Genomic DNA, 57671 nt, shown 5'->3' on the forward strand with positions numbered 1-57671 from the left:
CCTTAGAATCCTACTTTGATTAAATAAAAGATTAAAAAATCAATCTACGAGAAAAATCTATTTACACAAAAAATTTGACAGTTTCATTATTTTCTCCTAACGATCATTAATTTAATGACTATTTTATCTAATATATTAAATTTTAATACACGATTTTATAAAAAACAACTTGTACTTTGCTCACTTTATAGTAATAACCATGGTACTAAATTTTTGCTAAACAAAAAAAGCCTTTGCTATTTGCAGAGGCTTTTTCATTTATACAGTTAAAATTAGTCTTGGTAATTTACCAAAGCTAAATATGAATCAGGTTTAAGTGATGCACCACCAACTAAACCTCCATCAATATTTGGCTTACCCATCAATTCTTTAACATTAGCTGGGTTAACTGAACCACCATATTGGATACGAACATTTTCAGCAGTTTCATCATCGTACAAGTCCTTGACAGTCTCACGGATTGTCTTGCACATTTCTTCTGCTTGTTCTGAACTAGCAGTCTTACCAGTTCCGATTGCCCAAATTGGTTCATAAGCAATAACAAGGTTTGAAACTTGTTCAGCAGTTAAACCATCCAAATCAGCTTTAATTTGGCCAACTACCCATTCTTCTTGCTTGTTAGCTTCACGAGTTTCAAGTGACTCACCACAGCAAACGATTGGAGTTACGTTATTAGCAAATAAAACTTTAGCTTTCTTGTTAATATCTTCATCAGTTTCGTGGAAGTATTCACGACGCTCTGAGTGACCAATAATGCAGTAATCGATTCCCATTTCGTTAAGAACTTTAGGAGAAGTTTCACCAGTAAAAGCACCTTCAGTTTCGAAGTAGGCATTTTCTGCACCTACATGTAGTTCTGAACCTTCAGCAGCCTTTTTCAATGCATCAAGGTCAACGGCTGGAGCACAAATTACTGATTCTACTTTACTTGATTCTGGTAACTCATTTTTAATAGAAGCTACGAACTCAGCAGTTTGTTCTGGGTTCATGTTTAGTTTCCAGTTACCAGCAATAATTGGTATACGCATTTAATTATTGTCCTTTCTGATAGCTTATTTGTCTGAAATGCAGGCAATTCCTGGCAATTCTTTACCTTCAAGGTATTCCAATGAAGCTCCACCACCAGTTGAGATGTGAGTAATCTTAGGAGCAATACCTAATTGCTTAGCGGCTGCTGTTGAGTCACCACCACCGATAATAGTAGTAGCATCAGTCAAATCAGCTAATGCTTTACCAACTTCTAGAGTACCTTCAGCGAAGTTAGGCATTTCAAATGCACCCATTGGTCCATTCCAAACAACAGTCTTAGCATCTTTCAAGATATCCTTGAACTTTTCAACAGTCTTAGGACCAATGTCAAGACCCATCATGTTTTCAGGAATGTCGTCACCAACAACTTTACGAGCAGCATCATTTGAAAATTCAGTTGCAGCCAAGTTATCTACTGGTAAAACAATCTTACCATCTGCTTTTTCAAGCAATTCTTTAGCCAAGTCAACCTTATCTGGTTCAAATAATGACTTACCAATTTCATGACCTTGTGCTGCTAAGAAAGTATAAGCCATACCACCACCGATCAAGATGTGGTCAGACTTAGGAATCAAGTTAGTGATAACGTCAATCTTATCAGAAACCTTTGCACCACCTAAGATAGTAACAAATGGGTGAACTGGATTTGCAACAGCATCACCTAAGAACTTGATTTCCTTTTCCATTAGGAAACCAGCTGCAGCAGGCTTACCAGCCTTCTTCATTGCTTCAGCAATTCCAACATTTGAAGCATGGCTTCTGTGTGCAGTACCAAAGGCATCGTTAACGTAAACGTCACCTAATGATGCCCAGTATTCACCAAGCTTAGGATCATTTTTACTTTCACGCTTGCCAAAGTCGTTGTCGATATCTTGGAAACGAGTGTTTTCAAGAACAACAACATCGCCATCTTGCATGTTGTTAATAGCATCTTCAACTTCTTTACCTTCGTTTTCAGGAACAAAGGTAACAGGTTTCTTCAATAATTCACTCAAACGATCAGCGATTGGTTTAAGTGATAAGTCCTTCTTGTCTGCATCTGACTTAATACGACCTAAGTGACTTAGTAAGATTGCCTTACCACCATTGTCGATAATGTAGTTAATAGTTGGAAGTGCGGCAACGATTCTGTTGTCGTCACCAATCACACCATCTTTAATAGGAACATTAAAGTCAACACGAACTAATACCTTTTTATCTTTAACATCAACGTCTGAAACGATTAATTTAGCCATCTATATCCTCCGATAACTTAATTATTTTTCTTGAAAAAAAGGCGGAAGGAAGAATTTCCCTCCGCCTTCTCTTTACTACTTATTCAGTAATCTAATTTACAGATTAAAGAGTAGCAAATTTCAACAAAGTACGAACCATTTGGCAAGTGAATGAGTATTCATTGTCGTACCAAGCAACAGTCTTAACTAATTGGTTGTCACCGGCAGTGGTTACCATAGTTTGAGTTGGGTCAAAGATTGAACCAGCAGTCATACCTACAACATCACTTGAAACGATTTCATCATCGTTGTATGCAAATGATGGGCTTTCATATTTCTTCAATGCTGAGTTAACTTCGTCAGCAGTTACCTTCTTGTCAAGGATTGAAACTAATTCAGTCAATGAACCATCAGTAACTGGTACACGTTGTGCGTGACCGTTAACTTTACCGTTCAATTCTGGAACAACAAGACCAATAGCCTTAGCAGCACCAGTTGAGTGAGGAATAATGTTAACTGCAGCAGCACGAGCAGCGCGCTTGTTACCACCACGAACAGGTCCGTCCAAAAGCATTTGAGTTGAAGTGTAAGCGTGGATAGTAGTCATAGTAGCTACCTTAACACCAAATTCTTTTTGCAAAGCGTCAACCATTGGTGCCAATGAGTTAGTAGTACATGAACCAGCAGATACGATTGTGTCGCTTGCGTCTAAAGTATCATCGTTTACTGAGTAAACAATAGTCTTCAAGTCGTTACCAGCAGGTGCTGAAATTAAGACTCTCTTTGCACCAGCATCAAGGTGAGCTTGTGACTTAGCCTTGCTAGTGTAGAAACCAGTACATTCAAGAACAAAGTCAACACCATCGTTCTCAACCCATGGAATGTTTTGAGCTTGTGGTTCTGCGTATACACGGTATTTCTTACCATCTACAACGATTGAATCATCAGTAGCTGAAACTTCGTGGTTGAAAGTACCATGAGTTGAGTCATACTTCAATAAGTGTGCTAAAAGTGCTGGAGTAGTCAAGTCGTTAATAGCAACAACTTCGATATCCTTTGACTTTTCGCCCAAATCCATGATTCGACGGAATGCTAAACGACCAATACGGCCAAAGCCGTTAATACCAATTTTAACTGTCATATTCTAAAGTCCTCCTTAAGAACTATAAACATCTTTTTATTTTAAATGAGAATTATTTCTCCTTTAAAATCTTCTTTGAGGCTCCCTCATCAGTAATTAACCAGGTTTGATGAGGAGCATTGGGCATATAAGCTTTGATTGCTTTGGCTTTTCTGCCACCACAAGCAAAGGCAAATATGTGAGGTATTTTGTTCAGATTTTCGAACTGCAAGCCAACCTGATGCACGCGGTCGACAATCTTACCATCGCTATCGAAAAAACACCCAAAACATTCGGTAACGACCTTTTTTTCACGCAACTCAGACAAACGAACCGAATCGTATCCTCTGCGCCGCGCCATATCTTGAGCTAGCCCTATTCCATGAATGACAACATCAGTTTTTGAAATATCTTCAAGCACATCAGCAACAGTTGATTCACGAATCAGTGACTTATAGGCTTCTGTAGAAACCTGCTCAGGTAAATATAAAGTTCTATATTTACCACCTGTTTTCAGTGCCATTTCCTGAACAATTGTGTTGCTTTGAATCGCAACATTTTCACCCAAGGCACCTCTACCAGGTACAAATTCTAATTGCCGATTTTTACCTAAATTTCTAGACAAATTTTTTGCTGACTTGGCAAGTGCAGCTCCACCTAAAACAGTGATAATTGAGTGTCCTAGAGGCAAAAGCAAGTCAAGAGCTGAATTGAGTTCTTCACCCATTCGCTCATAAACAAGTTCTTGCAAGTCACTATCACCAGGAACAATAATCGTCCGTTCAATTCCAAGTTTACGAGCTAAATCAACCTCAGTCTCACGTGCATTGAATAGTCGATCAATCACCGGTGCTGCATCCTGCAACATCTTCTGACCTTTTTCTGTCATAAACATTCCAAAGCTTTTAATCTCGATTAAGCCGAGATCACGAAGATACTCCGTTTCAGTTCGAACGTTCCTTTCAGAAAGTCCTAAAGACTGAGCAACACTTCTACGCCCAATTGGAGCTTTAAGTGATATCTGCTCTAGAACAAGATATCTTTGTCGAAAAACTTTTAAAATGTCAGGAACGAGAGCTTCTAGCACAGGAATTTCCGAGTACATCGACTTCTCTCCTTCTCCTGGGACATTTTTGACCTAGCTATTGTCATTTTTTGTCCCAGATTGTCTAAAAATATAAGAGAAACGTGAACTTATATCAATTAAATTCTTCATTCCTCAATCGACATCTATAGTATATCAACCACAAAAAAATAATTCAAGCAAAAATGAACCGATTAGAAAGTCTTAATAATTTAACTGCTTTTTCCTTAGTTTTAAGTAATAACTGAGTCCTGCTTAGCTTTTGGAACAAAAAGAATTCAATTTTTTGCTTTTTTCTGCTATACTTGTTCAAGTGCTAATTGGGTCCTTAGTGTAATGGATCGCACGTAAGATTCCGGTTCTTAAAATCTGAGTTCGACTCTCAGGGGACCCATAATTAAACAATAAAAGAGCTAAATGAATTGTTGTCATTTAGCTCTTTTTGCTTTTACGGTCTTTGTTCTAGTATTTCTTGCAATTCATTTTGATACCGACTAGCAATCTTGATTGAATCAGCGTCTGTAGCAAAATTGGCATTAAGTAAATAAACAAACACTGCACGCATAGCAGCTTTCTTATTGGCTGCTTGCTCCCACGCAATTGATTTTTCACCTTCAAGAACAGAAGCACTGACCTCTTCGCCCCTATTAGCAGGCAAGCAGTGCATAAATTTAACATTAGGATTTTCGGTTTTTGCAATTAACTCGTCATTAACTTGATATTTAGGGTAAAAGATCTTCATGTATTCATCTTTATTCAGTTCTTGATCATATAAGCCGTACCAAACATCTGTATAAATGAAGTCTGCGTTTTTTAAAACTGCTTCATCTTCAGATAAAGTGATTGTACCACCTGTTTTGTCAGCAATTTCTTGTGCTTTTTCTACTATTTTCTTTGGCATTTGCTTAGATTTAGGACCATATTGCACAAATTGCATGCCCATTTGCGCACAAAGATAAATTGCTGAAACAGCTATTTGCGTAGCATCCCCGACAAAAACAAGCTTTACTTCAGATAGTTTCTTACCTTCAGGCAAATACTCCTTAATGGTAATCAAATCACCTAATGCTTGAGTAGGATGATCATCATCGGTCATAAAGTTAACAACAGGTACCCGAGAATTTTGAGCTATCTCTTCAACATCTTCTTGGCTAGCCGTTCTAACTCCAATAATATCGAGCAAGTCTCCTAGAGCACGACTGGTATCCGCTAATCCTTCATGACCACCCTCGCCTAATTGAATTTGACCAGGTGCTAAATATAATGCATGGCCACCTAATTCAGTCATTGCAGCTTCAGCAGAGCAGCGCGTTCTTGTTGAGGATTGATCGAAAATCATCCCCAAACTCTTGCCCTTTAGTAATGGTGGATAATATCCGTGCTCAATTGCCGCTTTTAGCTTCAAGCCCAGTTCGGCCATATATTGCATTTCAACTTGTGAAAAATTACAGCTATCAATAAAATCTCTTTTAGTCAAAAGGTTCTCCTTAATCAAAATACTTGGTTTTATCAAATTAAGATGATAACTGATATCTTTCCTTTGAAAAATTATTTTATTGAAATTATAAAAAGTCTTAAACATTGCCATACATAGCAAAATTACTCACATACTTTAGCATGTTAATATCTATTTTTAAACAAAAAGGACTAACTTCGATTAAAAATCGAAAGTTAGTCCTCATCTAAATTATAATGCACTACTCTAATTTTTAGTGTTGCCAGTTTCTATATGCCTTTTCAATCAACAGGCTAAATATAACTGTTAAGAAGAGTGGAATTAGCATCAATAATCCTATGACTTTTTGGGAGCCAAGACTCATTTCTTTCTGCCAAAAAGCAATCAAATAAATTTGCCATGACCAGGGTACAATCGGCCAAATAAAGTCGAAGATAACTGTAATGCTTAAAGCAGAAATTACGGATCCAAAGAATCCTAAAATCATTGCTCCCCCAACGTTCCATTTAAGTACAATTAATTGAGCAATTGCGTATTGCAAAAAGCCAAAAAGAGCAAAAGCAATGCTTGTTAGAAGAAGCTTTAAGAAGGAGATACCCGTTACACGGAACCCATATTTTAGAATCAAATAGTAAAAAATACTTGTCCCTACTATTTCAACAAAATACCACAGCCAATAGTATAGCAATTGCGTCATTATAGTTTTGCCCTTCCCTATAGGATTGGACAACCAATTTTTGCAGCCGCCGGCTTTTTCTTCTCTATCAAAAACAAGACAAACCACAACGCTAATGACTAAAGGAGAAACAATTGCTAATATTTCATAAAAACTTATAACCATGGTTTGGGAATTAACAAAATTCTTCTTACTTCCATAGTAAAGTCCCATAATTAGCGGGAAAATAAGTAGCACAAATAGATGCATGTATAATAAAAAACTACGCTTTAATTTTTCGTTTTCGGCTTTAAATATTTTATTAATCATTCTTCTTTACCTGATTTCTAAATGATCTAGCACCCAAGTAACTTAAAATCACAAATAAAACAAGTGCTGCTCCAATCGTCCAGTAATTATTCGATAAGCCTGAAGTATTTGCTATCGGGAGACCATTTATTTTAATCTTAATTAGAGAAATTGGGAAAATTTCAGACCAAGTAAATGGCCAAATTTTCCCCCAAGCATATTCATTAATTTCTATGCCAATAAAAACTCCGATAGCCGCAATAAGCACTGTAACATACATATTCGTCAAACGACTAATCCATGTGTATAAAGGTACTTGCCATAAATTCACAAGCCATAATCCCAAAATCGCCAAAACTATTGAGGAGACTGAAACACTAGTAACTGTCACAAATGAAAGTACGCAAACCAAAATAACTAGGACAAGGGAAGTAATCAGGCCTTGTAGAGACCCATGAAGTATTCTACCTAACTCATAACTAAATAAGTCATCCGGTGAGCTCAGAATCATTTTATATTCAGTACTATTTTTTTCATGGCGATCATTTAGCCCAATGATTAGTGCTAAAAATAATGGAAACCAAATACAACTCCACTGATTAATTATGCTTTGAGCCACATAGCCGGCTGCTGCAAATAATAGAAAAGTGACAATTGCTACTAAGAATGGAAAAAAACAGATTAATTGTCTAACAAGAGTTCTTTTAGTTTTAAGAGTTTCTATTGATAGAGCTTTAAGCACCTGTAACACCAGCTTTCATCAACGTACTATTAAACAGTTCTTCCAAGTTTTCCTGATGATCTATCGGCTTTTCTAAGAGAAGTTTACCGTTTCCGATAATTCCAATGTTATCTGCTAAATGCTCAACTTCTGATAACATGTGACTTGAAATAATAATTGTGATATCTTTCTTTTTAAATTCAGCAATCAGGTTACGTAATTGTTGAATTCCTAGTGGATCAAGTCCGTTTGTTGGCTCGTCTAAAATCAATAGCTTAGGACTACCAACTAAGGCTAGCCCAATTCCCAATCGTTCTTTCATACCTAAAGAAAAATTTTTAGCAAGTTTCTTTCCAGTTTGATCCATACCCACTGTTGCTAAAATATTATCTATTTCATTAGTATCTACGCCTCGCAAATTACAAATGACCTGCAAATTTTCTCTTGCAGTTAGGTTGCCATATAACGGTGCATTCTCAATCAACGAACCGATAGACGCAAGATCTTTTCTAGACCATTCATGTCCAGCAAAGGAAATCAATCCTTCTGTGGCTGAAATCATTCCAGTTAAAATTTTCATCAGTGTCGTCTTACCGGCTCCATTTGGTCCAAGCAAGCAATAAACCTGATTGGCAGGTACATGTATATTAACATGATCAAGTGCAACTTGATTTTTGAACTTTTTGGTTAAGTTAGTTGTTTCTAGTATGTTTTGCATAGGGACCTTCCTTAAACTATTTTAAAAATACTATAAATGAAATTATATAATAATTAAAATAATATGCAAACTTTATAAGGATAGTCAATTTATTATTAATCCGGACTAAAGCAAAAACAGTCTTCCTTTCGGAAAACTGTTTTTAATTCATTTTATTTTGTCTTACCAACGGTTAATTCTCCACGTTGAGCAAATTCAGCGTAAATCTTATTGCCGGAAATAGACAGACCCTCAAGCTCACGTTTTACGTTGAAATGATGCGTCTTCTTGTAAGTTCCGTCTTTGGCCACTTTGAAAATGTAGTCGTTAAAGCCAACGTAGAATTGGTCATGCAATGGATCATAAGTAAATCCTTGAACAGGTGAATGGTTGCTGACGAAGTTACCCTTTGTCGCACCAACTTCTTCTGGTACCCAAGAATCACCGGTCCGCGTTACTTTCCAGTATTCATAACGGTTGTTGCCACCATTATGGAATAAGCAATACATCGTGTTATCATCAGGGAATGTTGCATTGTGAATATATCTTGGTGATGAACCACTCCAAATTCTGAAGCTCCAAATTTGGTTAACCATCATGTCTGACTTACGAATTTGATAAATTTCTTCAGAAGCAGTGGAATTCTTCATCTTGTTATCATTAGCAATTACATAAATATAATTTGCTGAAGAGCCGATTGCTTGTCCATGTCCAAGCTTAATGTATGGACTGACTTTAATATGTGATGCATATTTTTTGAAAGTTGACCATTTTAAGCCTGGTAAATTCTGGGCGCCATACTTGCTAACATGGTTTAAATCATATGAAACCAAGTGGCCGTACTGATCACTACTTGAATTGAAGACAGCAACTGTAAAGTTGGAACCACGTACTGTTATTCCTTCTGGTATCACACCAACTTGTCCCATTTTATCAGCTGCCTTGTTGTAATCTAAACTGACAAAACGAGGTTGGAAAAACTTAGTTTTAAGAGTTAAGCCATTTGATTTAAAAGTATTCGGTCTGGTTTCAAAAGTATAATTGTGAGCTGCGTTCCAATTTCTTGAACTAGATTTTGAACTGCCCTTCCAAGTAGAAACTTCTTTAGGACCATTTTTAGGCGTAACAGAAGCTCTAGTTATACCTTCATTTTTGTCAGCACGAACAGTTACTACTGTACTTGCCTTTGCATTGCCGTAACTGTAATTAACTGTTGTAGCGCCAGGGGTAGCGGAACTAACACTAGACGTTGAAACTTTAACTTTATTTGCGTTAACAGCTGTTCCTTCACTGTTTGTAGCATAGTTAATTGCATCTCTTGTATCAAATGAAAAACTTGGATTTTGTACTAGGCTTACTTTAGAAACGACTGCAATTTTGTTTCTTGCAAAAAAGTCTTGGCTGACCCAGCCAACTGTACGTCCATCAACAATAATTTTCCAAAACTTACCCTTTTTAGTATCAAGCGATTGCTTTGATTGAATTTGAGCATGCTTAAAATACTTAGTTGAAGTAAATTTACCTGATGGACCTTTTTTGCTTGCCTTATGGTAAATAGCATAGTTACCATTGCCAGCAATTTTAGTCACAGCTTTGTGGTAGCTCTTGGCATTTACTTCAGTTGTGTTACTCCCGACAAATAAGCCAGTTACCATAATTGAGCAGGCAACTAGCAACTTACTTATAAACTTTTTCTTCATTAAATTCTTTACCCTCCTAATAAAACATATATAGATAGTTTCACACTTTTAAAAAGTTAAATCAATAGAGTATTTTTAGGATTCTAACAAAAATTAGATTTTTATAATCCTCTGCGTTACAATATCAAAGTTATTATTTTTTCTGTAAGGAGAACTAGGTTATGGAAACATCGCAAGAAAATTCCAAAAAAATGATGTGGCCCACCCTAGCAACTATGGCCTTCTCTATTGTTTGGAGCTTTGGTAATGTTGTTAATGGGTTCATTTATTTTGATGGAACAAAAGTTATTCTCAGTTGGATTATTATTTTCCTTCTGTTTTTCATCCCTTATGCATTAATGGTTGGTGAGCTCGGCTCTGTCTTTCAAAACTCCGAAGGTGGAGTCTCATCATGGATTAATGCTACAATCGGTCCAAAGTGGGCATACTATGCTGGTTGGACTTTCTGGGCTGTTCATGTCGTTTATATCTCAAGTAAAGGTACTGGTGGCTTAAGAGGTATGTCATGGGGTATTTTTGGCAATACTACTTGGTATGACAGTTTACCTACTACTTGGACTCAATTAGCAACTCTTGCTGTCTTTTTATTCTTCTGCTGGGTTGCTAGTCGTGGTGTGCCAGTTATTAAGACTTTGTCAACGATTGCTGGTTCATCAATGTTCATCATGTCAATTTTATTCATTATCATGATGTATGCAGCACCTATGATCAATCCTCACGCGGGTTTTAATAATATCAGCTGGAACTGGAAGAATTTTGTACCTGACTTTAACCTCAAGTACTTTACTTCATTATCAATTTTAGTATTCGCAGTTGGTGGAGCTGAAAAGATTTCACCATATGTAAATAAGTTGAAAGATCCTTCTCGTAACTTCCCTAAATCAATGTTAGGTTTAGCTGGAATGGTCATGATTTCCGCAATTTTAGGAACAATTGCTTTGGCAATGATGTTTGATCCTAAGGTTGTTAACGCTAATTTAAACGAATACATCTCTAACGGACCTTACATGGCCTTTGCTAAATTGGGCCAATACTACGGTGTTGGTGGATTGTTCATGTACATTTATGCTTGGTGCAACGTTATTGGACAATTCTCAGCTTTAGTAATCAGTATCGATGCTCCATTACGTATCCTATTAGGTAGTAAGGAAGCTAAAGATTATATCCCTAAGAAGCTATTGAAAGTTAACAAGCATGGTGCCTACATCAATGGTATTTGGATGGTTGTTTGCTTATCTGGTGGTCTAATTGTTTTACAAGCTATCATGCCAAATGCTCAAGCAGTCATGGCTCAACTGGTTAAATTAAACTCTATCGTGATGCCAATGCGTTATTTATGGGTATTCATTGCTTACATTGCATTACGTAAGCAAGCAGCTAAGTTCCACAATGGCCAAAACTACGAAATGACTAAGCATCAATGGCTTGCATATACGCTTGGTGTTTGGGGATTAATTGTTACAGTTGCATGTTGCTTAATGGGAATGTACTCTGATGATCCATTTACATTATGCTTGAACATTGCTACCCCAATTGTTTTATTCTTACTTGGTATGATTTTACCAACGATTAAGCACCATCAAGATGCTAAAGAACAGTAAATACTAATTAAAGATTAATTAAGTCGCCTAATAAAAGGCGACTTTTTTTGTGCATTTAATGCTAAACTATACTTAATAAACTAAGGAGATGAAACCTGTGCCAAACTACTTAAAAGAAACAGAAGATTTACTACGTGAGCATAATTTGAAAGTCACCAAGCCACGGCTTAAAATCTTGAAATATCTGCGGACACATCATAATCATCCTACTGCAGCTACTATTTTTAAAGCAATTAGCGGCGACGAGCCAGCATATCGAGCAACAGTCTACAACACACTAAACAAATTAGTTGACGCAGGCATTGTTATCGAAATCAAAAATAGTGATGATTCCATTCATTATGACTACTTTGTAGAGCCTCATTTCCACATTATTTGTAAACAATGCGATAACATAGCTGACGTCTATTATCCAGACTTTGAAGCAGTTGAAAATCGTATGCGTGCAGAAGCTGAAAAACAAACGGGCTATGTTACGTCGGCAAGTCACCTAGAAATTTTTGGTATTTGTCCTGAATGTCAAAAGAAGAATCAAAAAAAGAAGAGCTAATTAGCTCTTCTTTTTATTTACTTTAAATACTGCTTATTTTTTAATCAATGTTCATGCTTACTAATAACTCTGCACGTTGTGCTAAGTTAACGTAAAGTTTACTATCATGTACTGAAATACCTTCAATTTCACGACCAGTATCAAATGAATAGTGATCCTTTAAAGTTCCATCGCGACCAATTTTGAAGATTAAATCATTAAATGCTAAGTAAAAATTCTTATGATCTGGATCATAAGCAAAACCTTGAACTGGTGAATTGTTGTTAACAAAATTGCCATCTGTCTTACCAACTAATTTTGGATTCCAGTTGTCACCAGTACGAGTTAGTTGCCAATATTCATAGCGATTATTCTTAGTATCATGATATACCGTGTACATTTCATAGTCGTTCATGATTACACCGTTATGGAAGTAACGCGGACTATTTTGGTCACCTACCCAAGTTTTCATTGTCCAAATCTTGTTAATTTGTAAATCACTCTTACGAATTTGAACAATTTCTTCTGAGTCAGTAGTTTCATTTAATTTATTATCATTGTTAATCACATAGATATACTTGTCACTTGCACCCATTGCTTGACCGTGACCAATTGGGATATATGGACTAACTTTAATATGCTTAACGTAATTATTAAAGTCTTTTTGTGACATGTCTAAAAGATGTTGAGCATTATATGGATTAGTTAACTTATTCAAATCATAACCAACAATGTGACCAGAGCTTAAATAAGTGTGACTCAATAAACTGGTATAAGCCCAGCCGTTTGAAACAGTTACACCTTCTGGAATATGGCCAACACGATTAATATTATCATCGGTTGGATCCTTTACGCTCAGAAGAACTGGTTGATAAAATCTTGTCTTCAGAGTCATATTACCACTTGTTAGAGTATGTGATTCTGTTTCTGGTGTGTATTCTGTAGGACTAATGTAATTAACTGAAGAACCATAATGTGTTTTCCATGCTTGGTGTTCATTTGTACCAGGCTGCGCAGGGAACGAATTAGTTACATCAGGATCAGCAATTCCTTCAGTAGTGCTTTTTCTAACAGTTATTTTGACGCTTGCTGTCGCATCACCATATGTATATTTAACTGTATAAGTTTTTGGAGTAGCACAAGAGATAGTCTCACGCGAAACTTTTACATCATCATTACTAATAACCGTACCCATGTAATTAGTTACGTATGAAATTGCATCCCGTGTGAAAAATTCATAAAATTCGTTGTTAACCAGGCTAATAGTCTTAGGAACAGCAATTTGGTTTCTAGCAAAGAATTTTTCATTTACATAACCAACTTTTCGACCATTAACATAAATTCGCCAATAGCGTGCACTTTTAGTTTCAATTAGTTGGTCTGATTGAATATGGCTATATTGAAAATTAATCCCGTCAGCGACTTTTTTGCTAACTTTACCGTCTGTTACATTTGCCCAAACCTTATAGTTTTTGTTACCAGCAACTTTAGTCATCATTGCATAGCCTGTTATTACTTGTTTAGGTGTTTTCTTTTTTACTAGCGGCTGCTTATCATTCTGAGTATCAGAGTTGGTATTACCAGGATCAGGTTGACTATTGGGATCACCACTGTCATTTTCCTCATCGGTATTTTCTCCCTGATTACTATTCTTGCTAGGAGTGGTTTTAGTTTCTCCTTGCGTTGGCTGCTGCGATTGATTAGAATCAGCCTCAACCGATGTAATTGCAAGACCAGTTGACAATGCTAGGCCAGCAAGCATTGTTGTCACAAGAATTGCAATTTTCTTAAAAAGCTTCAAAATTATTCCTCCAATATTTTAGTTTACTTTCGTATTATATAATAAGAACATTGTAACTTAGAATACAAAATTAATACACTTTCATTGACAGCATTTAATGTAAGTGATTTAATTAGCACTGTACTTATTAGAGTGCTAACAAAAATGACTTTAATTTTAGGAGGTAAAAAGATGCTTGTACCTACAGTTATTGAACAAACTGCTCGTGGCGAACGCGCTTATGACATATATTCTCGTTTGCTAAAAGATCGAATTATCATGCTCAGTGGAGAAATTAATGATGACATGGCAAATACAATTATTGCCCAGTTATTATTCCTTGATGCTCAAGACAACACTAAGGACATCTCCCTTTATATCAACTCACCCGGTGGTGTAATTACTTCTGGTTTAGCAATTATGGATACGATGAACTTCATTAAGTCAGATGTATCAACTATTGCAATCGGAATGGCAGCTTCAATGGCTTCCATTTTATTAACCAGTGGTGCAAAGGGTAAACGTTTTGGTTTACCTAACTCTACTGTATTGATTCACCAACCTTTAGGTGGAGCTCAAGGCCAACAGACTGATATTCAAATTGCAGCTAATGAAATTTTAAAGAGTCGTGAAAAGATCAATAAGATTCTTCACGAAACTACTGGTCAACCACTTGAAAAGATTCAGAAAGATACTGAACGTGATAACTACCTAACTGCTGAAGAAGCAAAGGATTATGGCTTAATTGATGAAATTATGGTCAACCAAAAGAAGTAGTTAGATACTAATTAAACTAAAAGATCTCCAAGCTAAATAGCTCGGAGATCTTTTTTATTCTTCTAATTTCTGTGCCATTTCATGTAGTTTAGCAAAACGATGATTTGCACCTGACTTTGAAATAGGTCCATCCGGAACTTGCAGAGCAATTTCTTTTAATGACAGTTCCGGATTGGTCAGCCGTAATCTTGCGATTCCCTGCAGCTTTTCTGGAATATTTTCAAGCCCGATTTTACGTTCTATTAGTTCAATATCCTCAACTTGTTTAGCAGCAGCATTGGCAGTCTTTTTCAAATTTGCCGTGTCACAATTAACTAAGCGATTAACCGAATTGCGCATATCACGCATAATCCTTAAGTCTTCAAAGGATAACATTGCGTTGACCGCACCAACAACATGAAGAAAATCACCAATTTTTTCTGCTTCCTTAAGATAGACTATATAACCACGCCTTCTACTAATTGTTTTGGCGTTAAGATTAAAATAATGATTCATTAGTTCTAATAAATCATTGTTGTGATCTTCATAAGCAGAGTATATTTCCAAGTGATACCTGCTTGTTTCCGGATTATTTACACTCCCGCTTGCTAAGAACGCACCACGCAAATACGACATTGCACCCTCGCGCGAATCAATTATTCTTTTAGGTATTCGCGTGATTAAACCTGAATCTGGTGCTAAGATTTCCAAATTAGTCAAAATTTCTTTGACATGATTTTGCAGACGTACCAGATATTGGTTATTCTTCTTCAATTTCATTTTACGCGAAACGATTAATAACGGTTCTACACGATACGCTGTTTTTATTAAAGAAAAAATTCGTCGAGCAATTGCTGGGTTTTCAGTTGTGATATCAAGACTAAACATACGGTCATGATAATTTAAAACACCGTTCATCCGCAAAAAAGCAGCTAGTTCAGCCTTTGCGTGCTCAGGATGAATTGGTAAGGAGGTTAGTTCCTTCTTTACCTCACTTGCATAACTTGCCATTAGTTACTCCGTAGTCTTTCTGGTCGACATTGCCGTAAATGCACGATTAATTATCTCGTTTGCCACTTTTTCACCATCATGGAACACAAGGCCGCTTCGTTGGTCAATAAAGTCATCTGTGATTACCCGGCAGCCTTGCTTTCGCAAGCCAACATAGTCATTTTTAACAGGCTCAATGTAGGCATCATAATCCTTAGGATTAAATTTTGACATGTCAATTTTGGCACCATTAACCAAAGTTGTGTTTACATAATGACCCCCAAGATGCCTGTTGATAACGTCAACATGATCACAGTCGGAGAAGTGATCAGTCTCGCCAAGTTGAGTCATGATATTACAAATATAAATAACTTCGGCTTTTGTTTTTCTAACAGCCTCACCGAGATTAGGTATCATCAAATTAGGAAGAATTGAAGTGAATAAGCTTCCTGGACCCAAAACAACCGCATCAGCTTGCATTATTGCGTCCAGAACAGGTGAAACAGCCTCCGGTTCTTTATTAGAATTCGTATCTGTTACCCAAACACGCTTGATTCGCTTGTCCTTGTTAGTTATTTCCTTTTCTCCCGCTTGGATTGTTCCGTCAATAAATTCCGCATTCAATGTTAAAGGTTCGTTTGAAGCTGGGAAAACATGCCCATCTACGCGCATCATTTTTGACAATGATTGAACAGCATCAAAAATATTACCATGCATTTCATTTAAAGCGGCAATAATCAAATTACCTATCGCATGGCCTGAGAAAAACGAGTCCGATGAATCAAAGCGGTATTGAAAAACATCTTTTTGTTCTTGTGGTATGTCACTTAGAGAAACTAATACGTTACGAATATCACCTGGTGGAACAACATTAATGAAGTTACGAATTGTTCCAGAAGAGCCGCCATCATCTGAAACTGTCACAATTGCTGTGATTTGCGCATCTTGCTCTTTTAACGCACTCAAAACAACTGGTAGACCCGTTCCACCACCAATTACAACAATTTTGGGTCTTCTACTTCTCGTTACCCTAATCACTTTGGAATCGCTATATGTCATATTTTCACCTTTTTCTGGTATACCTGCTAATTTCGCGATGAGTTATATCAACTGGATAGTCTTGTGACAAATCATGTGCAAGCTGCCTTGCAATTGCTACACTACGGTGTTGACCACCTGTACAGCCAATCGCAATAGTTAACTTACTCTTTCCCTCTTTAATATACCCAGGCATGGCTGTTCTCAATAAATCTAACAGTTTTTCATAAAATACTTGTGTAATATCTTTATCCATCACATAATCGAAAACTCGTTGATCAAGTCCCGTGAAAGGTCGTAATTCAGAAATATAAAATGGATTTGGTAAAAAGCGTACATCTATCACAAGATCAGCATCAATTGGCAGACCATATTTAAAGCCAAAAGAAAGAACTTCAATTGAAAATGGCTGCTTTTCTTGATCACTAAATTCTTCAAACATTTTTTCTTTTAATTCTTGAGGAGTAAGGTTTGACGTGTCAATAATGTCATTAGCACGATTTTTAATTCCTGCAAGAATATGTCGCTCTTCAATAATGCCATCAAGTAGCCTCCCACCATGAACTAGTGGCGGAACACGCCTTGTTTCTTTATAGCGAGCAACTAATATATCATCCGAAGCATCCAAAAAGATAATCCGTGTTTGAACACAGCTATTATCCTCAAGTGAACTTATTTCATTTATTAAGTCCTTATAGAAACTGCGCACTCTTAAATCAATTACCACTGCTACTTTAGAATAATCATCCGAGTTGACAATTAAATCCCAGAAACTTGAAAGTAAGGTTGGAGGCAAATTATCAACAACAAAATATCCCATATCTTCTAAGGAATGCGAAACGACAGTCTTTCCAGCCCCACTCATTCCAGTGACAATCAACAATTGTTTTTTATTATTAGTCATGTTGCACTCCCCTCTACTCAAATTATAACATACCGGGTGTTTCACATTTCAGGTCAAAAAAAAAGTTCATTACGAACTTTTTCAATCTTTATCTATGAGCAAATGCTGCAATTACTTCGCTTATTCCAAAAATAAATAGCCAGAAGGCAACGAGCCAAATTAATGTCAATGCTGAAAGCATTGGGTTGAACATTAATCCTACTGCAATCAAGAGCCCGAAAATATTCAGTATCATGTTTACCCAGAAATAAAAACCAGATAAACTGCGTAAATGCCACGTGAAAATAATTCCAGAAATTGAATCAAACAGGAACCAGAAGGCAAATAAGTATGCAATGGTTAAACCTGCTGCATCGTATGAATAGAGGAATAAAATACCAATGATGATATCCAAAACCCCCGTAACGATTGAAATCCAACTAAAGGAAACAAAATAACGAAAGCGACTATAAAATGCGAGCCAGACAAAACCTTGGACTATTGAAATAATCGCAAACAGCAAGACAAATGCATGTAAAGCCTTATTTGGGTGACTAATTAAAAATACTCCTGCAATAATCATTAATATGCCGGAGATAAGTGCAGCCCAATTAAAGCCGCGTCTTTCTCTGTAATTTGAAAAATTATCCATTTCTATTCCTCCCTGTCCGATATTTTACACTTTTTGTATGTAAATAAATACTATTTCTTTGCTTTTTTCGCTGCTTCTTTAGTCAGCGCAGTGTCTCGTTTAAGAACAGGGGCAAGATATTGTCCTGTATAACTTTCCTTTACTTTAGCAACATCTTCAGGGGTACCAGTTGCAACAATTGTGCCACCACCTTCACCACCGTCAGGACCAAGGTCAATTAGCCAGTCAGCATTTTTAATCACATCAAGGTTATGTTCAATAATTAATACTGTATTACCTTGATCAACTAGCCGCTGCATTACTTCAAGCAGACGCTTAATATCATCAGTATGAAGACCAGTTGTTGGCTCATCTAGAATATAAAAATTCTTACCAGTCGAAATTTTTTGTAACTCTGCTGCTAACTTCATTCTTTGCGCTTCTCCACCAGATAAAGTAGTCGCAGATTGACCTAATTTCACGTAACCCAATCCTACATCGACGATTGTTTGCAACTTGCGGGCAATTTTTGGAATATTCTTGAAAAAGTCGCAAGCTTCACTAATGGTCATATCAAGGACTTGGGCAATATTCTTCTTACGATATGTGACTTCAAGCGTTTCTGAGTTGTAACGATTGCCGTGACATACCTCACAAGGTACGTAAACATCTGGCAAAAAGTTCATTTCAATTTTAATTATACCGTCACCGCGACAAGCTTCACAACGTCCACCTTTGACGTTGAATGAAAAACGAGCTTTAGTATAACCACGTAATTTTGATTCATTAGTTTGAGCAAATAATGCTCTAATATCATCAAAAACACTAGTATAAGTAGCTGGGTTACTTCGAGGTGTTCTACCAATTGGACTCTGATCAATATCAACTATTTTTTCGATATTTTTATAGCCAGAAATACTCTTATATTTACCAGGTTTAGTTTGGTTACGATTCAGTTTTTGCGCTAATACGCGTTTTAAAATCATGTTAACCAAAGTCGATTTACCAGAACCTGACACGCCAGTGACAACAATTAGCTTACCAAGTGGAAACTCAACCTTAAGATTTTTCAAATTGTTCTCTTCGGCACCGGTAATGGTAATCTTTTTTCCGTTACCTTTACGTCTTTCTAATGGAACCGGCACAAATTTTTTACCAGACAAATATTGTCCTGTAAGTGATTTTGGGTTAGCTTCAACTTCTTCTGGAGTTCCGGCGGCCATTACTTCACCACCATAACTACCAGCACCAGGACCCATATCAACGAGGTAATCAGCTTGGCGCATTGTCTCATCATCGTGTTCAACGACGATTAACGAGTTACCTAGATCACGCATTCGTTTTAATGCAGAAATTAAGCGATCATTATCACGTTGGTGCAGCCCTATCGATGGTTCATCCAGAACATACATTACACCAGATAAGTTTGAGCCAATTTGTGTAGCTAATCTAATTCTTTGAGCTTCCCCACCAGACAAAGTGTTAGCGGAACGAGATAACGTTAAATAGTCTAGGCCAACACTGTTCAAGAAGGATAGTCGATCTCGCACTTCTTTAAGAATTGGTTTAGCAATAATTGTTTCTTGTTCATTTAATTTAATGTTATTGAAAAATTCCAAAGCCTTGGTAATCGACATTTCAGATGCTTCCGAAATATCTTTTCCCATAACTTTAACTGCTAAAGCTTTTTGGTTAAGGCGCTTGCCGTGACAAGTTGAACACGTTAATTCTGTCATGTATTTACCCATGACATCGCGCATAAATTTGGACATTGGGTTCATGTAACGTCTTTCAACGTTTTCCATTACGCCTTCAAATGGTGCAGTGGTGTTCTTCACGCCAAATTCACCAGATAAATGAAAAGAAATTTCTTTCTTAGAGCCATGCATCAAGATTTCTCTTTGATTTTTGGTCAATTTACTATATGGTTTATCCATTGGAATCTTTAATGCGTCACATGCTTGTTGAAGCATCCCACCATAGTAATTTGAAGTCTTCCAAGGGACAATTGCCCCCTCAGCTAGTGTCTTACTTTTATCAGGAACAACTAAATCTTCATCAACTGAACGCTTCACTCCCAATCCATCACAATCTGGACAAGCACCAAACGGTGCATTGAAGGAGAACAAACGTGGTTCCATTTCACCTACTGTAAAACCACATTTAGGACAAGCATAGAACTCAGAAAAGTTCAGTGTCTCACCATCAATAATATCAACATCCATGTATCCTTCTGACAGCCTTAGCACAGCTTCCACTGAATCAAAAAGACGTGATTTGATACCTTCTTTGACTACCAACCGGTCAACGACAATATCAATGGTGTGGCGTTTATTTTTGTCTAAATCAAAATCCTCACTGATATCATGCATCTCGCCATCAACAATCACACGCACATAACCAGCACGTTGAACCCTTTTAAATACTTCCTTGTGAGCGCCACGCTTAGATCTGATTACAGGTGCGAGTAGCTGAATTTTAGTCCTTTCAGGCAATGCTAAAATTCGATCAACCATCTGCTCAACGGATTGTCTTTCAATTAACGTTCCATCATTCGGACAGATTGGATGACCCACTCTAGCCCATAGTAAACGCAAGTAGTCATTGATTTCAGTAACTGTACCCACTGTTGAACGAGGATTGTGTGAAGTAGTTCTTTGATCAATTGAAATTGCCGGATTTAAGCCATCAATTGAATCAACATCCGGTTTGTCCATTTGACCCAAAAATTGACGAGCATAGCTAGACAGTGATTGAACATAACGTCTACGACCTTCAGCGTACAGTGTATCAAAGGCAAGCGAGCTCTTACCAGAACCCGATAAACCAGTGATTACCACCATTTTATCTTTTGGAATTGTTAAATTAATATCTTTTAAATTGTGTTCACGTGCCCCGCGAATTACAATCTTATCATTTGCCATTTAGTGTTTTTCCCTTTTTCTCAATTGGTTTTCTTGTTGAACTTTCAAGTTCCATGATTGCGTCACGCAATGTTGCAGCACCTTCGAAATCAAGTTTCTTAGCGGCTTCTTGCATTTGCTGACGAAGATCTTTAATCATCGTCTTCTTCTGTTTAACAGTTAGTTCATCAAAGTTAAGATCAGCAAAGCTATCAGTCTCAGCAACTTCATCAACAGCCTTGGTGGCAGAAATCACGTCTCTAATCGGCTTAACGATTGTCTTTGGTGTGATACCGTGTTCTTCGTTAAACTTGATTTGCAATTTACGTCTTCTCTGCGTTGCCTCAATTGCTTCCCGCATAGAATCTGTGATTGTGTCAGCATACATAATTACTTCACCATTAGAATTACGCGATGCACGTCCCATTGTTTGAACAAGTGGGCGGTAAGCTCGTAAAAAGCCTTCTTTATCGGCATCAAGAATCGCGACTAATGAAACTTCAGGAACATCGATACCTTCACGAAGAAGGTTAATTCCAATTAGCACATCATACTTGCCCATTCGTAAGTCACGCAGTATTTGCATTCTTTCAAGTGTCTTTACATCAGAGTGCAGATATTGAACCTTAATCCCTAAATCCTTTAGATAATCGGTCAAGTCTTCTGCCATTTTCTTAGTTAATGTAGTGATAAAGACCCGTTCATTACGCTCAATTCGCTTATTAATTTCACCGACCAAATCATCAATTTGACCTTCAACCGGTCGGACCTCAATCTTCGGATCCAACAATCCTGTTGGTCGGATAATCTGCTCAACCTTGTGGTCAGTTCGCTCGAGTTCATAATCACCAGGTGTAGCAGAAACATACATAATTTGATTTACATGCTTTTCAAACTCATCAATTTTTAAAGGCCGGTTATCCAATGCAGATGGTAATCTGAAGCCGTAATCAATTAACGTTTTCTTTCGATTACGGTCACCATTGTACATTGCTCGAATTTCGGGCATCGTGGCATGGGACTCATCAATTAGAATTAAAAAGTCATCTGGGAAGAAATCAAGTAAAGTATAAGGTGGCTCGCCCTCTTTTCGATTTTCCATATGTCTTGAATAATTTTCAATTCCACTGGTAAAACCAACTTCTCCCATCATTTCCATGTCAAAAGTAGTGCGCTGCTTAATTCTTTCCGCTTCAAGGAGTTTTCCCTCTCCCTCAAACTTCTTAACTTGAAGTTTCATTTCTTGCGAAATAGCTTTAAGCGCTCTGCGCATTTGTTCTTCATTAGTCATGAAGTGCGTAGCTGGAAATAGTGAAATACTCTCACGCTCACCAATTACCTCACCTGTTAAAGAATCAATTTCAACGATTCGGTCAATTTCATCCCCAAAAAATTCAATTCGGTAGGCATGACTTGAGTTACCAGCTGGAAAGACTTCAACAACATCTCCGCGCACTCTAAACCGTCCGCGCTGGAAGTCAATATCATTTCGATCATACTGAATATTTACAAGATTGCGCAGCAATGTATTACGCCCATAGTCATCGCCTTCATGAACCGTAATCACACTTGCAGAATACTCTTTTGGATCACCCAAACCGTAAATACAAGAAACAGATGCTACGACAATCACATCGTTTCGCTCCATCAAATCACTGGTAGCTTGGTGACGCAACTGATCAATTTCGTCATTGATTGATGAATCTTTTTCAATATAGGTATCCGACTGGGGTACATAAGCCTCAGGTTGGTAGTAGTCATAGTACGAAACAAAGTAGTCAACTGCATTGTTAGGGAAAAACTCCTTAAATTCGCCATACAACTGACCAACCAAAGTTTTATTATGTGAAATTACTAATGTCGGCTTGTTCAAATTGGCAATAACATTAGCCATCGTGAAGGTTTTACCTGTACCAGTAGCTCCTTCAAGAATTTGTTCCTTATAACCTTTTTTAAAGCCGTCAGTTAATTTATTAATTGCCTGCTCTTGATCTCCTGCAGGTTTAAACTTTGAGACAAGCTCAAATTTTCGTTTATCTTGTCGTTTAATCATAGATAGGCTCCTCATAAAAAAATTGGACCAAAAAGTCCAACCTTTATTTCGTTTATTCTATTCTACTACCTCGAACGTATTTTCGCACGTCTTTTGTTTTTATTTTAAAAGTTGTGCTAAAGCTTCTTGATAGTCCTGCGCTGCCGCTTCAGCTTGTTTAATGTCCGGCTTGTTAACCCCAACGTATGCTTTAATAACTGGCTCAGTGCCTGATGGTCTTAGAGCAAGCCAAGTATCATCGGCAAGATAGTACTTCAATACATTGGACTTAGGCAAGTCAGTAAATGGTTGTTTTTGCTTTCCACTAAACTGTTCTTGCAATAAGTAGTCTTCAATTTTAGAAACTCTTACCCCATTTATCTCGGTTAACTGACTTTCACGCAATTTAGCCATTAATTGAGTCATTTTCTTTTGTCCACCGATGCCAGGCATTTCAATTGCGCGTGTGATTTCATATGATGTGCCATACTTTTGCCAGATCTCGTTTAAGCCATCCAAAACAGTCATTTGACGAGAAGCATAGTACGAGGCAACCTCTGCAAACATAATTGCGCCCTGCATTGCATCCTTATCGCGTGCAAATGGTTTGAATAAATAGCCATAGCTTTCTTCAAAGCCCATTAGGAAAAGGCCATCGTGCTCCTTGTTCATTCGGTCAATTTCTTCGCCGATAAATTTAAAGCCGGTTAACACTGTTTTGGTTCTAATTCCAAAGTCTTGTGCGATTTTCAGTGGCATACTACTTGAAACAATTGAAGTGATTAATTCATAGTCACTTGCTAGTTGATGATTGTCTTTTAAGTTAACTAAAAGATAATAGATCATCAAAGTGGCAATTTGATTACCAGTCAGAACCTGGAATTCACCATCTTTTGTCCTTACACAAGCTCCCATTCGGTCTGCATCCGGATCCGTCGCAATAATCAAGTCAGCATTTACTTGGTTGGCAAGTTCAATTCCTGGATCAAAAACATCACGATACTCAGGATTAGGCTTCTTAGTTGTTGGAAATTCAGGATCAATAATCGATTGACTTGCTACAGGGTAAACATTAACGAACCCGTTTTGCTTAAAGGCACGCTCATAAAGCATCTTGCCTGTACCATGGAGTGGTGTATAGACAATTTTTAATTGATCTGCATTCTGCTTAATCTGTTTTTTATCAACATTAACTGTTTTTAATTCAGCTAAATAGGCTTCATCAAGATCTTCACCAATTAATTCCAAAGTGCCATTGGCACGTAATTCCTGAACTTCAGCAGTCTTAACTTGAAAAATGTTTGTTATCTTTTGTGCATAGTCGAAAACACGATCAGCATCGTCTGGTCCCATTTGGGCACCGTCTTCACCGTACACTTTATAGCCGTTATATTGTTTGGCATTATGCGAAGCTGTGATGTTAATACCAGCAAATGTATGGAGATAACGGACTGCATAAGACAATTCAGGCGTTGGTCGCAAGTCATCGAAAAGGTAGACGTGGATACCATGGGCTCCAAGAACCCGAGCCGCATGTTCAGCAAAGTCACGTGAATGATATCTTGAATCAAAAGAAATGACTACGCCTCGTTTTTGCGCCTCAGAACCTTTTTCATCAATTAATCTTGCTAGCCCTTCTGTTACCCAGCCAATTGTAAACAGGTTTATCCGATTAATTCCCGGTTCAAGTCGGCCTCGCATACCGGCAGTTCCAAAATTAATTTCTTGGCCAAAAGCATCTTCAATCCATTTCGGATCTTGTCCCAACTGTTCTAGTTGCTTCTTTAAATAATCGGGCACATTAGGCGCTTTTTGCCAAACTTGAAATATTTCTTTAGCGTTCATTACAGCACTAAACCTCTTTTTCTTGTTTTTAAATGGCTAATTCGTTTTCATAATTTCTATTCTAGCATTTATCAACTTAGCTATCCGCAATAATAAAAAAAGAATCCATTTTTTATGAATTCTTTCTTAGTTTTATTTATCATTTAAATCTTGTAGATAATTGTAAGCGGCTTGACCAGCTATACTACCGTCACCAACAGCATTAGCAATCTGCCGCAAATCCTTTGCTCGAACATCACCTAAGGCAAAAATACCATCAGCCTTAGTTCGCATGTGATCATCTGTTGGAATCCAGCCCTGCTTATCGGTTATTCCAAGCTCTTTAAAAGGAGCAGTTTGAGGAATCACACCAACGTAAATGAAGACACCACGTGTAGCTAATTGCTTTTCTTCACCAGTTTCTTTGTCCTTGTATGTAACACCTGTTACGCGTTGGCCATCGCCATCGATTGATTCAGTTATCCCATTCCAAATGAAATTGATTTTATCATTGGCAAAAGCACGTTTTTGCAAAGTTGGCTGAGCCCGTAACTGATCTCGACGGTGAATAACAGTCACTGATTTAGCACTCTGAGCCAAATAAATTCCTTCTTCAATCGCTGAATCGCCACCGCCGATTACTGCAATGTCTTCATCCTTGAAAAATGCAGCATCACAAACAGCACAATAGGATACACCCTTACCGGAATATTCTTCTTCTCCTGGTACGTTTAGGTGCCGATGATCAGCACCTGTTGCAATAATCAATGCAGGAGCACTATATTCACCAGTGTCAGTCTTAACAACCTTATTTTCACCGTCTATAGTTACTGACTGAACATCACCATATTCAAATTCGGAACCAAATTTCATTACCGAATTGTACATTTTCTCGCCCAACTCTGGTCCCTTAATTTCAGTAAAACCAGGATAGTTGTCAATTGCATCAGTATTATTCATTTGACCACCGTATAAACCACGATCCAAGATTAAAACTGAAAGGTTAGCTCGCGAAGCATATAGTGCTGCAGTTAGTCCGCCTGGGCCAGCACCAATTACAATTACATCATATTTTTTTGTCATAATTACACCTTCACTATACTCTTATTTTTCGTAAGTAAATCTTACATCTAAAGCCGATTAAAGTCTAATTTCTTGCTTTGGACTTCTTCCCATCATTTTGGTAATTTCAGCGTCAACATTAGAGTTTTCATATAGTACACGATAAATTGCTTCACTAATTGGCATATCAATTTGTTTTTCTTGGCATAATTCATGAACTGCCTTCACGGTTGTGGCACCTTCAACAACTTGTCCCATATTTTGTAAAACATAATCAAGACTCTTGCCTTCACCAAGTTGTTTACCACAACGCCAATTACGTGAATTAACTGAAGTACAAGTAACGATTAAATCACCGATACCAGATAAGCCACTAAATGTCATTGGATCAGCACCAAAGTAGTTAACGCCAAGTCTTGTGATTTCAGCAAGACCTCTGGTCATTAAAGCTGCTTTAGCATCATCACCATAATGCTTACCAACCAAAATTCCTGCAGCGATTGCAATTACGTTTTTAACTGCACCTGCAACTTCAACACCAACTAAGTCGCTATTAGTGTATAAGCGGAAATAGTCATTTGAAAACATTTCCTGTACTTTTTCGGCGTATTCTTTACTTGTTGATGCACAAGAAATAGCAGTGAGATCTTTTTGAGCAACACTTTCTGCATGGCTTGGCCCAGAAATTGCCACAATTTTATCCGTGTCGTTAGGATAGATTTCTTCGGTTAGAATTTCTGAGATTAATTTCTTAGTCCCTGGCTCAATTCCCTTAGTTGCAGTTACAATTAAAGGTTTGCGACCAGTTTCAGTCAAAATTTGACCAACTTGCTTGGCAACTATTCTAATTGCTTGCGTTGGCAACACAAAAAGAATGACTTCAGCCCTATCAAGCGCCTTGTTTAAGTCACCTGTGGCCGTAGCTGTTTCATTAACACTCCAATCCTTCATGTAGTGCTCATTGGTATGATGCTCGTTAATTTCTTGGTTAACTTGTTCATTATTACCGTAAAGTACGATTTCATTACCTTTATCAGCAAGCATCGAGCCTAAAACTGTTCCCCATGAGCCTGCTCCTAAAACTGCAATTTTTGTCATTGTTTTTCCAATCTTTCTATTTATATTTTTACTAATCTCTTGAATACGGGAATTTGAGCCCACTACCGTCAAGATACCATTTAGGTTTGACGACTTTTCTTCGATAAATGAATAAAGCAATTACAGCAATAAACAAAATCAAACTTAATAATTGTGAAACCCTTATTCCACTTGTTAAATATAAACTATCTGTACGCAATCCTTCGACAAAAAAGCGCACGACAGAATACCAGCCTAGGTACAGCATAAAGACCTCACCTTGTTTAAACAAGTGCTTTCTGTGTCTTAATACCAGAATCAGAATTAACCCGATGAGGTTAAAAAATGATTCATATAAAAATGTCGGCTGATAATAAGTTCCGCCAATCTTCATTTGATTAATGATAAAATCTGGCAAATGTAGGCTCTGTAAAAAATGCAAAGTTGTTGGCCCACCGTGAGCTTCTTGATTAAAAAAGTTACCCCAGCGTCCAAGAATTTGTGCTGCCATGACTCCTGGTGTAATTACATCTAACATTAAAAATGGTGGTAACATTCTTCGATAAGAAAATATTAGTAAAACAATCAAGCCAGCAATTAAACCGCCATAGATTGCAATACCACCATTCCAAATTGCAATAATTTGATCAGGATGCTTTGAATAATAACTCCATTCAAAAATTACATAATAGATTCGAGCCCCAATATAGCCAAGTGGAACTACCCATAGCAATAGGTCAAGAAAGTCTTCACTTTCGATTTGACGCTTTCTACCTTCAACAATTGCCATTGAAACCGCCAAAATGATTGCGACAGCCATGATAATGCCGTACCACTTTACACTAAAGTTACCAATTACAAAGGCGTCAGGACTAATCACTAACTTCATTTACTTTCACCCTTTGTTGAGTCATCTTTAGAATTTTCAGCAATCAAACTAGTCAAATTATTGTCAAAGGTAGTCGTGGCATTATAGCCCATTCTTTTTGCCCTAAAGTTCATTGCAGCAATTTCAATGATATCTTCCATATTGCGACCAACTTTGACTGGAATAGTAATCTGTGGAATTTCAACATTGCAAATTTCACGTTTACTTTCTTCGAAGCCTAACCGATCATAATTGGCCTTTTCATTCCAATTAACCAGTTTAATTACAAGCTGAATTACCTCGCGATTTTTCACTGCACCAACACCAAATAAATCCATCACATCAATAATGCCGATACCACGGATTTCCATCAGATGCTTTAAAATTTGTGGTGCCTCACCCATTACTGTTTCAACATCACGTTGGTAAACATCAACACGATCATCAGCAATTAGCCTGTGGCCCCGATGAATCAAGCCAAGAGCAGTTTCTGACTTTCCGACCCCAGAATCTCCTGTTAGTAAAATGCCCATTCCTTTTACTTCAACTAAAACACCATGAACGGTATCTCTAACGGCCAAGCGTTCACGCAAATATTCCGTTAGTCGACTTGAAACATAGGTTGTTGACTCAGTTGAAGACAAAATTGGAATCTTAGCGTCCTCTGCTGCTTCCTTAAGTTCTTTTGGCACAGGCAAAGAACGTGAAACAAAGAAACATGGCGTTTGCGGCGTACATAGTCGCTTAAAGACATTGACTAAACTCTCGTGGTCTAGCCTAGCCGCATAAGATATCTCAGTTCTACCTAAAAGCTGAATTCGCTCTTTGGGATAAAAATCGAAATAACCAGTTAATTCAAGTCCTGGACGGTAAATATCAGAGACCATTATTTCCTTATCATCAATGTATTGCTGTCCTTGGACAACATATGCAATTTTGTTATCTCGAACTAAATTTTTTAATTTAACAGCGTTTACCATTTAAAATTGCCTTTCAGTTATTTGTCAACATCCTTAGTGTGAACATTACGCACTTTTTTCCGTTTGGGCCGCTCATTCGAATTAGAATACCAATTGTTTTTCTCAGAAAAATCTGGTCGTTCACCAAAACTACTTGGTCGCTGATCATCGTCTTTCTTGGTGAAGTGGTTAATCAGCCAGAGAATAGCTGCAATTACCAAAACAGCTGGTAACAGCATAAATAAAATGTGAAAGAAAGCAAATATCGCACTTAGAATGATAACTGCTAATAAAACAATTCCAATAATTCCCCAAAAACTCATTTTTCCACCTACTCTGGATTATCTTGACTAAGTAACCATTGCAAATATGCATAGACAAATGGCTGTAACTTTCCATCCATTACACCACTTGTATCAGAAGTTTCATAGCCTGTACGCAAATCTTTAACTAAATTATAAGGATGAAAAACATAAGATCTGATTTGTGAACCCCAGCCGTTTTCCATTTGTTCACCCTTGAGTTCTTGTTTATGCTGGCGCTTCTTTTCCTCTTCTAAATGGAAAAGCTTGGCTCGTAATTCGTTCATTGCCGTTTCACGGTTCTGGAGCTGCGAACGCTGTGCCTGTGATGTAGTTACAAATCCAGTTGGTAAGTGGGTAATTCGCACCGCACTAGAAGTTTTGTTAATGTGTTGTCCACCCGCACCACTAGAACGATAAACATCAATTCTCAAGTCTTTAGGGTTAATATCAATTTTGATACTATCATCAATTTCTGGAATGACTTCAACCGAAGCAAACGAAGTGTGGCGTCTTTTGGCTGAATCAAACGGTGAAATTCTTACTAAACGATGAACCCCATTTTCTGATTTCAACAAGCCGTAAGCATTTTTTCCACTTATTCGAACGCTAACACTTTTCAGTCCTGCTTCTTCACCTGGCTCATAGTTGTTAATTTCAAACTTAAAGTTTCTGCTATCTGCATATCGTTGGTACATTCTCAGCAGCATTTGTCCCCAATCCATTGCCTCTGTACCACCAGCGCCTGGGTGAATTTCTAGCAAAGCATTGTGATTATCATATTTGCCAGACAGTAACAGATCCATTTCATAGTTATGAAATTCTTCTTGTAACTTGGCTAAATCTGCTTCAACCTCTTTTTGAAGTTCTTGATCCGGCTCCTCACGTAAAAGTTCTAAAGCTGTCATTGCATTTTGATAGTTTTCCTGCAGACTTAAAAAAGAGTCACGCTTTTCCTTTAATAGATTATTTTCACTAATTAAATTTTGTGCTTTTTCTTGATCATCCCAAAACGAGGGTTCCTGCATCTTACTTTCATTAACAATGATGCTTTCGTCAATTGACTCTAAGTCAAAGAGACCCCCTAAAGTGGTCTAACCGCTTTTTTAACTCGTCTAACTGATTTTGGATGTCACTAATTTCCATTAATTTTTCTCCTAAATTAGGTTTAATACAAAAAAGAGAAAGCATAGCCGCTTTCTCTTTAATCTTAATTTTTAACGACTAAGATTTTGTCTGATTTCAGCCTTCATGAATAAACGAGTTACATCAAATTCAATATTTGAAACCATTTCTTCAAACATGTTGTAACCGGAATCCTGGTATTCAACTAGCGGATTAAGTTGTCCATAGCCACGAAGACTAATTGATTGGCGTAATTGATCCATTGCGTCAATATGATCTGTCCAACGATCATCTACCACACGTAGAATAACTACTTTTTCAAATTCCAACATTTGTGAAGGATCAGCCAAAACATCAGCTTTTTCGTTATAGTTCTTTTCAACTTCATCATACAATTTCTCTTTTAATTCAGGAACTGTGATTGTCTTAAAGTCGATTGCATCTGTTTCATCTTCAGATAGAAGACTAGAACTAATGAAGTCACGAAGAGAATCTATCCGCCATTTGCTTCGATCACCTTGTGTGAACATGTCAACTTGACTGTTAATAGTGCGACGAATCATTGGAATTAAAACATCCTTAAGTGAATCTTCTTCACCGATGACTTGCATCCGTTCACCATAAATAATTTCACGCTGAATACGCATCACGTCGTCATATTGCAAGGTCTGCTTACGCGTATCATAGTTATTACCCTCTACTCGTTTTTGAGCAGATTCAATTTGACGAGTGATAAATCTATTTTCGATGACTTTATCATCATCATTATCTGACAAACGATCCAAAAAGTCCTTAACTCGTTCTCCACCGAAACGCTTCATCAAATCGTCTTCAAGTGATAGGTAAAAACGAGTTTCACCAGGATCCCCCTGACGACCTGAACGCCCACGAAGCTGGTTATCAATTCTACGTGATTCATGACGCTCTGTACCAATAACTGCCAAACCGCCAATTTCTTTAACGCCAGGCCCTAATTTAATGTCAGTACCACGACCAGCCATGTTAGTGGCAATCGTTACAGCACCACGTTGACCTGCATTCATGATAATTTGTGCTTCTTTAGCGTGGTTTTTAGCGTTCAAAACTGCGTGCGGAATATTTTCTCTATCAAGCAAGTTACTCAATCTTTCAGAACTTTCAACCGCAACCGTACCAACTAAAACTGGTTGTCCATTTGCGTGACGCTCTTTAATCTCGTCTACTACTGCAGCATATTTCGAATCCAAGTTAGGATACAAAACATCTGGACGGTCTTTTCTAATTACCGGACGGTTAGTTGGAATTGCAATAACTTGCATATTGTAAATTTCACGGAACTCTTCTTCTTCAGTTTTGGCAGTACCAGTCATTCCGGCAAGCTTTTTGTACATTCTGAAGAAGTTTTGGTAAGTAATCGTTGCTTGTGTCTTAGATTCTTCTTGAATCTTAACATTTTCCTTGGCTTCAATTGCTTGGTGCAAACCATCTGAATAGCGACGTCCCTTCATTACACGACCAGTGAATGAGTCAACAATCAGAACTTCACCCTCTTGAACAACGTAATCGATGTCCTTAAGCATGATGTAATTTGCACGTAGAGCTTGATCAATGTGGTGAACAAGCTTTTGATTTTCAACATCGTATAAGTTTCTCAAGCCAAAGTGGTCACAAGCCTTTTGAATACCAGTTCTAGTTAAAGAAATGGTCTTAGTTGGCCAGTCAATCTTGTAATCGCCATGATCCTCTTCATCATCAACGTCATCATCGCTCTTATCTTCTTTAAGAGTTTTGACAAAACGATCTGCACGAATATAGTCGCCATTAGCTTGCTCTGCTTCACCAGAGATAATCAAAGGAGTTCTTGCTTCATCGATTAAGATTGAGTCAACCTCATCAAGAATGGCATAGTTAAGTTCACGCTGAACCATTTGTTCTTTATAAACAACCATGTTGTCACGCAAATAATCAAAACCTAATTCTGAGTTAGTTGAATAAGTAATATCGCACTCATATGCTTCCCGTTTTTCATCAGGAGACATTGCGTTAAGGTTCAAACCAACAGTTAGGCCTAGCCATCTATATAATTGGCCCATTTCTTCTTCGTCACGACTCGACAAATATTCGTTAACCGTGACAACGTGAACACCTTTACCTGTCAGTGCATTCAAATAAACTGGCATTGTAGCAGTTAAAGTCTTACCTTCACCCGTCATCATCTCAGAGATGTTACCGTAGTGTAGTGAAATACCACCCAAAATTTGAACGTGGAATGGGTATAATCCCAGAACACGCTTAGCACCTTCACGAGAAACTGCGAAAGCTTCAGGCAATAGTGAATCCAATGTCTCACCATTTTTCAAGCGTTCACGAAATTCTGGTGTCTTAGCCTGTAGTTGCTCATCAGAAAGTTTACTATATTCATCAGCATAACTTTCTACACGCTTAGCTAATTTCTCGAATTTCTTTAGTTCTCTTTTATCACCATTGTATATTTTCTTTAAAATATTAGCCATTTAATCGATCCTTATATGTACTTAAGTATAAAAACACATCATAATTTTACCATGATTAGCCCTAAATGAAAAATAAACAAAACAAAGACCTCACACTAAATGTGAGGTCCAGTCTCAAAACAGCACTTATTTATTTAGTTTCAATTAAGCCGTAACGACCATCATTCCTACGGTAAACAACACTAGTACCATTTGTTTCAGCATCTTGGAAAACGAAGAAATCGTGTTCCAACATGTTCATTTGCAAAATTGCTTCTTCTGGACTCATTGGCTTTAAACCAATTTGCTTGTTTCGAACAATAGTAAATTCTTTTGTTTCTTTTTCTTGTGCCTCTTCTTCAGCACCCTCAACAAAGAAATCACCAATTCCCTTTTCACGGGTCTTACGATTTACGCGTGTCTTATATTTTCTAATTTGTCTTTCAAGTTTTTCAGAAACAAAGTCGATGCTACGATACATATCATCAGTTGTTTCTTCTGCTCTCAATACTAAGTATGGAAGTGGAATAGTAACCTCAACTTTGGCATTACGATCACGATACACCTTTAGGTTGACGTGCGCAATAATATCTTGGTTCAAGTCAAAATATTTTTCTAATTTCTTTAAACGTTTTTCAACGTAGCTTCTTAGAGCATCGGTTACTTCGATATTTTCACCACGAACATTATACTTTAACATATGAGATTCTCCTTTCAACTGCATTCGCAGTCTTATCTTATCTATATTATAACAAAACTTGAAAGCGCTGAACAACATATCTCATCGACAAATTGTAAAGCTAGAAATCTTTGCTTGCGGAAAGGCTGTTTGAAGCGCATCACGGGCATAATATAACGTTCTTCCGGTCGTGTAAATATCATCCAAAAGCAGGACCGAGTGGTTACTCACATCAACCTTAATTCCCTCTTTAACAAGAAAACTTTGCTTGCTTTTCAGCCGCTCACTTCGCGTACGCTCACCCTGGGCACCTTGACCTTCTTTTTTGGCAAGAAAAAACGAAAGTGGCACTAGTTGACTATAAATCGCAGCAACTGTATCAAACTGCCTTTTTGCGATGTGTTCAAGGGATGTGGGAATAGGAACATAAAAATCGGCTTTAATTTTCTTTAGCTGCTCAAAACACAGTTCCTGCAATACTTCACGTAAAACATAGTCACCATATCGTTTATAATTTACCATTATCTCGTGAAAAGCATTATTGTAACGATAGATTGCATGGTTATGAAGCAGATTTTGCCCATATACTTTTTTCCATTCTAAGCAATCCAGACAGAATTCATTTGCGGCGGCTTTGCCATAGCAAATTTTGCAGTGCTGATTACTTATTGATGCAAATTTAGCCAAACAATGCTGACACAAACATTGTTCATGAAACTTTTTAAAGGAAAAAATCCGCAAAAATGAGGTGGCGGGAATGAAATCTTGCCCACATAACAAGCATTTTTTCATTTATTCATCTCCCTAATTTGCTTAAGTGCATTACGAATATTTTTCGTGTATTTGTGATAACAAAATAAAACAAGTCCATCTGCATCATCTTTTGCCCGGCCGACACGCCCTGCAATTTGAACAAGGCTAGCTGATGTATAAATCTCGTCATCAGCTTGCACAACAATTACCCATACGTGCTTAAATGTTACTCCTCGTTCCAAAATTGTCGTCGTCACAAGAAGTTGCGACTTCCCCTGCCTAAAGTTTTCCACTTTTGCCAACCTATTTTTATCCATGGCATGAACGCCTTCAACTATCACACTACTAAACTGAGCATTATTTTTTAATGCACTCACATAGATGGGGATCTGTTCAACTCTTGGCACAAAAAGCAATAATTGATGACCACTCTTAATAACTGCGTTAATTTCTTTTAACAATCTAGGATTAATTTTTTGTTTTAGTAAAAATGGACTGTTAAAAAATAATTCTCGCGGCACTGGTAATAGTCCACCATGAAACCGCCGGTTAAGACGTAAGATCTTCAACTGCTTTTTCTTAACCTTTTCAAGTAGATCATTTGTTGGAGTTGCCGTTAAGTAGGTTCTTACACCATCCTCTTTCACAGCATTCTTTGCGGCAAAATGTAGTTGTGTATTTTCGACATACGGGAAAGAGTCCACTTCATCGATTACCAGTAAATCAAAAGCATGATAAAACTTCATGAGCTGATGTGTGGTACAAATCGTTAGTTGATCCAGTCTGGGTTCGTGATGCTCTTTGCCATGATATTTACCAATTTTTATTGTGTTAAACGCTGCCTTAAATCTTGGGTACAGCTCATTAACAACATCTATTCTTGGCGTTGCAATGCAACTTCTTTTTCCCTGCGCAATGCACTCCGCAATTGCCGCAAAGAGCATTTCTGTTTTTCCAGCACCAGTAACTGCATGAACTAGCGTATCTGCTCTTTGGTTGAAATTTTTAACAAGTTCGCACGAAACAGCTGACTGACGTTTTGTCAGACTGCCATGCCAGGTTAGACCGCCATTCTTCATTCTTGAAAATTCAGCTAACTCTAAGTTACGAACAAGTAAATCACCTTCTACTATGCGTCCTAATTCAATACAGTCGCGGCAATAAAATTTGCCATTTGGTAGCTTCGCATAAACTCTTGTACCGCAACGCATGCAATGGCTTTGCTGAATTGCGCTAATTTTAGTTAAAGCTTCATTTGTGCTAAAATCCTCTTGACTGCTAATCCACTGGCGGCCAGCGAGGCAAGATGAATTTTCCATTTCTCTGCCCTCCTAATAATAAATACGTCAAAAGGAGGCAAACTTTTTTGGTCAAAGAAGAAAATTATTTAACAATTAAAGAAAATGGTTCAAACGAAATAGTCATTAAAAAGAGTCGCTTTATTGCAAGTCTTTTTCGCACCGAATCAGTAGCTGAAGCTGAAGCAGTAATCGCTGCAACCACAAAAAAATACCGTGATGCAACTCATAACACTTATGCTTATACGATAGGATTAAACGATGAGCAAGTAAAAGCCAGCGATAATGGTGAACCTTCTGGAACCGCTGGTGTTCCTGAGCTAAAAGCCCTACAACTGATGAATTTAAAAAATGTTACTGCTGTAGTTACGCGCTACTTTGGTGGGACTAAACTTGGTGCTGGTGGATTAATTCGGGCATATTCTAATAGCGTTACCGAAGGAGCTGAAGCAATCGGCGTTGTTAAGCGTGTCTTGCAACAAGAGCTTTCTTTTCACGTTGCATATAATCGGTTTGATGAAGTAAACCATTTTCTAAAAGAAGAAAACATTTGGATTGAAAAAGTTACCTATGGGGTCGATGTTGTCATTAGCATTTTTATCGATGAAGATGAGCAGCAAGAGCTTGAAAAAAAGCTCACCAACCTTATGAGCGGTCAAATCGAGTTTACGCCAGGTGAGAAACGCTATAATGAAATTCCAATTACCGATCATAATTATCATGACAAATAAAAAGGACTAGTACCTAGTCCTTTTTATGTTTGCTTTTTAATTGCTCTGGTTTTTCTTGACCTAAATGCCAAACTTCAACCGTTGGATCTTTCTTACTACGTGAATTGATTATTTTTTGTATCAAACTTAAAAGGGGTTTGTATTTTTCACCCAATAAGCCAATTGATTCAACAAATAACTCTAGTGCTACTGCTAACCCTGCAATTAGTAGCCATAGGCCCCACACCGGTGAAAGTAAGAAAAGCAATGAAATAAATGAAAAAATCAGTGAAATTCCATATATTGCTAAAACTGCTTGCCGGTGAGTTAGCCCCATTTTCATTAACTGGTGATGCAAATGGTGCTTATCTGCCTGTGAAACAGGCTGATTATTAAGCTTACGCCTAATCATCGCATAAATTGTATCAGTGATTGGCACACCCAAAATTGTGACTGGTACTAGCATTGAAATAAAAGTTACATTTTTCAAGCCTTTAAGCGAAAATACCGCAATCATGAACCCAATATAGAGTGCCCCTGTGTCACCTAAAAACATTTTTGCAGGATGAAAATTGTACGGTAAAAATCCCAAAAGACATGCAGCTAACATAAAACAACTAATTGGAATGTAAAGCTGACCTGTATGTAAGAAGAAATAGCCAACTATTCCCATTGTTGTCAATGATATCATTGATACACCATCGGCTAAGCCATCAAGGCCGTCAATCAAGTCGACAGCATTAGTCAACGCTAAAATCCAAAAAATTGTTATTGGTAAGCTCCACCAGCCTAGATTTATTTGCTTATTTAAAAATGGTAGGTTTAGTACACTCATTTTTATTCCAGCCAAAAAGTAAATTACCAATGAACCAATGAAAATACCAAACATTTTTTGCCTTGGCTTAAGTTCCATAATATCATCAATAATTCCAGTTAGAACAATTACACTTGACCCAAGAAGGACACTAAAAGCTTCATGAGTAGGAAATTGCTCACGCAGGAGAATAAAAACTCCAATATTAAAAGTAACAAAAATACCCAAGCCACCTAGAGTCGGCATTGGTTTCTTGTTTACTCGTCTTTTGTTGGGGATGTCTACTGCCCCTAAAACAAAGGCTAACCTTCTAATAAAAGGTGTGATTGCAGCTTGAATAATCACTAAGAAAAACAGTTCAACGATAATTTTAAACATAATCGGCTACTTTCATAAATTAATTCTCTTAATTATACCGACTTGGCGAAAAATGTACAAATTAGGCTTTTCCTAGCAAAAAAAATGGATTCACTTTACTATGAATCCATTTTTGCTTTTAAAGTCCTAAGCTTGATTTAGTGCTGCCATAACAGCCGCCTTAAATGCCCGACTTGTGGCAGAAGCTCCTGAAACGACATCGACATCTGCAGTCTGGTTTGCAATCATTTTTTCCTGCAACTGCTTAATTGCCTTTTCACCATAATCCGGTGATTCGCTTTCTTTCAATACTTCAATTTTACTTGGGTTCTTTTGGTCATCCACAGTAACACGAACCACAATTTCATTACCCATTCCACTAGTTGACGTACCAATGTATTGATTGTCGCCAGTTGTATAATGCTCTTCTTTTACATCAGAAACTGGAAAATCAGTGTCTAAATTTTGTTCACTAACACTGGCACCTGTAACTGCTTGATCATCTTTTACAGTGGCTGCATTTTCACCAGCAATCTTACCGAAAATTAGGCAATCGGCAATATCTCCACCACCATTATATTGATTGGCTCCGATATGACCTAATTCTCCGGCAACGTATAAATGAGGCAACACTTTTTGATCAGTATCCAAAACTTCAGCGTTTTCATTACGTCTTGGACCACCCTGAGTATTAAGCATTGTATGTTGCTGTGCAATTGAGTAAAACGGTCCTGAAAGTGAAATTTTTGCCATTGATTCTGGTTTCCTGCCGCATTGGTAATCTACCTTTTGATCTACGAAGAAGTTATAGGTCTTAATTGTATTTTCCAATACCTCAGAATCAACACCAATTGTCTTGGCCAAGTCAGCAATTGTATCTGACTTAATAGCTTTAGCCAGAGTCTCTTTTTGAAAATCTTCTTTAGCGCCAGCAGTTAATTCATCAAACTTCTTTTGATCAAAAATCATATGTGGATGAATTTGTGCAAGTGGTATTCTCCAAAGGCCGTGGTTATAGCGGTGACCATGTCTAGTTGGGTCATCTTCTGGGACATATCTTGTACCATCATCACCTACTGAAATGAGTGAACCCGTAAATAAAGCTTTCCAGCCCATAATATTATGGGCTCTTTGGCCTTTTGGCGCAGCAAAGTTAACTGTTCCACCCGGCTCATAGTTGTTCATGTGCCATAAATCAGCACCAACTTCAATCGCCATCTTGATACCATCGCCATTGTTATACAGTGTCCCGTATGGTAAGAGGTTTGTTTCACCTAAGTAATCCTGTATCATTTGATCATTATTTTCAAAACCACCTAAGGCTAGAACAACACCGTTTCTTGCTCGAACATTGAATAACTTGCCTTTGTTTTCAATTTGAACACCAATAATAGTTTTATCATCATTTTGGATTAAATGCTTTGCAGGAGTGGAATAAAGTACATCAATCCTATCGCTTCGGTCTAAAACATTTAGACGCAGTATTTTCCATAAAGCTGCATCAAAGATTTGATCATGGATTAAAAGGTCATCATTTGTATCTGCACCTTCAAATTCCGGGTACTCGGCACTCATATATGCAAGCATTGCTACATTCTTATTACCAGGATTATTCTTAACGCTGAATGCTTTGCCACCTAAGTACTTTTCAAAGTATTCTGGTAGATTAACCATTCCTCTAACGAAGGTATCGAGTACCTTTTCGTCCAAATCAAGTGGCTCAGTCATTTTTTGATAATACTTTTTAAGCTTGTCATAATCATAACCTGCTTCAACAATCTGGCCACAATATCTGGTGTTACCACCTTCATGGCCCTCAGGAGCACTGTCTACTAACAAGACTTTGGCTCCCTTGTCTGCAGCAAAGCGAGCAGCAGTGGCACCTGCACCACCAAAACCAACTACTACAACATCATAAGTTGCATTCCATGAATCTTTATTTTTTAAAAACATCTTTTCTCTCCTCAACAATTTAATTTGTTGAATTAAATTGATTTTTCCGATAGATAACTTCGTGTCGGTATGATAAAACGGTCTTTCCAGTCCACTTTTTGAATGCTTTATAAAAAGACGTAACATCCGTGAATCCTACTAAGAAGCTTACTTCCGCAGTTTTCATAGTTGCATCTTGCAACAAGTTAAGTGAAAGAACTTTTTGAACCTTACCTAGTTCTTTTTTAAAGGTAGTTCCTTCCTTACCAAGCCAGCGTTGTAAAGTTCGTGTCGAGATACCAATTTCTTCTGCGACATCTTTAACTTGAAAATTGCCACCAGCAATCAATTTAAATAAAACATTTTGAACTACCGCTGAAAAAGGTGGATTGACGTTTAATTCATCAATGTACTTTTTTAACCCAGGCTCCATAAAATTCCAAACAATATCATTTTGAGTTTTAAAAGGAATTAGTAAATCTTCTAATTTAAAGACCAAATAGTTATCCGAACTCATTTGAGCTTGAATCCCTATATAGTTAGTCAAAATCTGACTATATTCAAAACGACTACCAATTGAGATGGGCTTGACTTCTTTTCCTGTGCCAGTTCTAATTAAACTGATTATCGATAGTTGATCAACTAGTAAACTAAAACGTGATATTTTACGATATTGATTAAGGCATCCAATGTGGATCCTTAACTTATCACCCTCTTTAAACGTTCCGATTTCAATTGGACCAATTAGTTGTTCGTACGATGCTAAACGTGAAATTGCTTGCTGCCCATTTTTACTTGAAAGAGCGGCAAAGTAGGGAGGAATAAACTGATAAAATTTTTGGACATTACTACAGGTTAATAACTGTTGATCATTTGCATTTTTATCCAGTATTTCAAAAATATGGGCACTTTGGATCCACTTTGAATCTAAATACTTATCTAGATTTTTCGATTCAAATAAACTTGATAATGTAGTAAATGGATAGCCTAATTCACTAATAAAATTTTGAAGTTCTGAAGATATGCGTAAACTCACTTTTATTTCCTCTCTAAAATAGATTGTATACTTTTTCACTAATTAATTTTGTGATTTATAATGACATTTTATGTCAAAATGCGCCAAAAAAATCTTAAAAAGCGCACAAAAAAAGGTTGAATGAAAATTCAACCTTTTTATTTTGCAACTGCAACTACCCTTTTTTCACGAATGACCGTAATCTTAATATTACCCGGGTAATCAAGCTCTTTTTCAACTTGGTTTCGAATATCACGTGCTAAAACAGTGATGCGATCATCTGAGATCTTGTCTGGCTCTACCATTACGCGAACTTCACGTCCTGCTTGAATGGCATAAGCCTGTTTAACTCCGTCATACCGATTGGCAATTTGTTCTAGTTCAGTTAACCGTCTAATATAGTTTTCTAAACTTTCACTTCTTGCTCCTGGTCTTGCAGAAGAAATCGTGTCTGCTGCTACTACTAGTTCAGCAATAAACGAAGTCTTCGGTACATCCCCGTGATGAGCAGCAATTGCATTAACTACTACATCTGGTTCATGATATTTTCTTGTTAATTCCACACCTATTTCTACGTGTGAGCCTTCAATATCATGATCGATGGCTTTTCCTATATCGTGTAATAATCCCGCGCGAACCGCTAATTTTTCATTTAAACCTAGTTCAGCCGCCATTGTGCCAGCTAATTTTGCCACTTCAATCGAGTGACCTAAAACATTTTGTCCATATGATGTCCGATACTTGAGTCGACCTAATGTTTTAACCAATTCAGGATTCATTTTGTGAATTCCTAATTCCATTAGGGCACTTTCACCTGCTTCATAAATATCGTCGTTGACCTCTTTACGAGCCTTATCAACCATTTCTTCGATTCTAGCAGGATGAATCCGTCCATCTTTAATTAAGCGTTCCATTGCTCGTTTTGCAATTTCACGCCTAATTGCGTCAAAACCACTTAGTGTAACTACTTTTGGAGTATCATCAATAATTAAATCAACACCAGTAAGGGCTTCAAAAGAACGAATATTTCTACCTTCTCGGCCAATAATTCGTCCTTTCATTTCTTCATTAGGTAAATCAACAACAGAGACAGTAGTCTCGGCCACAGTATCAGCTGAGCTATTCTGAATGGCATCAATAATGATTTTATGAGCATAATGGTCAGCCTTTGCCTTAACTTCCTCATTACTATTTTGAATCATTTCCGCACGTTCTTTAACTAACTCATCAGATAGTTGACTAAGAACCATCTTTTTACCCTGCTCTTTATCCAAATGAGCTACTTCGTAGAGCTTATCTTGGCTTTGCTGTACTAGCTCATCAGCTTCTTTAATTTTTTCATCTAAATCAGCTTTTTGTTTTACTAATTGGTTTTCCTTCTCGGTTAGTCCATCCTCTTTTTCGATCAACAAAGAATTCTTGTGATTGAGTGTATCTTCTCGTTGTTTTAAGCGATTATCATCACGTGCAATTGCGTCACGCTTTGTGTTTAGCTCATCTTCAACTTTTTGTCGATATTCTTGAATCTGTTCTTGAGCTTCAAGAATTTTCTCTTTTTTGGTATTTTGTGCACTTTGCTTAATAGCATCTGCTGCCTGCTTTTGTGCGTTGACTTCAGCTTTTGCGGCATCTACTTGTGCTTTTGCTTCGGTTAAAATATGGTCAGCATCACTTTGCGCATTTTGGACTTTTTTCTCCCAAATGTTCTTTCGAACAGCATAGCCAATGACTGTACCAACTAAAATTGAAATAATAGCAACCGCGACGGGAATCAATATTGTATTTGTCATGATTACTATCGCCTTTTTTATTTTTAGATTATTTACACATAATTAATAATAATGAACCGCGAGAACGATGTCAAACAAGTAGAAAAAAACCTTGATCCAAATTATAGATCAAGGTTAATCTCCTCAATTTTAGTTACTTTTGTTGTCGGTTTCCTTTTTTTCGGAAACCTCCTTTTCAGCATTCTCGGCTTCTTTAGCCTTTTTGCTTTTAACTTTTTCAGGATCTTCACGCTCAGCAATTGACTCTTCATCAATTCCATAAGCCTGCCTTACCTTCTGTTGAACTTCATCATAAATATCAGGATGGTCTTCAAGATATGCCTTGGCATTTTCACGCCCTTGACCAATTCTTTCATCGTTATATGAATACCAAGAACCCGCTTTAGCAACAATATCTTTATCAGCGGCCATATCAAGTAATTCACCACTTTGTGAAATACCCTTGCCGTACATCATATCAACTTCAGCAACTTTAAATGGCGGTGCAACCTTGTTTTTAACCACTTTAATTTTTACTCGGTTACCAGTAATTTCGCCACCAGTTTGCTTGATTTTTTCTGCTCTTCTAATCTCTAGTCTAATCGTAGAATAGAACTTAAGGGCACGGCCACCAGGAGTAGTTTCTGGATTACCAAACATAATACCGACTTTTTCACGAATCTGATTAATAAAAATTGCAATCGTTTTTGTCTTATTAATGTTTCCTGACAGCTTACGTAAGGCCTGACTCATCAAACGAGCCTGCAAACCAACGTGACTGTCACCCATTTCACCATCAATTTCTGCTTGAGGTACTAAGGCAGCTACAGAGTCAACAATTAAAATATCAATCGCGCCACTCGTAATCAGTGTGTCCGCAATTTGCAAACCTTCTTCACCAGTATTTGGCTGGGATAGGATAAGTGAGTCAACATCAACACCTAAAGCTTCCGCATATGCTGGATCCATTGCGTTTTCCGCATCAATATACGCAGCCGTTCCGCCACGCTTTTGCACTTCAGCTACAGCGTGCAAAGCAACCGTAGTTTTACCTGAAGATTCAGGTCCATAAATTTCAACAATTCTGCCTCGCGGATAGCCGCCAACCCCAAGAGCTGCATCTAATGCAAGCGAGCCGGATGGAACGGTTGAAATTTTGGTATCCGCCTTGTCGCCCATGCGCATAACGGCACCTTTACCAAAATTCTTTTCGATTTTTTTCAGCGCATTTTCCAATGCAGCCTGCTTTTCATCTTTGGCCAAGAATTTTTTCCTCCTCTAGTATCTAGTCCTCAATTTAGTACTTACTAATTATACTTTGATTTAGTGTATATTTGCAAGAAAAAGCGAACAAATGTTTTAAAATTACTTTCTTACTAATAAGTACGCCAGAACTAACAATAATTTTTTGCAATTTAATTTCTTAGCCCTTTTGGTTGCAACCATTTTTGTAAAAAGTTCAGAAGTAAATCTGCCAAAATTGCCATTAACGCGGTTGGCAATGCACCTGCTAAAATAATTGCACTACCGTTAGTTGCATTGGTACCACGGATAATTATATCGCCTAATCCTCCTGCACCAACAAAAGAACCAATTGATGTGATTCCAATTGCAATCACGAGAGCATTTTTTAATCCGGCAATAATTACTGACATTGATAACGGAAGTCGCACCAGATAGAGCAACTGCCATTTAGTCATACCCATCCCTTTACCTGAGTCAATGACATTTTTATCAACACTCTTCATTCCAGTATATGTATTTTTAATAATTGGCAATAAAGAATAGAGCGTCACCGTCACTATTACTGTCATTACACCTAGTCCCATCGCAATCATAATTATTGAAAGCAATGCAAGTGACGGAATAGTTTGAATAAAGTTGGCAATTTCTACAACAAAGTTACCTAAGTGTGCATTTCTAGAAATAAAAATTCCAATGGGAATTCCAACTACAGCAGCAAACAGTACACCGTAAATCGAGATTAAAAACGTACGGTTAAATTGTTGCAAAACGTAACTGCCATTGTGCTGGTAATAATAAATAAATTGTTGCCACAAACCTAATTTTGACATTATTTTTGCCCCCTAAAGTAATTGTGCTTGACCAAGAATTGATGAGCGACAGTAGCAGGCTCAAGTAATTTATCATCCACTTGATAATTCATTGCCCTAATTTCATGGACATTAATATTACCTACTAATCTACTTAAAAGCGGCTTCAAATCTGGATGCTCACGTAAAAGATAGTTATTAATCAACATCCCGCAGTTATATGGTGGGAAAAAGTGCTTATCATCTTTTAGTAAGTGTAATTTATAGCTATCAATCCGGCCATCAGTTGAATAGCCTAAAATGACATCCATCTTTCCACTCTTCAAAGCTGAATATACTAATCCGATATTCATTGGGTGTGCTTTTGAAAAGGTAATGCCATACGCTGTCTGAAAGGCAGGATAACCAACACCAGGAGCATTGACCCATTCGGATGCAACTCCGAAAGAAAACTTATCCTTCACCTTTTTCAGATCAGAAATATTATATAGATGATATTTTTTCTGATCTTTTGCTCTCACCATAAAGGCATAGTTGTTTGCAAAACCATAAGTTGGCAGATAAGTTTGATCCCATCTTTTCTTTACTTCTCGCCTAACTGTTTCATTTGCCTTTTTTGAATCCTTAATTGCTGGTAATAGTAAATTGGCGGTCAACTCACCACCATCATAGGCCGCAGCTTGAATGTCAGCATCATGCCGATAAAGAGCTTGGTGTTGCATTGGCGCTGAACCTAAATTATTGATAATCGAAGTTTTATAATTCGTTTCATGTTCAATCAATTGAGCAACAATGTTAGCCACAATTTGTGATTCAGTAGTCGTTAGAGCCGTAATCCTAATATCGTCATTTTGTCCCTGAGTATCCGCTAAACCAGGTAAGCCACAAGCACTGCTGGTCAATACAAGTAAGACTGAAATGAATAACAACAATAAATTTTTAAATTGCTTTTTCATTAGACATGCCTCCTTATATTCCCTTTGGCGAAAGTTTCTTCTCTAACTGGCCTAATAAGTAATCTGCCAAAAGTGCCAAGATAATAACTGGAATCGTACCACCAAAAATTAAATCTGGTTGATATAAACTCAAGCCATTGAAGATAAAGTCACCTAATCCTCCTGCCCCGATATATGAAGCTAAAGTAGCCCAAGCGATGACATAAATAGCTGATAATCGAATGCCTGACATAATTACTGGCATTGCTAAGGGAATATCAACCTTGAGAATTAATTGCATTTTCGTCATTCCCAGCCCGCGAGCTGAGTCTATCGTGTCTGGATTTACATCAGTCAAACCAACGTATGTGTTTCGCATTATTGGCATTAAACTATAAAGAAATAAAGCGATAATTGCTGGTACACGTCCTACGCCAAAGAAAGGAATCATCATTGCGAGCAGTGCTAGGGCTGGAATAGTCTGCAACATACTCGCAAGTGCAATTACAACTTTGGCAGTCTTAGGAAATTTAAGCAAAATTACGCTAATCGGTACCGCAACTATGATTCCTAAAAACAATGAAATTGCGGAAATATAAATTTGTTGCCAAGTTTTTTCAAGCAACTCTGAACCATGCTGTGCAATGAAAGCAGACATACTAATTCGCCTTCTTTTCTAACTCTTCTGTTGCAGGTTTCTTTTCTCCCCAAATTTTTTCATAGACAACATTAACTAAACTAGCTCGAGTAACTACGCCAATTAGCTTTCTCTCTGCGTCAACGACTGGAATATATTGACCATTGCGGCTTAAAATTCTGCTGAAATTATCACGTAAATATTCTTCAGGCCCAACGGTAGCATTAATTGGCAACATAATATCGCTAACTGAACTAACATGAGGATACTTTCTTTGTAAGTCAGCAATCGAAATGTAGCCTTTCAAATGATTATCATCATCAATTACAAGCAAAGTATCAACGTGACGTTCTTTCATCATAGCTAATGCATCATTCAAAGAAGCACCCAAATTAATTTTCACGGGTGCTGTCATCACATTTTTAACCTTAACAGTTTCATATTTTGCTTCAGAAAGTCGTTCCTCACCAATCAAGCTCTCAACAAATTTGTTTGCAGGATGATGCAAAATTTCTTCCGGACTTCCTACCTGAATTAACTTGCCGTCATGCAAAACGACAATCTTAGTGGCAAGCTTTAATGCTTCATCCATATCATGTGTTACAAAAACAATCGTTTTGCCTAACTGCATTTGTAAATTTTGCACTAAGTTTTGTAGGCTCTCCCGCGTTATGGGATCGAGTGCGCCAAAAGGCTCATCCATTAAAATTAAATTTTGATTTGCAGCCAAAGCCCGCACTACACCAATACGTTGCTGTTGTCCTCCAGAAAGTTCAGCTGGATAACGATCTAAATAAGATTCGGGTAATTCAGCCAGTTTGATTAACCGCTCTGCCTCTTCATTGAGCTTTTCTTTTGGCCATTTTAAGAGTTTGGGCACCAAAACGATATTTTCACGAATTGTCATATGGGGCATTAAGCCATTATTTTGAATTACGTAACCAATCTTTCGGCGTAAGTTAACTGAGTTAAACGTCTTTACATCCTTACCGTTAACCAAGACTTGTCCTTTAGTTACGCTATTCATCCGGTTAATCATTCTCATTAACGTCGTTTTACCTGAGCCGGAGGTACCGATTAAACAGCAAAATTCACCCTTATTTATTTTAAAGCTAATGTGCTCCACTGCTGGTTGCTTCGACTTGGAGTAAATCTTCGTCACATCTTTGAATTCAACCATTGGAATTTCTTCTACCATAAAATCTCTCCTTTTCATTTTAATTATAATTTAATCTTAACAGTATTATTACTTGTTATCAATCTTGTTGCTTTATACTAGGCTTCACCAATTAATTTTTGGCAAACAAAAAACACTAACTAAGTTAGTGTTTTATAGTTATTCAATTTGTTTTTACATAGAACCTTTGAAAACATCCCATGAACTGCGGAAGTAATCCCAACCAGAGTATATTGTAAAAATTAAAGCTAGATATAGCAAAATTGTTCCAATATGGTAAAAATCACCAATTAATAAGAAGATGATTGATAGCATTTGGCATGTTGTCTTAATTTTGCCTGGCATAGCAGCTGCCATTACTTGACCCTTGTTTTCAGCTAAGATCAAACGTAAACCAGTTACTGCTAACTCCCGACAAACAATAACTGCAACGACCCATGCTGGAGCTAAATTTAATGAAATCAACATAACGAATGCTGTCATTGTCAACATCTTATCAGCTAAAGGATCAGCAAACTTACCAAAGTTAGTAACTAGATTCCGGGAACGGGCAATATGTCCGTCAAACCAATCTGTTGCCGATGCAACTGCAAAAACAATCGCAGCAACTACTAATTTCCAATAAACAGTTGCTCCAGCAACTTTAACACTGGCATCCCCACCGAAAATAATAATTAATACAAACACCGGTATTAAGAAAATTCTAAAAACCGTCAATTTATTAGGTAAATTCATTCTAAATTACTTCCTTCTACTACTTGGCAGTCTTTTACCGGCCACCATTGCTGTTATTTGTGGACTGGTTAGAATGGTTAGCTTCAGTCCCTTGTCCATTGTTAGTTTGCTGGTTTGTTTCATGACCAGATTGACCATTATCAGTTTGACCGTTCTGCTGGTTATTAGTAGTACCATTTGACTGATTTTGGCCTTGATTATGCTGATTTGTATTAGTATTGGTATTTGAATGAGTAGTCGTTTGATTATTATTAGTTTGCGTTGAATTATTCTCAGTTGTATGAGATTGCTCTTGCTTATGCTTACCAATATAGAAAGTCAAAGTGCTACCAGTAATCCGCGGATCAAAGTGCATTCTCTTACCGCCAATCCTAATTGTTGCACCATATGGATTAGTAAATGTCACTACCATAGTTTTAGCAGATTCAGGAATAGCTAAAGTACGTTTCTGATTTGAAGTTAGTACTTGATTGGCTTGGCTAACGCCGTCAATTACAACGGAAACATTGGTTTGTTGATTACCAGCACGTACAACTAAATTGCGGTTTTCCTTTAAGCCAGTTACTTGATATTGATTATTACTCAACTGCTTAATTTTTACATTAGCTTTTTTGACTTGCTTGCGCTTCTTAGGCTTTGTTGTATTGCTGTTATCTGATGAAACAGAAACATCGTTAGCAGAATTATCAGGTTGATTGTCGCTAGCTGAAAAATGAGCATAAACCATGTAACAAACAAGCACAGCCAAAATAATCCCTACACCAACAATAATTCTTGGAAGATACTCTTTCCAAATCTTCTTTTTATTGCTAGTTGTTTTGCTGACTTCTTCGCTTTTGTTATCGATTGAATCCTCAACGTATTCGTCAGGCTCAGCTTGGGGAATGTCATTGTGGTATTCACTAAGAAGCTGTTTGCCATCTAATCCGACTACTTGCGCATATTGTCTGATAAAAGCACGTACATAAAAGTCACCAGGAAGCTTATCAAAGTCATCTTGCTCAATTGCCGTCAGATACCTGCCTTGAATTTTGGTTGCTTTTTCAATATCTTCAATTGAAAGTCCCTTTGCCTCTCTGGCACTGCGTAATTTGTCTCCAATATCTGCCATAGTTACCCCTTTTAATTTTTAACTTTACACACTGAGTATAACATATATACTACTAATTTCTCTTACCATTATATAAACTAAGTTAACCAGCCACCACTAACATAAAGCGTTTGTCCAGTTAAATAAGTTGAATTGGGATCAAGTAAGGCTTTGACCCAGAATGAAATGTCGTTGCCCATAGCTAATCGTCCAGCCGGAATTTCTTCTACTACTTCTGCCATTTCTTCGACAGAAAGCATTTTATTCATTGCTGTGTCAACCGCACCAGGAGCAATAACATTAACCGTTAAGTTAGCCGATGCAACTTCTCTAGCATATGCCTGGCTAAAGCGACTAAGTCCAGCCTTGGTTGCACTATAAACTGTTTCCATTGCACTGCCCTGAGCTCCATAAACCGAACCGATAAAAATAATTCGACTAAAATCATTTTTTAGCAAGAGCGGTTCAAGTAAGCTAGTCAACTTAATTGGTGTAACTAAATTGACCTGCATTACCTCATCGACTTTATCCAAATTTTGGTCACTTAGAAGATGATAATCTGTAATGCCCTGAGCAAAAATAACTGCATTAATTGGCAACAAGCTCTGCACCATTTTTTCAAGCTCATTATTTTCTGCTAAAAAACTGAACTTGAGTGGTAGAAAGTCCTGCGATGGATATTGCTTCATGAAGCTTTCACTCATTTCACAAGCAGCTGTCCAATTACTGCTACAATGAATATATAAAGACCAACCGGCTTCAGCTAAATCGGTACAAATCGACCGACCAATACCACCAGTTGCACCAAAAACTATCGCTCGCTGCATCAAAACATTTCCTTTTTTGTTTTAGTGAACAAAACACCAAAAACAGCATTGCAATTATATAATAATTACTTTTCAGATGCTACAATTTCGACTAAAGTTCACATTCGAATTAATTTTAACATTATTTTTTCTCAAAACTTGGCAAAAAACCAACATGCTAAACTTTCTTAAAAATTAGCTCTTATTTTCAGTTTTTTGAGGTTGTATTAATACTTGACGCGGCTTTGATCCTTCGGAAGGGCCGACTACACCCTTAGCTTCCATTTCATCAACGATGCGCGCTGCACGATTGTAGCCAATTCTAAACCTCCGTTGCAACATTGACACACTGGCTGATTGTTGTCTTCTTACTAGATCAACAGCTTGATCATATAATTCATCCTCTGGCTCAGCGTCAACATTATCAGCTGTTTCTTCAGTTTTTTTCGGAATCATACCCTCATCATATTTTGGCTTTTGCTGTTGACTTACCCATGAAATGACTTTTTCAACTTCATGAGAAGAAATATAGGCACCTTGAATTCGCTCAGGCTTTGAAGCACCCACTGGCATGTACAGCATGTCTCCACGCCCCAACAACTTTTCTGCACCGTTTTGATCAAGAATAGTCCGAGAGTCAATTCCACTTGAAACCGCAAATGAGATTCTGGAAGGCACGTTAGCCTTGATTAGTCCCGTAATGACGTCAACACTTGGTCGTTGCGTTGCTAAAATCATGTGGATACCGGCAGCACGAGCCATTTGTCCTAAACGAACAATTGCACCTTCTACGTCGCGTCCACCAACCATCATTAGGTCACTTAATTCATCAACTACAACTAAGATGTATGGTAAAGGTTGCATCACAGGCTTGCTTTTATCCTGATTATTGATTTCTACCTTTTCATTAAATTCGGCCATATTACGTGCACCGCTTGCAGCAAATAGCTTATACCGACGCTCCATTTCTTTAACTGCTTTACTTAAGGCATTTGCAGCTAATTTTGGATCTGTGACTACCGGAATTAACAGGTGGGGTACACCATTATAGACTGAAAGCTCAACCATCTTCGGATCAATTAAAATCAATTTTACTTGATCTGGGGTAGCTTTCATTAAAATACTCGTTAATATCGTATTCACTGCAACAGATTTACCAGAACCGGTTGAACCAGCAATCAGGAGATGCGGCATCTTCGTCAAATTGGCAGAAATAATTTGACCACTGACGTCCTTACCAAGTGGAACTTGCATTGGATCAACTTTAGCCTTGCTATCCTGATTCTGCATCACATCTTTAAAAGCCACAACCGAAGTTGCACGATTGGGGACTTCAATTCCAATGTACGGTTTTCCCGGAATCGGTGCTTCAATTCTGATATCTTTTGCTGCAAGAGCCAGCGCAAGGTCATCGGCTAAGTTAACTATCCTGCTTACCTTAACACCGACGGCTGGTTGAACTTCATATCGCGTAACCGTAGGTCCCAGAATTGCTTTCTTAATATTGACATTGACGCCAAAGCTCTTAAAGGTAGATTGCAGGGTCTGGGTATTTTTCCTAATCAAAGCTTTGTCAGCACTTTGGTCAATATTTTTAACTGAATCGAGTAATGTCAATGGTGGCTTTTGATATTCGGGGTTAACTACTTCTTTACCATCAAATTCACCATGATCAACTGATCCAAGCTCCTGCATCAATTTCTGGTCTTCGTCTGCAAAAGAATGAGACTTAGGTAACTCAGTTTCTGACTGCTCTTGCTGGTCATCATGACTGGAATATTGAACTTGGCTATCATCTTCAAGCGGCTCCTGATAAGCTGGCTGTTCTTCAATTGGAAGTTCTTCTGCAAAATCACTTTCTTGATTGGACGAAGTATTACTTTCATCTTCGGTATCATCTTTTACAGTAAAATCATCAACATTTGGAAAAACTGGTGATTCAGAAGAAAGTGGGTCTTGAAAATCGTCCTCTTTTTCTTCTCTTTTTTGAATCTGCTCTTCACGAATTTCACTGTATTTTTCTTTGATTTTTGAGCCAGCTTTTTTATTTTTGGCAATAAACAACTGGCTAACAGCCTGAAACTTCCTAATGACATCAGCAAACTTAACATCAAAGAACATCAAAATGCCAATTGGAATAAACAGAATTGCAAACACACGCAGACCAATATGTCCAAGTAGCGGATAAAATAGTTGATAGCAAATAGCACCAATTAATCCACCACCAATTGATTCAGTAATAGCTGCGCGTCCAAATTCTGCCGACATCTCATGCCAAAAAGCGTTCATGAACGCATTATTGACTAATTCGCGTTCAAAATAAACGCTGCTTTGAATAATCAAAAAACCCAAAATTGCCAAGAGCAATCCACATGTTCTTTTCAGCTTAAAGTGCATCGGCTTGTTGTATATCAACATCACTAAGCCAAAAATTGCGCATAGTCCAGCAACTAATAGGTAGGAATCGCCAAAAAACAGACGGAAAACATTAGCAATTTGTTTACCTAAAATACCAAATTTGGCAAAAGCTAAAATTACAATAATTATTTGAACAAGGCCGACAACAGCCCAAGTTATTCCTGTATTTTGTGCCTTCTTACTTGCTTTTGTTGTCCTCTTCTTTTTCTTAGGCATAAAATCACCTAATTAGGCTTTAAAAGTTGGCTTGGAAGTTCAAATTAACTGGCTCATCCAGCGCAATTTGCGTAACTTCATAAGTCAAAGTTTCAATATATTCAACCAATGGGCGACTTAAGATTTTATAATCTGTTTTTGAAAGGTCACTACCATCACCGAAATAATCTTTAATTTTAACAACTTGGCTAATCATGCCACTAACAGTGAATTCACCAGGAGCAGGGGCCACTTCAAAGACAACGGTAATGTCGAAGTAGTTACCATCTTCACCCGGATCAGTGGTGCCATCTTCATTTTGTTTTTCGACTTTTTTCAAACCAAAGTTCACATTGTCCTTAGTTTCAAGTTCTTCATTAATGTCGTAGTGAAAATTCTTTACGATGACTGGTGTTTCTTTATTAAATTCCATTATTGTTCTCCTTTTAAATTACGTTCATATCTTTCTGGACGATTATAACTGTCCTTAAGCTTATCATTTTCGTAGTGATGCTCTTTTTCCAATCCTGGAAAACCTTGCTGACGAATTGCTTCCAACAGGACAATCGCAACCGAATTAGCTAGGTTATAGCATCTGATATTATCAGACATTGGAATCCGTAAATTGCGTTCATAATATTCTCGCATAAACGTTTCTGGTAAACCAGTTGTTTCCTTACCAAAAACAAAATAATAATTCTTTTTTGGATCTGTGTAACTTACTTCCGCATAGTTTTTTGATGAAAATTTGGAAATCAAGTACATTTCATCGTCTGGACCAAGACTGTTTAAAAAAGCTGTAAGGTCATCGTGCAGCCGCACGTCAACCTTATCCCAATAATCAAGTCCGGCACGTTTCATGGTTTTATTATCAATACGAAAACCAAGTGGTTCAATTAAGTCCAATACAGTATTAGTACCAGCACAAGTACGTGCAATATTACCTGTGTTAGCAGGCATTAATGGTTCATATAAAACAACGTGATTAGTCACTTTTTTCTCCTTAACATAAAAAGTGTGGCCCAGTGACCACACTTTACTCTAATTCTTTGTCACTTCTTCGTTATCAACTGTCTTCTTTGGAACTAAAGAAGTTTTTTCGTCTTCATCAAAAACTTTTGAAACCTTACGATAGTAATTATACACACGCATGATGATGATTTTTAAAATTGCGTAAATTGGAATACCAAAAATCACACCCCATAGGCCCCAAACCGCACTTGAACCAATCAAGAGAAGAATAGTTGTAACTGGATGCATTTCCATTTTGTTCCCCATAACCAACGGACTAATCAGACGTGATTCAATTGTTTGCTCAACAGCGAAGACAATTAAAACTTTAATGACCATCGGTAGAGAAATCATGATACCAATTACGATTGCTGGAATGAATGCAATAAAAGTACCAAAATATGGAATCAGGTTTAAAAAGGCACTTAAAACAGCGAGCGCAATCCCATATGGCAGACCGATGATGCTATAGCCGATTGCAAACATAATCCCTACCCAAAAGGCAACTGTTAATTGACCTCTGATATATGAAGAAAGAGCTGTATTAATATCATATAGTAATTCGCCAAAGCCGTTTTGCCAACGCTTAGGGGCAAATTGTGTCAAATAAGGACGTAGATTATGTCCATCTTTTAACATGAAGAATAAGATGAATGGCGCCGTCAATAACGTCATAAAGATCATCGTAACAATACTAATTGCCGACGAAATATTATCTAGTGCAGCGTCAATCGCATGCTGGCCAGATTTAAATATCATGTCCTGCGCACGTGCAATTGCATCATTAATATTATTTTTCACACTATGAAATTGTGGATCACTTAACATATTTTGAACAGCAATTGTTGCATCATTCCAAATATGAGGCCAGTGTCTTATTAAAGAATCGACTTGCGTTTGCACAATTGGCAATAAAGTATTAACAATCCAAACAAGTAATACCGCTACCAGTAAAAACAAACCAATAATAGTTGCAACCCGTGGTACTTTGAACTTACGCTCAAGAATGTCGACCAAGGGGTTCATAATGTAATATTGAATTAATGCTAGTAACAAAGGCGGCAAGATTGCACTTACAAATAGCTTTGCCGGATTCATCACAAAAGATATTTTATTAAAGACCCAAATAATCAGGAAAAACAATAAAATATTGAGTAAGACAACGCTAAAGCGATTATTCAAAAACCACTTTTGAAAAATGCTCTGTTTTCTAGGCTTTTCTTGTGAGTTCATTAAATCCCCCTATTTAAACATGCTCGTAGATAATTTCATCACCTACATTAAACTCTGGGAATGTTTGCTTATCAGTAAACGTCAAGTAGACAGCATTTGCCATGGGATTTTTAGGCTTTTTTTGATCAAAAAAGATTGTAATATGACCTAAAGCTTTCATATTACTTTCGACCATTGCTCCGACATAATCAGCCACGTAGGTTTGACCATCAATCGTAATTGTGTCGCCCTTTTTGAACACAAACTGACTAACTGGTGTTGTGTCATCAAATTTTTGAATGACTGAAACATCATCTAAATCAGCTGTCACATTATCACTAAATAAAATCACCATTTTGCCATCTGCTTCAATAGCTTGTTGACCAATTTTGGTAATTGTTGAGTTCCATTTCATTTTATTAAGCTCCTTAGACAATAATTTTAGCATAACAAAAACCGCTTAACTAATATATAAGCGGTTTTATTTGTCTAATGACTATTTTTCACGATATAACAGCCATTTTTTGATTTCATCTATGATTACTAATGGGATTGGTAAGCAGAATAAGAAGAGCCAATCAATCGGCATTAATCTTGTAGTGTTAAATAATTGTTGTAAACCTGGAGTTACAGTTAAAACAAGGAACAATAAAATTTCAAAAATAATTCCGTACCAGATATTACGGTTACTGAATAAACCTTTTTTGAAAATTGATACCTTATTTGTACGACAGTTTAGCACATTAGCAATTTGAGAGAAGATAATTGCTCCAAGTACCATTGTCGTAGCACGCATATAAACTGAACCACTTGAAGCAAGTGCAACTTTTGGCCAACCATTTTGCATATTAACAAAGAAGTAAGCACAAATTGAAATAATACTTGAAATCAAACCGTACCATAAAAATGCTTTGATAATTACACTTCGGTTGAGTAGATGTTCACTTCGTTTACGTGGTGGTTGCTTCATCACATCTGGATCAACCGGTTCACCACCGAGTCCCAATGCAGGAAGCATATCAGTTCCCAAATCGACCGTTAAAATTTGCATAACTGTCATTGGAAGTGGAATCAAACCACCAGAAAGTAAGAATAGAATCGATGGAAAAGCTTCCGGAACATTCGAGGTCAAGATATAAGTCAAGAACTTACGGATATTACTATAAACCGCACGACCTTCCTCAATTGCAGCAACAATTGAAGCAAAGTTATCATCAGTCAAGATAATATTGGCAGCATCCTTAGCAACATCTGTACCAGTCATCCCCATTGCAATACCGATATCAGCCTGTTTCAAAGCAGGAGCATCGTTAACACCATCACCAGTCGAGGCAACAATTTCACCATTTTCTTGTAAAGTCTTAACAACTTTATATTTTTGCTCAGGTGCAACTCGAGCAAAAATCACTTCGCCCTTAAGTGCCTCACGGAGTTCATCATCGCTCATCTTGTTTAATTCATCACCGGAAATAACTCTCGCTTTATCTGAAGTTAAACCAATTTGAACAGCCACAGTTTTGGCAGTCAACTTGGAGTCTCCGGTTACCATGATAATTTTGATTCCTGCTTCATGACAACGTTTAACGGCATTGTAAATTTCAGGACGTGGTGGATCACTCATCGTGGTTAACCCAACAAATACCAAATGTTCTTCGGCAGTTTCAATGGTTAACTTATTAATATCAGTGTCCTTAGAATCAATGATTCTGTAGGCCATTGCCATACTACGTAAGCCTTTAGCAGCATATTCTGCATTACGCTTATCTGCAACATTGCGGTCGTCTTCAGTCAGCGACCGAACTTCACCATCAACTTGGATCTGATCACACTGCTTAATTACATCACTAAATGAACCTTTAGTGAAGATAATGTCTTGTGTGTCATTCCAACGATGGATAGTTGACATTCTCTTTCTGTCGGAATCAAACGGTAGTTCACGTAAGCGTGGGTATTTAACCAAGACCTTTTGGCGATCAAAGCCCGCCTTTTCCGCCATTATTATTAATGACGCTTCAGTTGGTGTTCCTAAAATCTTTGGTTTGCCACCCTTGGTTTTACTTGGCTGAACAGCTGTATCGTTATCAAGCGAAGCAATTTGAACCAGCTTATGTAAATCAGGATTTTCTTCGTACCAAAGTTGTTTTTTATTTAATTCTACCTGACCATTGTTTTCATAACCATTACCGGTAACTTGAAACTCATTTTTAAGTGTCCAAATGTAATGAATGGTCATTTGATTTTGAGTTAAAGTTCCCGTCTTGTCTGAACAAATGACGGTTGTTTCACCCAAAGTTTCTACAGAATTAAGTTCCTTAACCAAAGCATGTTTCTTAGCCATTCTTTTGACCCCTTGGGCCAGACTAAGAGTAACAGTCGGTAAAAGACCTTCTGGGATGAATGCAACAATCATCCCCAAAGCAAAAATGAATGCTTTTGCAAATGGGTATTTAACAAAAGCGATTGCTGCAATCATGAATACAATTCCGATTGAAACCGCAATAATTGATAACTGTTTAGTAAGTCGGTTTAATTCTTGTGTAAGTGGACTATCGACCTTGTTCTGCTTTTGGGTAAGCTTGGCAATTTTACCAAACTCGGTATTCATTCCCGTTGCAAATGCAATCGCGCGTGCAGTTCCTGCTCCAACTGTAGTACCAGAATATACTAAGTTAGTTTCAGCGTAACTGCCCTCTCCAGGTGAATAGTCGGTTGTCTTTGATTCAGGAACAGACTCACCGTTTAAAGCACTTTGGTCAACCTGCATTGAACTTGCAGAAATCAACCGTGCATCAGCTGGAATTGAATTTCCAGCTTGCAAAACAAAAACATCCCCAGGAACTAATTCCTTAGCATCAATTTGGACCTTTTTGCCATCACGAATGGCTTCGACATATGTTGGCAGCATATTGTTTAAAGCATCTGTCGCTTTTTTAGCTGCTCGCTCTTGCCAAAAACTAAATAACCCGTTGATGATATTAACTAGCCAAATAGCAATTCCCAATTCCAGTGTGCCACTAAACATGGCAACCGCGCCTGAAATCCAAAGCAAAATGGCCATCATACTAATAAAGTTTTTAAAAAAGGCCTTCCATTCAGATTCTTCTTTAGCTTTCTGAATTTGATTCGGACCATACTTCTCTAATCGACTAGCAGCTTCTTCGGAACTCAAACCGTCCGTAGAAGATTGCAAATTAGTAAAAACTTCAGAAATATCATTCTGGGCATATAGCTCACGAATTTTATTTTCGTCCATTCATT

Annotated in this window: 49 protein-coding genes; 4 read left to right on the top strand and 45 right to left on the bottom strand. The window is 37.4% G+C overall.

Annotation, left to right across the window (positions count from 1 at the left end):
- Nucleotides 1-272: 272 nt before the first annotated feature.
- The 9 genes from tpiA to H3T48_RS05725 all read right to left on the bottom strand — a co-directional run bounded on the left by tpiA (nucleotide 273) and on the right by H3T48_RS05725 (nucleotide 9985).
- A complete protein-coding gene (gene tpiA, locus H3T48_RS05685; protein WP_198188843.1) occupies nucleotides 273-1028 on the bottom strand; it encodes a triose-phosphate isomerase in 756 nt (251 codons plus the stop codon).
- A gap of 24 nt (nucleotides 1029-1052) precedes the next feature.
- Nucleotides 1053-2264: a phosphoglycerate kinase gene (gene pgk, locus H3T48_RS05690; protein ID WP_046306517.1), complete on the bottom strand. Its 1212-nt coding sequence runs from the start codon at nucleotides 2262-2264 to the stop codon at nucleotides 1053-1055.
- 103 nt (nucleotides 2265-2367) lie between these two features.
- A complete protein-coding gene (gene gap / locus H3T48_RS05695) occupies nucleotides 2368-3384 on the bottom strand; it encodes a type I glyceraldehyde-3-phosphate dehydrogenase (protein ID WP_198188844.1) in 1017 nt (338 codons plus the stop codon).
- Nucleotides 3385-3436: 52 nt separating this feature from the next.
- On the bottom strand, nucleotides 3437-4468 hold the full coding sequence (locus H3T48_RS05700) for a sugar-binding transcriptional regulator (protein ID WP_046306514.1): 1032 nt from the start codon (nucleotides 4466-4468) through the stop codon (nucleotides 3437-3439).
- A gap of 427 nt (nucleotides 4469-4895) precedes the next feature.
- Nucleotides 4896-5924, bottom strand: a complete 1029-nt coding sequence (gene argF, locus H3T48_RS05705) for an ornithine carbamoyltransferase (protein WP_198188845.1) — start codon at nucleotides 5922-5924, stop codon at nucleotides 4896-4898.
- Between the two features lie 232 nt (nucleotides 5925-6156).
- Complete coding sequence (locus H3T48_RS05710) at nucleotides 6157-6888, bottom strand: ABC transporter permease (protein WP_198188846.1); 732 nt, start codon at nucleotides 6886-6888, stop codon at nucleotides 6157-6159.
- Nucleotides 6881-7609, bottom strand: coding sequence for a hypothetical protein (locus H3T48_RS05715; RefSeq protein WP_198188847.1), 729 nt, complete (start codon nucleotides 7607-7609; stop codon nucleotides 6881-6883). Before H3T48_RS05715 ends, H3T48_RS05710 begins: the two co-directional genes overlap by 8 nt.
- Nucleotides 7602-8306, bottom strand: a complete 705-nt coding sequence (locus H3T48_RS05720) for a lantibiotic protection ABC transporter ATP-binding subunit (protein ID WP_198188848.1) — start codon at nucleotides 8304-8306, stop codon at nucleotides 7602-7604. The genes H3T48_RS05715 and H3T48_RS05720 overlap by 8 nt, the downstream gene beginning before the upstream one ends.
- 152 nt (nucleotides 8307-8458) lie before the next feature.
- The gene (locus H3T48_RS05725; RefSeq protein ID WP_198188849.1) at nucleotides 8459-9985 is read right to left on the bottom strand and encodes an SH3-like domain-containing protein; all 1527 of its coding nucleotides are present in this window, start codon (nucleotides 9983-9985) and stop codon (nucleotides 8459-8461) included.
- Nucleotides 9986-10146: 161 nt separating this feature from the next.
- On the opposite strand from H3T48_RS05725, the gene H3T48_RS05730 reads away from it, so the two are divergent.
- Both H3T48_RS05730 and H3T48_RS05735 read left to right on the top strand, forming a co-directional pair.
- Nucleotides 10147-11586 carry an APC family permease gene (locus H3T48_RS05730; RefSeq protein ID WP_198188850.1) on the top strand — a complete coding sequence of 480 codons (1440 nt, stop codon included), beginning with the start codon at nucleotides 10147-10149 and terminating at the stop codon, nucleotides 11584-11586.
- Nucleotides 11587-11674: 88 nt separating this feature from the next.
- A complete protein-coding gene (locus H3T48_RS05735) occupies nucleotides 11675-12136 on the top strand; it encodes a Fur family transcriptional regulator (protein ID WP_074425564.1) in 462 nt (153 codons plus the stop codon).
- 40 nt (nucleotides 12137-12176) lie between these two features.
- On the opposite strand, the gene H3T48_RS05740 is transcribed toward H3T48_RS05735, so the two are convergent.
- Nucleotides 12177-13916 carry an SH3-like domain-containing protein gene (locus H3T48_RS05740; protein ID WP_370567530.1) on the bottom strand — a complete coding sequence of 580 codons (1740 nt, stop codon included), beginning with the start codon at nucleotides 13914-13916 and terminating at the stop codon, nucleotides 12177-12179.
- Nucleotides 13917-14087: 171 nt separating this feature from the next.
- Here H3T48_RS05740 and clpP point away from each other — a divergent pair, with 171 nt between their 5' ends.
- Complete coding sequence (gene clpP / locus H3T48_RS05745; protein WP_198188851.1) at nucleotides 14088-14672, top strand: ATP-dependent Clp endopeptidase proteolytic subunit ClpP; 585 nt, start codon at nucleotides 14088-14090, stop codon at nucleotides 14670-14672.
- Between the two features lie 54 nt (nucleotides 14673-14726).
- Here clpP and whiA read toward each other — a convergent pair whose 3' ends face one another.
- The 17 genes from whiA to H3T48_RS05830 form a co-directional block, all read right to left on the bottom strand.
- The gene (whiA, locus tag H3T48_RS05750) at nucleotides 14727-15662 is read right to left on the bottom strand and encodes a DNA-binding protein WhiA (protein ID WP_074425566.1); all 936 of its coding nucleotides are present in this window, start codon (nucleotides 15660-15662) and stop codon (nucleotides 14727-14729) included.
- A 3-nt stretch (nucleotides 15663-15665) separates the two neighbouring features.
- Nucleotides 15666-16700 (bottom strand): gluconeogenesis factor YvcK family protein, encoded by a 1035-nt coding sequence (gene yvcK / locus H3T48_RS05755; protein WP_198188852.1) that lies wholly within the window; start codon nucleotides 16698-16700, stop codon nucleotides 15666-15668.
- 4 nt (nucleotides 16701-16704) lie between these two features.
- Entirely contained in the window at nucleotides 16705-17583 is an 879-nt protein-coding gene (rapZ, locus tag H3T48_RS05760) for an RNase adapter RapZ (RefSeq protein ID WP_109715311.1), read from the bottom strand.
- 88 nt (nucleotides 17584-17671) lie between these two features.
- The gene (locus H3T48_RS05765; protein ID WP_122034729.1) at nucleotides 17672-18214 is read right to left on the bottom strand and encodes an HdeD family acid-resistance protein; all 543 of its coding nucleotides are present in this window, start codon (nucleotides 18212-18214) and stop codon (nucleotides 17672-17674) included.
- Nucleotides 18215-18264: 50 nt separating this feature from the next.
- The gene (gene uvrA / locus H3T48_RS05770) at nucleotides 18265-21117 is read right to left on the bottom strand and encodes an excinuclease ABC subunit UvrA (RefSeq protein WP_198188853.1); all 2853 of its coding nucleotides are present in this window, start codon (nucleotides 21115-21117) and stop codon (nucleotides 18265-18267) included.
- Complete coding sequence (gene uvrB / locus H3T48_RS05775) at nucleotides 21107-23149, bottom strand: excinuclease ABC subunit UvrB (protein ID WP_198188854.1); 2043 nt, start codon at nucleotides 23147-23149, stop codon at nucleotides 21107-21109. The genes uvrA and uvrB overlap by 11 nt, the downstream gene beginning before the upstream one ends.
- Before the next feature lie 99 nt (nucleotides 23150-23248).
- Entirely contained in the window at nucleotides 23249-24973 is a 1725-nt protein-coding gene (locus H3T48_RS05780) for a phospho-sugar mutase (RefSeq protein WP_198188855.1), read from the bottom strand.
- A 132-nt stretch (nucleotides 24974-25105) separates the two neighbouring features.
- The gene (gene trxB / locus H3T48_RS05785; protein ID WP_187157759.1) at nucleotides 25106-26035 is read right to left on the bottom strand and encodes a thioredoxin-disulfide reductase; all 930 of its coding nucleotides are present in this window, start codon (nucleotides 26033-26035) and stop codon (nucleotides 25106-25108) included.
- A 57-nt stretch (nucleotides 26036-26092) separates the two neighbouring features.
- Nucleotides 26093-27112: an NAD(P)H-dependent glycerol-3-phosphate dehydrogenase gene (locus tag H3T48_RS05790; RefSeq protein WP_198188856.1), complete on the bottom strand. Its 1020-nt coding sequence runs from the start codon at nucleotides 27110-27112 to the stop codon at nucleotides 26093-26095.
- A gap of 31 nt (nucleotides 27113-27143) precedes the next feature.
- Nucleotides 27144-27980 (bottom strand): prolipoprotein diacylglyceryl transferase, encoded by an 837-nt coding sequence (lgt, locus tag H3T48_RS05795; RefSeq protein WP_198188857.1) that lies wholly within the window; start codon nucleotides 27978-27980, stop codon nucleotides 27144-27146.
- On the bottom strand, nucleotides 27977-28939 hold the full coding sequence (gene hprK, locus H3T48_RS05800; RefSeq protein ID WP_198188858.1) for an HPr(Ser) kinase/phosphatase: 963 nt from the start codon (nucleotides 28937-28939) through the stop codon (nucleotides 27977-27979). The genes lgt and hprK overlap by 4 nt, the downstream gene beginning before the upstream one ends.
- 17 nt (nucleotides 28940-28956) lie before the next feature.
- Nucleotides 28957-29241 (bottom strand): hypothetical protein, encoded by a 285-nt coding sequence (locus tag H3T48_RS05805; RefSeq protein ID WP_046306483.1) that lies wholly within the window; start codon nucleotides 29239-29241, stop codon nucleotides 28957-28959.
- An 8-nt stretch (nucleotides 29242-29249) separates the two neighbouring features.
- Nucleotides 29250-30366 (bottom strand): peptide chain release factor 2 gene (gene prfB / locus H3T48_RS05810; protein ID WP_198188859.1). Its coding sequence is split into 2 segments (ribosomal slippage): nucleotides 29250-30293 and nucleotides 30295-30366, totalling 1116 coding nucleotides; the frame shifts between segments, so codons are not numbered across the junction.
- Between the two features lie 71 nt (nucleotides 30367-30437).
- Entirely contained in the window at nucleotides 30438-32837 is a 2400-nt protein-coding gene (gene secA, locus H3T48_RS05815; protein ID WP_187157753.1) for a preprotein translocase subunit SecA, read from the bottom strand.
- Between the two features lie 130 nt (nucleotides 32838-32967).
- Nucleotides 32968-33516 (bottom strand): ribosome hibernation-promoting factor, HPF/YfiA family, encoded by a 549-nt coding sequence (gene hpf / locus H3T48_RS05820; protein ID WP_046306478.1) that lies wholly within the window; start codon nucleotides 33514-33516, stop codon nucleotides 32968-32970.
- Nucleotides 33517-33597: 81 nt separating this feature from the next.
- Nucleotides 33598-34287, bottom strand: coding sequence for a ComF family protein (locus tag H3T48_RS05825; protein ID WP_198188860.1), 690 nt, complete (start codon nucleotides 34285-34287; stop codon nucleotides 33598-33600).
- Nucleotides 34284-35567 carry a helicase-related protein gene (locus tag H3T48_RS05830; RefSeq protein ID WP_198188861.1) on the bottom strand — a complete coding sequence of 428 codons (1284 nt, stop codon included), beginning with the start codon at nucleotides 35565-35567 and terminating at the stop codon, nucleotides 34284-34286. The genes H3T48_RS05825 and H3T48_RS05830 overlap by 4 nt, the downstream gene beginning before the upstream one ends.
- Before the next feature lie 47 nt (nucleotides 35568-35614).
- Here H3T48_RS05830 and H3T48_RS05835 point away from each other — a divergent pair, with 47 nt between their 5' ends.
- Complete coding sequence (locus H3T48_RS05835; protein WP_198188862.1) at nucleotides 35615-36277, top strand: YigZ family protein; 663 nt, start codon at nucleotides 35615-35617, stop codon at nucleotides 36275-36277.
- A 13-nt stretch (nucleotides 36278-36290) separates the two neighbouring features.
- Here the strand turns inward: H3T48_RS05835 and H3T48_RS05840 are convergent, their stop codons facing one another.
- The 18 genes from H3T48_RS05840 to H3T48_RS05925 form a co-directional block, all read right to left on the bottom strand.
- The gene (locus H3T48_RS05840; RefSeq protein WP_046306471.1) at nucleotides 36291-37448 is read right to left on the bottom strand and encodes a glycosyltransferase family 4 protein; all 1158 of its coding nucleotides are present in this window, start codon (nucleotides 37446-37448) and stop codon (nucleotides 36291-36293) included.
- Between the two features lie 126 nt (nucleotides 37449-37574).
- Nucleotides 37575-39380, bottom strand: a complete 1806-nt coding sequence (locus tag H3T48_RS05845; protein ID WP_122034695.1) for an FAD-dependent oxidoreductase — start codon at nucleotides 39378-39380, stop codon at nucleotides 37575-37577.
- Between the two features lie 19 nt (nucleotides 39381-39399).
- Nucleotides 39400-40395 (bottom strand): helix-turn-helix transcriptional regulator, encoded by a 996-nt coding sequence (locus H3T48_RS08950; RefSeq protein WP_198188863.1) that lies wholly within the window; start codon nucleotides 40393-40395, stop codon nucleotides 39400-39402.
- 137 nt (nucleotides 40396-40532) lie between these two features.
- Nucleotides 40533-42164, bottom strand: coding sequence for a ribonuclease Y (gene rny / locus H3T48_RS05855; protein ID WP_046306469.1), 1632 nt, complete (start codon nucleotides 42162-42164; stop codon nucleotides 40533-40535).
- A 129-nt stretch (nucleotides 42165-42293) separates the two neighbouring features.
- Nucleotides 42294-43406, bottom strand: coding sequence for a recombinase RecA (gene recA, locus H3T48_RS05860; protein ID WP_074425584.1), 1113 nt, complete (start codon nucleotides 43404-43406; stop codon nucleotides 42294-42296).
- Nucleotides 43407-43558: 152 nt separating this feature from the next.
- Complete coding sequence (locus tag H3T48_RS05865; protein WP_046306465.1) at nucleotides 43559-44218, bottom strand: ABC transporter permease; 660 nt, start codon at nucleotides 44216-44218, stop codon at nucleotides 43559-43561.
- Nucleotides 44218-45153 (bottom strand): osmoprotectant ABC transporter substrate-binding protein, encoded by a 936-nt coding sequence (locus H3T48_RS05870; RefSeq protein ID WP_187157743.1) that lies wholly within the window; start codon nucleotides 45151-45153, stop codon nucleotides 44218-44220. The genes H3T48_RS05865 and H3T48_RS05870 overlap by 1 nt, the downstream gene beginning before the upstream one ends.
- A 13-nt stretch (nucleotides 45154-45166) precedes the next feature.
- On the bottom strand, nucleotides 45167-45790 hold the full coding sequence (locus tag H3T48_RS05875) for an ABC transporter permease (protein ID WP_109715293.1): 624 nt from the start codon (nucleotides 45788-45790) through the stop codon (nucleotides 45167-45169).
- A gap of 1 nt (nucleotide 45791) precedes the next feature.
- Complete coding sequence (locus tag H3T48_RS05880; protein WP_287857880.1) at nucleotides 45792-46967, bottom strand: ABC transporter ATP-binding protein; 1176 nt, start codon at nucleotides 46965-46967, stop codon at nucleotides 45792-45794.
- 153 nt (nucleotides 46968-47120) lie between these two features.
- Nucleotides 47121-47681 (bottom strand): CDP-diacylglycerol--glycerol-3-phosphate 3-phosphatidyltransferase, encoded by a 561-nt coding sequence (gene pgsA, locus H3T48_RS05885; protein WP_187157738.1) that lies wholly within the window; start codon nucleotides 47679-47681, stop codon nucleotides 47121-47123.
- Between the two features lie 34 nt (nucleotides 47682-47715).
- Nucleotides 47716-48792 carry a RodZ family helix-turn-helix domain-containing protein gene (locus H3T48_RS05890; RefSeq protein WP_198188864.1) on the bottom strand — a complete coding sequence of 359 codons (1077 nt, stop codon included), beginning with the start codon at nucleotides 48790-48792 and terminating at the stop codon, nucleotides 47716-47718.
- Between the two features lie 77 nt (nucleotides 48793-48869).
- Nucleotides 48870-49598, bottom strand: a complete 729-nt coding sequence (gene ymfI / locus H3T48_RS05895; RefSeq protein WP_198188865.1) for an elongation factor P 5-aminopentanone reductase — start codon at nucleotides 49596-49598, stop codon at nucleotides 48870-48872.
- Nucleotides 49599-49772: 174 nt separating this feature from the next.
- Nucleotides 49773-52211 carry a DNA translocase FtsK gene (locus H3T48_RS05900; RefSeq protein WP_198188866.1) on the bottom strand — a complete coding sequence of 813 codons (2439 nt, stop codon included), beginning with the start codon at nucleotides 52209-52211 and terminating at the stop codon, nucleotides 49773-49775.
- Between the two features lie 19 nt (nucleotides 52212-52230).
- Nucleotides 52231-52623 (bottom strand): DUF1149 family protein, encoded by a 393-nt coding sequence (locus H3T48_RS05905; protein ID WP_046306452.1) that lies wholly within the window; start codon nucleotides 52621-52623, stop codon nucleotides 52231-52233.
- A complete protein-coding gene (locus tag H3T48_RS05910; protein WP_046306450.1) occupies nucleotides 52623-53183 on the bottom strand; it encodes a tRNA (cytidine(34)-2'-O)-methyltransferase in 561 nt (186 codons plus the stop codon). Before H3T48_RS05910 ends, H3T48_RS05905 begins: the two co-directional genes overlap by 1 nt.
- Before the next feature lie 48 nt (nucleotides 53184-53231).
- Nucleotides 53232-54434, bottom strand: coding sequence for an AI-2E family transporter (locus H3T48_RS05915; RefSeq protein ID WP_187157734.1), 1203 nt, complete (start codon nucleotides 54432-54434; stop codon nucleotides 53232-53234).
- A gap of 13 nt (nucleotides 54435-54447) precedes the next feature.
- On the bottom strand, nucleotides 54448-54828 hold the full coding sequence (locus H3T48_RS05920) for a PTS glucitol/sorbitol transporter subunit IIA (protein ID WP_198188867.1): 381 nt from the start codon (nucleotides 54826-54828) through the stop codon (nucleotides 54448-54450).
- An 81-nt stretch (nucleotides 54829-54909) separates the two neighbouring features.
- Nucleotides 54910-57666 carry a cation-transporting P-type ATPase gene (locus H3T48_RS05925; protein WP_198188868.1) on the bottom strand — a complete coding sequence of 919 codons (2757 nt, stop codon included), beginning with the start codon at nucleotides 57664-57666 and terminating at the stop codon, nucleotides 54910-54912.
- Nucleotides 57667-57671: the final 5 nt, after the last annotated feature.

It is taken from the genome of Lactobacillus sp. M0403, from assembly GCF_016101265.1.
GTDB classification, from domain to species: Bacteria; Bacillota; Bacilli; order Lactobacillales; family Lactobacillaceae; genus Lactobacillus; species Lactobacillus apis.

Excerpts from the sequence above, each read along its gene's own strand:
- H3T48_RS05780 (WP_198188855.1), bottom strand. The coding sequence starts at position 24,973 with ATGAACGCTAAAGAAATATTTCAAGTTTGGCAAAAAGCGCCTAATGTG.
- H3T48_RS05840 (WP_046306471.1), bottom strand. The coding sequence starts at position 37,448 with ATGTTTAAAATTATCGTTGAACTGTTTTTCTTAGTGATTATTCAAGCT.
- ymfI (WP_198188865.1), bottom strand. The coding sequence starts at position 49,598 with ATGCAGCGAGCGATAGTTTTTGGTGCAACTGGTGGTATTGGTCGGTCG.
- pgsA (WP_187157738.1), bottom strand. The coding sequence starts at position 47,681 with ATGAATTTACCTAATAAATTGACGGTTTTTAGAATTTTCTTAATACCG.
- H3T48_RS05805 (WP_046306483.1), bottom strand. The coding sequence starts at position 29,241 with ATGAGTTTTTGGGGAATTATTGGAATTGTTTTATTAGCAGTTATCATT.
- lgt (WP_198188857.1), bottom strand. The coding sequence starts at position 27,980 with ATGAAGTTAGTGATTAGTCCTGACGCCTTTGTAATTGGTAACTTTAGT.
- H3T48_RS05875 (WP_109715293.1), bottom strand. The coding sequence starts at position 45,790 with ATGTCTGCTTTCATTGCACAGCATGGTTCAGAGTTGCTTGAAAAAACT.
- H3T48_RS05725 (WP_198188849.1), bottom strand. The coding sequence starts at position 9,985 with ATGAAGAAAAAGTTTATAAGTAAGTTGCTAGTTGCCTGCTCAATTATG.
- H3T48_RS05925 (WP_198188868.1), bottom strand. The coding sequence starts at position 57,666 with ATGGACGAAAATAAAATTCGTGAGCTATATGCCCAGAATGATATTTCT.
- H3T48_RS05830 (WP_198188861.1), bottom strand. The coding sequence starts at position 35,567 with ATGGAAAATTCATCTTGCCTCGCTGGCCGCCAGTGGATTAGCAGTCAA.
- H3T48_RS05880 (WP_287857880.1), bottom strand. The coding sequence starts at position 46,967 with ATGGTAGAAGAAATTCCAATGGTTGAATTCAAAGATGTGACGAAGATT.
- H3T48_RS05730 (WP_198188850.1), top strand. The coding sequence starts at position 10,147 with ATGGAAACATCGCAAGAAAATTCCAAAAAAATGATGTGGCCCACCCTA.
- uvrA (WP_198188853.1), bottom strand. The coding sequence starts at position 21,117 with ATGGCAAATGATAAGATTGTAATTCGCGGGGCACGTGAACACAATTTA.
- tpiA (WP_198188843.1), bottom strand. The coding sequence starts at position 1,028 with ATGCGTATACCAATTATTGCTGGTAACTGGAAACTAAACATGAACCCA.
- H3T48_RS05825 (WP_198188860.1), bottom strand. The coding sequence starts at position 34,287 with ATGAAAAAATGCTTGTTATGTGGGCAAGATTTCATTCCCGCCACCTCA.
- uvrB (WP_198188854.1), bottom strand. The coding sequence starts at position 23,149 with ATGATTAAACGACAAGATAAACGAAAATTTGAGCTTGTCTCAAAGTTT.
- yvcK (WP_198188852.1), bottom strand. The coding sequence starts at position 16,700 with ATGACATATAGCGATTCCAAAGTGATTAGGGTAACGAGAAGTAGAAGA.
- pgk (WP_046306517.1), bottom strand. The coding sequence starts at position 2,264 with ATGGCTAAATTAATCGTTTCAGACGTTGATGTTAAAGATAAAAAGGTA.
- H3T48_RS05845 (WP_122034695.1), bottom strand. The coding sequence starts at position 39,380 with ATGTTTTTAAAAAATAAAGATTCATGGAATGCAACTTATGATGTTGTA.
- hprK (WP_198188858.1), bottom strand. The coding sequence starts at position 28,939 with ATGGTAAACGCTGTTAAATTAAAAAATTTAGTTCGAGATAACAAAATT.
- H3T48_RS05915 (WP_187157734.1), bottom strand. The coding sequence starts at position 54,434 with ATGAACTCACAAGAAAAGCCTAGAAAACAGAGCATTTTTCAAAAGTGG.
- H3T48_RS05900 (WP_198188866.1), bottom strand. The coding sequence starts at position 52,211 with ATGCCTAAGAAAAAGAAGAGGACAACAAAAGCAAGTAAGAAGGCACAA.
- secA (WP_187157753.1), bottom strand. The coding sequence starts at position 32,837 with ATGGCTAATATTTTAAAGAAAATATACAATGGTGATAAAAGAGAACTA.
- clpP (WP_198188851.1), top strand. The coding sequence starts at position 14,088 with ATGCTTGTACCTACAGTTATTGAACAAACTGCTCGTGGCGAACGCGCT.
- H3T48_RS05920 (WP_198188867.1), bottom strand. The coding sequence starts at position 54,828 with ATGAAATGGAACTCAACAATTACCAAAATTGGTCAACAAGCTATTGAA.
- H3T48_RS05790 (WP_198188856.1), bottom strand. The coding sequence starts at position 27,112 with ATGACAAAAATTGCAGTTTTAGGAGCAGGCTCATGGGGAACAGTTTTA.
- gap (WP_198188844.1), bottom strand. The coding sequence starts at position 3,384 with ATGACAGTTAAAATTGGTATTAACGGCTTTGGCCGTATTGGTCGTTTA.
- H3T48_RS05765 (WP_122034729.1), bottom strand. The coding sequence starts at position 18,214 with ATGGATAATTTTTCAAATTACAGAGAAAGACGCGGCTTTAATTGGGCT.
- H3T48_RS05700 (WP_046306514.1), bottom strand. The coding sequence starts at position 4,468 with ATGTACTCGGAAATTCCTGTGCTAGAAGCTCTCGTTCCTGACATTTTA.
- H3T48_RS05890 (WP_198188864.1), bottom strand. The coding sequence starts at position 48,792 with ATGGCAGATATTGGAGACAAATTACGCAGTGCCAGAGAGGCAAAGGGA.
- H3T48_RS05870 (WP_187157743.1), bottom strand. The coding sequence starts at position 45,153 with ATGAAAAAGCAATTTAAAAATTTATTGTTGTTATTCATTTCAGTCTTA.
- H3T48_RS05905 (WP_046306452.1), bottom strand. The coding sequence starts at position 52,623 with ATGGAATTTAATAAAGAAACACCAGTCATCGTAAAGAATTTTCACTAC.
- trxB (WP_187157759.1), bottom strand. The coding sequence starts at position 26,035 with ATGACAAAAAAATATGATGTAATTGTAATTGGTGCTGGCCCAGGCGGA.
- H3T48_RS05735 (WP_074425564.1), top strand. The coding sequence starts at position 11,675 with ATGAAACCTGTGCCAAACTACTTAAAAGAAACAGAAGATTTACTACGT.
- whiA (WP_074425566.1), bottom strand. The coding sequence starts at position 15,662 with ATGGCAAGTTATGCAAGTGAGGTAAAGAAGGAACTAACCTCCTTACCA.
- rny (WP_046306469.1), bottom strand. The coding sequence starts at position 42,164 with ATGACAAATACAATATTGATTCCCGTCGCGGTTGCTATTATTTCAATT.
- H3T48_RS05865 (WP_046306465.1), bottom strand. The coding sequence starts at position 44,218 with ATGTCAAAATTAGGTTTGTGGCAACAATTTATTTATTATTACCAGCAC.
- rapZ (WP_109715311.1), bottom strand. The coding sequence starts at position 17,583 with ATGACTAATAATAAAAAACAATTGTTGATTGTCACTGGAATGAGTGGG.
- H3T48_RS05710 (WP_198188846.1), bottom strand. The coding sequence starts at position 6,888 with ATGATTAATAAAATATTTAAAGCCGAAAACGAAAAATTAAAGCGTAGT.
- H3T48_RS05720 (WP_198188848.1), bottom strand. The coding sequence starts at position 8,306 with ATGCAAAACATACTAGAAACAACTAACTTAACCAAAAAGTTCAAAAAT.
- hpf (WP_046306478.1), bottom strand. The coding sequence starts at position 33,516 with ATGTTAAAGTATAATGTTCGTGGTGAAAATATCGAAGTAACCGATGCT.